Genomic DNA, 53,335 nt, shown 5'->3' with positions numbered 1-53,335 from the left:
CGGTGCCGCTGCGCCCGCTTTCACAGCGCCCGCCTATCTGGCCGGCCAGCCCTACACTTTCGACCTGAAAGCGTCACTGGCGAGGGGCCCGGTGGTGCTGTACTTCTTCCCGGCCGCGTTCACGCCCGGCTGCAATGCCGAAGCCGCGGCGTTCTCGCAGGCAATCGACAAGTTCAAGGCGCAGGGCGCCAGCGTGGTGGGCGTGACCGCCGGCAATACCGAGCGGCTGGCGGAGTTCTCCAGGGACACCGAAAAATGCGCCGGCAAGTTCCCGGTGGCGGCCGATGAGGGCGCCAAGATCGCCAGGTCCTACGACGCCACCATGACGCTGAAGCCGGACCTGTCCAGCCGCACCTCCTACGTCATCGGCAAGGACGGCAAGGTCGCCTTCGCCTTCGACTCGATGAACCCGAACCTGCACGTCAGGGAAACGCTGGCGGCACTGGCGGCGATGAAGACGAAGCGCGCCGGCAAGTAAGCGGATCGATGCAGCGCGGCGGGCGCCGCGCTGCCCTGCTTCAGTGCGTCGGGCGCACCAGCTTCTCGTGCAGTTCGGCGGTCAACATGGTGGCAGCCGAGCCGTACCAGCTGTGGTAGTCGGCCACCATCTCGCCGTGCTGGATCACCGGATCGGTGGCAACCAGCGCCTTGGCCTCCTCGATATCGGCGGTGGCGAACACGAACAGGCCGCGCCAGTCGCCGCCGGCATCCCCGAACGGCCCGGCCAGCGCCAGCTTGCCCTCCTTCGCCAGCCGCTGGATGTTGGCCATGTGGCCGGCGAACATCGCCTTGCGTGCGTCAGCATCCTTCACCGGGGTGGGGCCGGTACGCAGGATCACCAGCACGTAGCGGCGCATGCCGCGCTCATCGGCGCCGGTGCGCTGCGCCAGCGCGGCGTCGTAGACGGGTGCGGCGGATTGCACAACGGGCTCGGCCGCCGGCGCTGTGCCGATGGCGGCGGCGGCGGCGAGCATCAGCACATGGAGGCGGCGCATCGGGGGGCTCCTGTTGCGGAATGGGGGTGTCATGGGTCTGCCGACAGCGTTTCGCGCTGGGTCCGGCCCAGCACCAGCGGCTCGCGCAGCGGCAGGCCATCGGCATCGAACAGCAGCTTATTGCGGCGGCCGCGCAGGCGCGCGGCGAACAGGCCGGCGGCGATGCGCAGGATGCCGGCAAGCCGTCGCAGCGGGGGTGATGCCACCGCCGCAGTGGCCGAAGCGGTGTTGACCGCGATCCGCCCGGCCGGCCCGAAGCTGGCCTCGATGGCATCCGCCGGTTCCGCAATGGCGGCTACCGGCACCCCCAGGTAATACAGCTTCGCGTCGCGCGGGATGTTGCCCAGCGGCGTGCGGCAGCAGCTGGCGTACCAGCGCAGCAGCCCGTGCGGCCCCAGCGACATGCAGGCCAGTTTTTCGAAGCCGCGGGTGATGTGCAGCCCGTCCGGCGCCATCGCCACGATGTCGCTGCCACCGGCCGTGTCCAGCAACTCCGCGCCGCCCAGCCAGCGCGCGAACGCCCGGCAGTCCCGGCAATAGCAGCTCGCCCGCACATACGCGCGCTGCGGATCGATCCGCCCCTCCACCTGTCCACAGCGGCACGCAAGCTTCATCTCGCGCCCCTCCCCAGGGTGTAGGGCTGCACGATAACGGAAGCGGGCGGGTCCCGGGAGACCCGCCCGCTTCCGGCGTCAGCCGGCGGCGCTTACCAGATCTGCACGCGCTTGTCCGGCGCCAGGTACATGGCGTCGCCCTGCTCCACCTCGAAGGCTTTGTACCAGCCATCCAGATTGCGCAGCGGGCCGTTGGCGCGGTACATGCCGGGCGAATGCGGGTCGGTCTTGAGCTGGCGCAGCAGGGCTTCGTCGCGATATTTGCTCTTCCACACCTGCGCCCAGGCCAGGTAGAAACGCTGGTCGCCGGTCAGGCCGTCGATCACCGGCGCGGGCTTGCCGCCCAGGCTGAGCTGATAGGCCTTGTAGGCCATCGACACGCCGCCGAGGTCGCCGATGTTCTCGCCCATGGTCAGGCCGCCGTTGACGCACTGGCCTTCCAGCGGGCAATAGCCGTCGTACTGCGCGCCCAGCGCCTTGGTGAGCTGCTCGAAGCGACTGCGGTCCTCGTCGGTCCACCAGTTGCGCTGGATGCCGTCGGCATCCGACTTGCTGCCCTGGTCGTCGAAGCCGTGGCCCATCTCGTGGCCGATCACCGCTCCGATGCCGCCGTAGTTCACCGCGGCGTCGGCGTGCACGTCGAAGAACGGCGGCTGCAGGATCGCCGCCGGGAACACGATCTCGTTGAACGCCGAGTTGTAATAGGCGTTCACCGTCTGCGGGGTCATGCCCCATTCCTCGCGGTCGGTCTTCTGGCCGACGCGGCGGTTCTGGTCGGCGCGGTTGAACTCGCGCATCGCCACCGCGTTGCCCAGCAGGTCGTCGGCCTTGATGGCGACGCTGGAGTAGTCCTTCCACTTGGACGGATAGCCGATCTTCGGGCGGAAGCTGGCCAGCTTGCGGTAGGCCTCTGCCTTGGTCGCCTCGCCCATCCAGCCGATCTGCTCGATGTTGCTGCGCAGCGCTGTGCGCAGGTTCTCGACCAGCTGGTCCATCGCCGCCTTGGCTTCCGGCTTGAAGTAGCGCGCCACGTACAGCTCGCCCAGCGCTTCGCCGAGGCCGCCGCGGCCGCCGACCAGCGCAAGCGCCCGCTTCCAGTCATCGCGCTGCGCCTTCTGTCCCGCCAGCACCTTGCCGTTGAACTCGAACGAGGCTGCGTCGATCTCGCTGCTCAGCAGGTCTGCGTTGCCGTCGACCGCATGGAAGGCCAGGTAGTCACGCCAGGTCGCCAGCGGGGTGGCATTGACGATCTCGATCACCGGCTGGATCACGTCCGGGGTGGTGATGTTGAGCTTGTCCGGCTGCGGCATGCCCTGCGCGCGCAGCTGCGCGACCCAGTCGTAGCCGGGGAACTTCTGCTGCAGCTCGGCGAAGGTGAACTGGTTGTAGGTCTTGTCGCGGTCGCGCAGCTTGACCCGCTCCCACTGTGGCTTGGCCAGCGCGGTTTCAAGCGCCAGCACCGCTTCGGCGCGGGCCTTGGCATCGGCGCCGGTCACGCCGGCAAAACCCAGCATGCGCTGGATGTGCGCCACGTAGGCCTCGCGGATCTTGACGAAGCGCGCGTCCTGATTGAGGTAGTAGTCGCGGTCGGGCAGGCCCAGCCCGCCCACGCCCAGGCCCACCTGATACTGGTTCGGGTCCTTGCGGTCGATGCCCACGCCCAGCCCGAACGGCGCGCTGCTGCCGTCGATGCCGGCGTTGCCGAACGCGGCGATCAGCTTGTCCTTCGAATCGATCTTCGCGATCCGGTCCAGCACCGGCTGCAGCGGCTTGATCCCGGCGGCGTCGCGGCCGGCGCGGTCCATGAAGCTTGCGTAGTAGTCGTGCAGCTTGCGGCCGTTGCTGCCGGCGGCGAGATCCTTGCTGGCCAGCAGCTCGTCCATCAGCGCGCGGGTCTGCTCCTCGGAGCGGTCGCGCAGCTGGTTGAACGAGCCATAGTTGGTTTCGTAGTCCTTGAGGACGTAGGTGTCGATCCACTGGCCGCTGGCGTAGCGGTTGAAGTCGTCGCCGGGCTTGACCGACAGGTCGCGCGCGGTGAGGTCGACGCCGAAGCTGCCCAGCTGGGCCTTGCCGTTCGGTGTGGCGGCGGTGGCGGAGGAGACGGCGACAGCGAGGGCGCCGGCGATGCCGAGGCCAAGCAGGGAACGCTTCATGCGGGAGGTCTGGTGACGGAAGGAAACCCGAGAGTAGCCTGCATCCCTACTCCACCGCGCGTGACTTTGGTTGGCCTGTCCGTGAGCCACATCGCGGTTGCGCCGCGCGTTCAGACCACCGCGGTCACCACGATCTCCACTTTCCAGTCCGGGTTGGCCAGCCTGGCCTCCACGGTGGCGCGAGCCGGCGCCTGGCCCGGCGTCACCCACGCATCCCACGCCCGGTTCATGCCGGAGAAATCGGCGATGTCGGCAAGGAAAATCTGCGCGCGCAGGATCCGGGTCTTGTCGCTGCCGGCCTGCGCCAGCAGCGCATCGATGGCCTCCAGCACCTCGCGGGTCTGGGTTTCGATGTCGGCGCCGGCGGTTTCCGGCACCTGCCCGGCAAGGTAGGCGATGCCGCCGTGGATGCAGGCTTCGGACATGCGCGGGCCGGCGTCGATGCGTTCGATCATGGGAGGCTCTTCCGATGTGGGAATGGCACCTTCGCCCAGCGTCTCGGCGCGCGCAAGCCCTGCGCAGCCACGGAGGTCAGCCCTCGGCGTCCGCGTCCACGCCGTGGAGGTCATCGGGGTCGAAGTCGTAATCGAGCAGGTCGCCCGGCACGCAGTCCAGCGCCGCGCACAGCCGTGCCAGGGTGCGGAAGCGGATCCCCTTGACCTTGCCGCTGCGGAACAGCGACATCTGGGTTTCGCTGATGCCCACCGTGGCCGCCAGCTCGCGCGCGGTCATGCCGCGGTTGGCCAGCATCGCGTCCAGCGTGATCCGCACCGGCATCAGACTATCTCGTCCAGCTCGGCCTGCAGCGCGCGGGCGCTGTCGACCACCCGCGCCAGCAGCACCAGCGCCGCGCCAACCACGCCCAGCACGATCCCGGACAGGTCGAAATAGGCCAGCCCGCCCTGCCCGCCTTCGATCAGCCGCGTCAGGTTGGTGATGGCGAACACGCTGAGCAGCGCGCCCACCAGCACGCCCACGCCGATGTGGCGGATCGCCCGCGCCACCGCGGCGTGGAACAGCCGGCCCGCAGCCAGATCGCCCAGTGCGCGTTGCACCGCCCATAGCGCCCACAGATAGCCAAGTCCGGGCGAGAGGCGAACCAGCATCAGCAGCGTCCGGTCGCCCGCGCTGGCGTTTGCGCTGCCCATCCACGGCAGGGTGCTGGCGCCCAGTGCCAGCAGCAGCGCCAGCCCGGCGAACACCAGCACGGTGGCGGCGCGCAGCCAGTGGCAGTGGCGTCGGAAGCGGTCGGGAAGCGCCATCGGGCAGCTCTCTGAAAAAATCTGGACTTTAAGCTTGACTTAAATTTCTCTCCGTGTAAAAACTTTATGCAAGAGTTAAAACACGGAGCCCGGACCATCATGCCATCCGCCATCGAAACCCGCGGCCTGAGCCGCCGCTTTGGCGACCGCCCCGCGGTCGACCGCGTCAACATGCATGTGCCGGAACGCAGCATCTACGGCTTCCTCGGCCGCAACGGCGCCGGCAAGACCACCACCATCCGGCTGCTGCTGGGCCTGCTGCGTGCAGACGCCGGCAGCGCGCATATCGCCGGGATCGATGTGGCCCGCGACCGCATCACGGCCGCGCGCAGGGTCGGTGCGCTGCTGGAGGCGCAGGGCTTCTACACTCACCTCAGCGGCCGCGAGAACCTCGACCTCAGCCGCCGGCTGCTCGGCCTGCCCGCCACCGAGCCCGACCGCGTGCTGGAGATCATGGAAATGACCGCGCACGCCGGCCGCCGCGTCGCCGACTATTCGCTGGGCATGCGCCAGCGTCTCGGCCTGGCGCGGGCGATGCTGGGCGCACCGCCGGTGCTGGTGCTGGACGAACCCACCAACGGCCTCGATCCGGAAGGCATCACCGACATGCGCCGCTTCCTGCGCGCATTGCCCGAGCGCGCCAACGCCACCGTGCTGCTGTCCAGCCACCTGCTCGGCGAGATCGAACAGACTGCGACCCACGTCGGCATCCTCAGCCACGGCCGGCTGGTATTGGAAGGCGCGCTGGCCGAATTGAAGGCGGGGCTGGCCAGCGAAGTGCTGATCGAAACCGACACCCCCGAGCGCGCCGCCAGTATCGCCCGCGCCCACGGCTTCGATGTCGTCCGCGAACGCGACGCGCTGATCGCCCGGTTCCGCCCCGGGGATGACAGCCGCCATGCCACCGCCGCGCTGAACCGGGTGCTGTGCATCGCCGGCGGCGTGCGCGTCCATGCGCTGTCCCCGCGCCAGCGTTCGCTGGAAACCCTGTACCGGCAGGCCGCGAACACCGCCGCGCCGGCCACCCTGTCCGCATGACCACGGTGACGACGATGACCGCGCTTTCCCGCACGCCGCGTTTCACCACCGCAATCGCGGTGGAAGCCCACAAGCTGCGCCGTTCGCTGGCACTGCTGCTGGCAACGGTTGCGCCGCTGTTGATCGCGGTGTTCGTGTTCTTCAACCTGCTGCGCGGGGAGAAACCCGCGCCGTGGACGATGTCGCTGCAATCCTCGGCGGCGATCTGGGCATTCTTCATGCTGCCGATGAGCATCACCGCGCTGACCGCGCTGGTGGCGCAGGCCGAGCACGGCCCGCGCGCGTGGGATCACCTGCGCGCACTGCCGGTTCCGCGCTGGCACCTGTACGCGGCGAAGGCCGTCTGCATGCTGGCGCTGGTCGCGGCGATGAGCCTGTTGCTGGCGGCGTTGACCTCGCTCGCGGTGGTCGGCGCCGGCATTGCCAAGCCCGCCATCGCCGCCACCGGCGTCCTCGACATCGCCGGCTACCTGCGCCTGCTGGGCCGTATTTTCCTCGCGTCCTGGTTGCTGGTCGCGGTGCAGCTGTGGATCGCGCTGCGCTGGGCCAGCTTCGTGCCGGCGCTGGCGACCGGGATCGCCGGCACCTTCTTCGCGGTTGTCGCCACCTCGGCCAAGGTGGGCGTGGCGATGCCCTGGCAGATCCCGGTCAACCAGCTGGCCAGCGACCCGGCCCGCGCCGACCTGGCGTTGGCGCTGGGCTTGGCTGGCGGGATGGTCTGCTTCGCGCTGATGCTGTGGCGGATGGGCCAGCGCGAAATGCCGGCCTGAGCCCTCTGCTCGTCCGCGCCGGCGCTCAGCGATGCGCCAGCGCGAAATCCAGCGCCGCGCGCACCGCCGCGGCCTGCGCGTCGTTGCACTGCTGCGGGTTGGCACGCGGGCTGTCGGGATAGACCTCGGTGGTGGTGACGAAGCGCGCATCGGTGATGCCGGCGCACAGGCCAAGCGCGCGGCAGTCGTACTCGATCACGCCCGGCGCGACCACCGGTGAGCCGATGATGGTGCCATCCGGATCGGCCGGCGCGATGTGGGTGACCTTCGCCACCTCGGCGTTGATCGCCTGCTGGAAGGCCGGCTCCGGGCGCGCGCTGTCGGCGCACAGGTAGAAGCCGTCGGGGATCGTGCCGGGCTCGAACGGCTTGCCGTCGCGCGCGGCCAGCGCCGGGCGGAATTCGGTTTCGTCGCTGTCGGTGGTTTCGTGCAGGTCAATGTGCACCAGCACGCGGTCGCCCAGCGAGTGCAGCAGCGCCCACAGCGCGGCCGATTCGGCGGCCAGGCTGGCGGCGTGGAAGTTGCGGTTGGGGTCCAGCGCCTGCGCGTTCCAGCGATGGATGCGCTCGTACGCCCACGGGCTGACGCAGGGCGCGATCAGCACATTGGCGCGGCCTGCATAGCCGGCCGCGTGGCGCTCCGCGAACTGCAGCGCGCCGTGCACGCCGCTGGTCTCGTAACCGTGCACGCCGCCGGTCACCACCGCCACCGGCAGCGCCGCATCCCAGCCGCGACTGCGCAGCGAGAACAGCGTATAGCGGCCGTCAGCGCCGCAGTCCACTTCACCGTATCGCGCCACGTCGAAGTGCTCGCGCAGCGCATCGATGCGGGTCAGCACCTCGTCCGCGTAGCTGCGCTTCCTGGCCTGCAGCGCACGCCACTGGGCTATTTCGGTGTCGCCCCAAGGCTGGCCGGGTGTGCCGATGGCCGGGAAAGTCTGTGCATGCATGCGCGGCTCCTGCGATGGGGGGCCGTCAGTCTAGCCGCATGCGCGGGCCGGGCCGGTGGCCGCCTGCGCTGCACCCGCCATGCTTCAGATGTGCGGTCAGCCGCTGCAATCGCCGCAACACAGCGAGGCCAGCTGCTCGACCTCCGCCGGCGGGTAGCCCGCCTGCGCCAGCACCGCCGCCAGCTCGTCGCCGCTCATCCATACCGTGGCGCGCAGCGCGCCATCGGCGGGGTCGCGATCGATGATGGCGGCCGGGTCGACCTCATGCAGCGCATCGTCGATCACCGCCATGTCCGGCGCATCCGCCGCCAGCCTGATCCTGAATTCCATGGGCACCTCCAATGCGCGCCATCCGCAGCGCCTTGAGGCCATCCTGCGCCGCGCCGGCTTGACCCGCCCTGACGGGGATCAAGCCGTCGGGGCGATCACAGCATCCGCTTCAGGGTGTCGTCGCGGCGGAAGGCGTGGTGCCAGATCGCCGCCAGCACGTGCAGGCCGATCACCCAGTAGAACGCCTCGCCGATCGTGCCGTGCAGGTCTTCCAGCGTATGCGCCAAGTCTTCGTTCTCCGGCAGCAGCGCCGGCAGCGCCAGCCCGGTGAACGGAATCATCACCGCCTTGCCGTCACTCCAGGCGGTGGCCAGGCCCAGCAGCGGCATGACGATGAAGAACGCATACAGCGCCAGGTGGATCAGCTTCGATGCCAGCGCGCTGAAGCGATCCAGCGGCGGCGTCACCGCCGGCGCCGGGTTGCGGACGCGACCGACCAGCCGCCACCACACCAGCAGGAACACCGTGATGCCGACCCAGAAATGCCCCTGCACCATCGCCGCCCGCCCATCGCTGCCGCGCGGGAACAGGCCGCGCTGCTCGATCAGCAGGTAGGCGGCCAGGATCAACAGCGCCATCAGCCAGTGCAGGCGGCGCAGGACGGGGGCGTAACGGGGACGGGCGATGGCGTTCATGCACGACTCCAGCAGTGGATAACCCGACTATGCGCCGGCGGCGCATGGACATCTTGACTTCGATCAACTGCGTCCATCGCTGCGCGACGAAGCAGCGGACGCCAGCAGCGCGTCCAGGTCTTCATCCTTCTCGCGCCAAAGGCCGTTCATCCATTGCTGGAAACGGACCCGGAATTCGCGGTCGTTCTGATAATCGCCGCCGGCCAGTTCGGCCGGGATCGGGCGTTCGCGCACCCGTACCCGCACCTCGGGAATGCGGTTGGCCAGCAGGTCGACCAGCGAGGGCTGCCCCGCCGGGTAGGCGATGGTGACGTCCAGGATCGCGTGCAGGCCCTCGCCCATCGCGTCCAGCACGAACGCGACCCCGCCTGACTTCGGCTTGAGCAGGTGGCGGTACGGCGAGCCCTGCTTGGCGTGCTTGGCGCGGGTGAAGCGCGTGCCTTCGACGAAGTTCATGATCGAAACCGGGATGGCACGGAACTTCTCGCAGGCGCGGCGGGTGGCTTCGATGTCGCGCCCGGCCAGCGCCGGGTTCTTCGCCACCTGCCGCGGCGTGTAGCGGCCCATGAACGGGAAATCCAGCGCCCACCACGCCAGCCCCAGCAGCGGCACCCAGAACAGCTGCCGCTTGAGGAAGAAGCGCAGCAGCGGGATGCGCCGGTTGAACACCTTCTGCAGCACCAGGATGTCCACCCAGCTCTGGTGATTGGCCAACACCAGATAGTGGCCGTCGATCTGCAGGTCGGCATCGCCATGCAGGGTCAGCCGGGTGCGGGTGAAGGTATTCCACAGCCAGTTGTTGAAGCCGATCCAGCTTGCTGCAAGGCCGGTCAGCAGCAGGTTGCAGGCGGCGCGCAGGCGCGGCAACGGCAGCACCATCTTCAGCAGCGCGATGAGCAGCAGCGGGACCACGTGCAGCACGGTGCTGGTGGCGATCAGCAGGAACAGCAACGCAAGGCGTAAGGTCGGCATCGGCGGGCAAGGCGATGGAACAGGCGGCCATTGTCGCGGAAAACCCGGCGCGATTCAGGCCATCGGTATCATGTGCGCATGTCCACGCCGACCGCGCCGCGCTACGCCGGCCCCCTGCTGACGCGCGCCTCGGGCGATGCCCTCAACGCCGCGCATGCCGCCAGCCACGCCAGCTGGCAAGGCTCGCTGGATCTTGGCCGCAGCAGCGGCGAAGCGCAGCTGGGCGCCGATCACTGGCATTGGCAGGGCATTGCCTATCCCTACCCCGGCAAGCTCAAGGATCGCACCCTGTACTGGTGGGATGGCGAAGCGTTCGCGCCGGTGTCGCGCTACGCCGGCAAGCTGATCAAGCTGGTACCGACCGACTGGCAGGTGCCGACGTTCGAGATCGACGGCATCAAGATGCTGCCCACCTCGAAGGAATCGCCGCTGGACGATGCGCGCCGCAAGGTGGCGCTGGTGCAGCCGGCGGGAAAGACGGTGCTGGATACCTGCGGCGGGCTGGGCTATTTCGCTGCTTGCTGCCTTGACGCCGGGGTGGCGCGCATCCAGTCGTTCGAGAAGAACGAAGACGTGCTGTGGCTGCGCACGATCAATCCGTGGTCGCCCGACCCCGCCGCAAGCGGCGGGCGCCTGCAGCTGGCGCATGCCGACGTGTCGCAGGCCATCACGACGCTGCCTGACGCGGCCTTCGATGCCGTCCTGCACGACCCGCCGCGCTTCGGCATCGCCGGCGAACTCTATTCACTGTCGTTCTACCAGCAACTCGCGCGCGTACTGCGGCGGGGCGGCCGGCTGTTCCACTACACCGGCAACCCCAACAAACTGACCAGCAGGCGCGACGTGCCGCGCGAAGTGGCAAAGCGCCTGGAAACCGCCGGCTTCAAGGCGGAACTCGCGCTGGACGGCGTGCTGGCGGTCCGGCGCTGACGCATCGGCACCGTTCACGGCGTAGGCAGGACGTCACCCTGCCCGCCGGCACTGCCCGGCCTGCGTCGCTCCGGCTGGAATACGCATTCTTCTCGCACTTCCCGACCCCCATGCGCGCACGCCGACTTGTCCTGTCGCTCACCCTGGCCTTGCCCATCGATGCCGCCGTCGCGGCCACGCCCGTCCGCGTGAATCCCGCCGACCTGCACCTGGACAGCCTGCGGCCGGCGACGATGACCTACCTGGTCTACATGCACGGCGCCGCCGACAGCGGCATCAAGCGCGCGATGCTGGCCACCAGCGAAATCAAGCGCGAACAGGTTGACGGCCAGAAGGCCTGGGTGATCGAGCAGCGCTGGGAAGACGAGAGCGGCACCGTCCACACCGCACGCACCGTGCATGCGGCCAAGGATGCGGCGACGCTGTCGCAGACCAGCAGCTGGACGCGCCCGGACCGCCGCCTCACCACCGTCGTCGAACCGGCGAAGGGGCACGGCAGCATCGAAGGCGACCTGCCCGAGGCCTCGCGCAAGACCATGGAAGCCGGCTTCGCCGCGATGCGGGACGGCTGGTGGATGAACTGGCATTCCGACCTCACCCTGCTGCCGCTGCTGCCCTATGAAAAGGGCGGCACGCTGCGCATCCGGTTGTTCGACGTGGGCATGGCCGCGCCGATGGACGTGGACTACGGCGTACTGGGCGAACGCACGCTGGTAGGCGCCGACGGCCGAGGCCGCGACTGCTGGCTGGTGGAAACCGAAAGCGGCAGACCCGGCAGCGGCAACGTCCAGCGCTTCTGGATCGACAAGGCCAGCCGTGTGGTGGTCAAGGAAGAGGATGTGTTCAACGGCATGTACCGCTCGAAAGTGCTGCTGGACGTGCCGGCCACCATCGAGTTCCCGCTGCCGCCGGCGCCCGCCGGACAGGGATAACGCCTCAGTCGCGGCGCTCGACGCGGATCACCGCCGGGTCGTCGGCATGCTCCAGCAACAGCCGGCGCACCCGATCCTGCCAGATCGACCCGAACGCGGCGCGCTCCTCGCTGCTGGCGTCGTCGGCAAGCGCGCGCACCATCAACTCGCGCATCTGCGGCGCCGGCGGGATGCTGGACAGGTCCATCGACAGGTACACGGTGTCGCCGTTGTCGGCGCGACGGAAGCTGGCGATGCAGCTGCGGTCGCCGCCGCCGTAGCGCAGCAGGTTGTGGCGCGCGTGCTGGCCGGCAAGGCCGTGGAAGCCGTTGTTGGCCGCCGCACCGGTGAGCAGGGTGAACACCTGCGCGATGACGCCGGTGGTGCCCTCCACTTCCGCCGCGCCCATGGTCACCACCACGCCGCCGCGTTCCGGCACGGCGTCCGGATACAGCGCGCGCAGGCCGGCGCGCGCCATCAGGTAGGCGCCGGCCACGGTGGGACAGGAATGCCCGGCCAGCCGTACCGCATCGGGATAGCCGTACTCGATCAGACCGTCGTCCGCCGCCCCCAGCAGTTCGGCCAGCGGGTCGCGCACCAGCAGCCGCGGCGCGTGCGAATAGAAGGCGGGCAGGTGCATCGACGGGCTCTCCTGATGATTACTCTTCCGGCAGGCCGGTGATCCCGAAATCGATCACCACGCCCGCCTGGTCGCGCTGGCGGTATGCCACCGTGACATGTTCGCCGAAACGCTGGCCGATCTGGCCCAGCAGCGGGATCGGATCATGATCGTTGATGAAGCGCATGGTTTCGCCGTTGCGCAGCGCACCCAGCGCGCCGAAGATCGCCGAATGGCGGAAGCGGCGGGCAATGCCGCGCGCATCGAAGACGTGGACGCTGGGCTCCGGATCAAGCTGGATCGACATGGGAATGACTCCTGTTTGCAGTGAACAGGGCCATGCTACGCCGCGGCCCGTCCATCGCCTTGACGTAGGTCATGGGGACGGCGAGACCCGCAGGTGGCGCTTGCGGTCGAATCAGCCCTGGGCCGGCAACGCCGCGGCCAGCGCCAGCCGACCCAATGCCAGCAGGCCCTGCTCTCGCTGCTCCGGCGGCATGCTGGCGCCACTTTCCAGGTGGTCGCTGACCGCCAGCACCGCGAGCGCGGCAGAGCCTTCGCGCATCGCCAATCCGTACAGCCCGGCGGTTTCCATTTCGATGCCGTGGATGCGATGGCGACGCAGATGGGCCAGCAGCTGCGGGTCGCCGTCATAGAAGCAGTCGGTGCTGAATACCGATGCCACCCGCGCCGGCACGCCCTGTTCGACGGCAGCATCCACTGCGGCGCGCAGCAGCGCGAAATCCGCGCAGGTCGACAGGTCGTGGCCACCGAACTGCATGCGGTTGAAGCGCGAATCGGTGCTGCCGGACTGCGCCAGCAGCACGTCGCCGATTTCGACATCGCCCACCCCGCCGCAGGTGCCCACGCGGATGATCCGGCGCACGCCGTAAGTCCGCGCCAGTTCGGTCACGTAGATCGCGGTGGACGGAATGCCCATGCCGCCGCCCATCACCGTCACCGGCTGCCCGCGCCAGTGCCCGCTGTAGCCCAGCATGTTGCGGCGCGCGTTCACCTGCACCGGTGCTTCCAGCAGCTCGTGGGCGAGGAAGCGCGCGCGCAGCGGATCGCCCGGCAGCAGGACGGTGTCGGCAATCGCGCCGACGGCCGCTTCGATATGCGGTGTGCTCATGGGTCAGCTCGTCAGGAAGCAGTGGCCTTCCGCCAGCGGCGGCAGGCCAAGATGGGTGGCGAGGCCCTGCCCGAGGTCGGCAAAGCTGTCGCGCCGGCCCAGTGCGCGCGGCGCAAATCCGGGGCCGAAGGCCAGCAGCGGCACGCGTTCGCGGGTGTGGTCGCTGCCCGCCCAGCTGGGGTCGCAGCCATGGTCGGCGCTGAGTACCAGCAGGTCGCCGGGGCGCAGCGCGGCCAGCAGCTGCGGCAGGCGGGCATCGAAATGTTCCAGCGCCGCGGCATAACCCAGCGCATCGCGGCGGTGGCCGTAGACGCTGTCGAAATCGACGAAATTGGTGGCAACCAGGTCGCCTTCGCCGGCCTGTTCCATTGCCGCAAGCGTGGCATCGAACAGCGCGTCGTGGCCGCTCGCCAGCAGTGTCCGGCTCACCCCCTGCGCGGCGAAGATGTCGCTGATCTTGCCGACCGCGTGCACCCGCCCGCCGTGCGCGCAAACCGCATCCAGCAGGGTCGGCCGCGGCGGCGGCAGCGCGTAGTCGTGGCGATTGCCGGTGCGCCTGAAGTCGTCGGAACCTTCACCGACGAATGGCCGCGCGATCACCCGACCGATGTTGTACGGCGCCAGCAGCACGCGCGCGATCCGGCACACCTCGTACAGGCGTTCCAGCCCGAATGCCTCCTCATGCGCGGCGAGCTGCAGCACCGAATCGGCCGAGGTGTAGACGATCGGTTTGCCGCTGGCGATGTGTTCAATCCCGAGCCTGGCGATGATTTCGGTGCCGGAGGCATGGCAGTTGCCCAGCACCCCGGGCAGCCCGGCCTGCTCGACCAGCGCCGCCAGCAGCGCATCCGGGAAACTGTTCTCCACCGCTGCGAACAGCCCGAACGGCTCGTGCAGCGTCACCCCGGCGCTCTCCCAGTGGCCGGAGGGCGTGTCCTTGCCGCAGGCGCGCTCATCCATGCAACCCCACAGCGCCTGCGCAGCGGGCATTTCTTCGAAGCCGGCGGCTGCGCGACCAGTGGCCAACCCATGCGCCTGCGGCAGGCCAAGCCGGGTCAGGTTCGGGATGCGCAGCCGGCCGCGCGCGTGCTGCGCGCAGGCGTCGGCGATATGGCCGAAGGTGTCGGCGCCGGCATCGCCATAGTCGGCCGCATCCGTGGCGCCGCCAATCCCCAGCGAATCCAGCACCAGCCAGATGGCGCGCGCCACGGCTCAGCCGTCCAGCTCGGCCAGCAGCGCATCGAACAGCGCGCTGGCGCCGATGCGGAAGCGTGCCGGATCGACCCAATCCGCGCCCAGCCGCGCCTGCGCCAGCGCGAGATAGATCCGCGCATCGGCCAGGGTGCGGATGCCGCCCGCGGCCTTGAAACCGCAGCGCCCGCCGCGCGCGGCGATCGCGTCCAGCATCACCGCCGCCGCTTCGGGCGTGGCGTTCACCGATACCTTGCCGGTGGAGGTCTTGAGGAAGTCCACCCCGGCGTCCAGGCCCAGTTCGCAGGCCTGACGGATCAGCTCCGGCGTGCCCAGTTCGCCGGTTTCGAGGATCAGCTTGAGCGCGATGCCCGGCCCGCAGGCGGCGCGGCAGGCATCCACGCCGGCGCGCGCACGCGCCACGTCGGCCGCCTGCAGCGCGCGCCACGGCAGCACCATGTCGATCTCGTCAGCGCCGGCAGCGATCGCGCGGCGGGTTTCGCGAGCGATCCGCTGCGGATCGTCGGCGCCTTCGGGGAAGTTCACCACCGTCGCCACCTTCACCGCGGTGCCGGCCAGCGCCTCGCGGGCGGTGGTGATGTGTTCGGGATAGATGCAGACCGCCGCCGGCAACCCGTGCGCGCTGCGCGCCGCGCCGCACAGGCTGCGGATGCGCGCGGGCGTGTCGTCCTCGCCCAGGCTGGTCAGGTCGAGCAGGCCGAGCACGCGCGCGGCGGGGAAGAGTTCGGTGGTGGACATGGCAAGCCCGGTTGCGGATCGCCGCCAGTCTAGGCCGCACGGCTGCGCCGAACCTTGATCTGCAGCAAGTTCGCGGCCCGCCCGCGGGATATCGATTACAGTCACCTGCCCCGTCTGACATGCTCGCCATGGCCCCGAGCCTGCCGCCGCTTTCGCAAGTCCTGGATCTGCTGCCCGATGCGGTCTGCATCGTGGACGAGCACGGCCAACTGTTGTTCGTCAACGTCGCCTTCGAGCGCCTGCTGGGCTACGCCGCCACCGAAGTGCACGGTCGCCTGCTGTTCGACTTCATCCATCCCGATGACCGCGACGCCACCCTGAGGCAGGCGCGCGCGCTCATGGAGGGCGGCGGCGAGCGCCACTTCCGCAACCGTTACCTGCACCGACAGGGGCACGCCGTGGATCTGCTGTGGTCGGCGCACTGGCTGCCCGAGCAGCGCCTGCGCATCGGCGTGGCGCGCGAGATCGGCGAACTGCAGCGCGCCGAACGCGAACTGGAACACCATGCAAACCACGATCCGCTGACCGGCCTGGCCAACCGCCGCCGGCTGGAGCTGGCGCTGCGCAACGCTTTGGCTGAGGCGGCCGAAAGCAGCGGACAGGTGTCGCTGCTCTACGTCGACCTGGCCGGCTTCAAGCAGGTCAACGACCGCGATGGCCACGAGGCCGGCGACCGCGTCCTGTGCGAGGTGGCGAAGCGGCTGCAGCAGGGCGTGCGCCAGATCGACCTGGTGGCGCGCATCGGCGGCGACGAATTCGTGGTGCTGCTGCCCGGCTGCGATGCCGGACATGCCCGCGGCATGGCGCAGCAGCTGTGCCAGCAGCTGCGCGTGCCCTGCGCGCTGCGCGATGGCCCGCTGCGGATGGATGCCAGCATCGGCATCGCCACCTTCCCCGCCGACGGCCGGACCCCGGACGCACTGCTGGCGCATGCGGACAAGGCGATGTACGCCAGCCGCGGTTGCCGCTGAAACGCTGCCGCCGTCAGCGGATATTGGAGACGGAATTCTTGGCGGTATCGTGCCTGGTCTTGAGCACGCCGCCCTGCACGCTGAACACCAGCTCGATCTTCACCTGCGCCGGCGCTGCCCGCACCTGCGTCTTCACGGTGTCCTTCAGACCGCTGCCGGCGCGAGCGGCAACCACCACCAGCAGATAGTCGCCGTCAGCCAAGGGCTGGGTAATGTCGATGGCCGCTGCCGACGCGCGCCGACTGGGCAGCAGCGCAGGCGCCGCCGCCGTCGAGGGTGCGGCGGGCGCGGCGATTCGCCGGGTAGCGGCATAGGAGGCAGCAGCCGCCCCGCCCCCCTGCCCTGACAGCGACGACACCGCGGCCGAAACGATGCTGCCACCCGGCAGCGTGCCACCCAGCAATGCCTGCCGCCCCGCCGGATCCAGCGGCGTCATCCGCAGCGCGCCCAGATCCGCGCGCACGCCGTCGCCACCCGGCACCGCGATGAAGCAGGCTTCGCCGCTGCAGCCGATGTCGATCTTCAGGGTCGCGCCCTGCGCCAGCGCGCTGCCGGCAGCGTGCAGGCCGGCGTTGACCTTCTCGCCGAAGGTCGCGCCCTGGGTCTGCTTGGGCACCGTCACGTTCATCGAAATGCGGTTCGGCATCGAACCGTTGATGCCATTGACGCCGCTTGCCGCCGCGGCCGGCCATGCCAGCACCAGCGCGATGACGCCGATCGGAACGAACGCCCTCATGTCGCCACCTGCGGCTGCCTGACTGTGGCAGAGACTACGCGCGCATCGGGCGCGTGCGTCAAGCACCGTTCGTCGCTGACCGGTTGTGGATTGGGCAGCCGTTCACTACCGAACATCCTTCCGAAAGACGCCGGCGGTCGGCCGGCGGCAGGAGCCCCGCGATGCCGAAAGTCGAAGCGCCGTTCCACCCGATCATCTACGTCCGCGGCTACGCGATGACCCGCGACGAAATCGTGCAGACCACCTCGACCCCGTACATGGGGTTTGAAGCCGGCTCCACCAAGATCCGCCAGGCGCAGGACGGCAGCATCGTCAAGTTCGTGTTCGAGTCGCCGCTGGTGCGGCTGATGAAGGACTACGGCTACCGCGACGTGTACGCCTCCGGCGCGGAGCAGCTGGGAAAACTGCCGGCGCGCAGCCTGGTGATCCACCGCTATTACGACGAGGCCGACCCGGCCTTCGGTGCCGGCAAGGCGCCCTCGATCCCGGATGCCGCCAAGGCGCTGGCGCTGCGCATCACCCAGCTGCGCGACAGCGTCTGCGGCAACGATGCCGCCGCGCGCAAGGCCTTCCGCGTGCACCTGGTCGCGCATTCGATGGGCGGGTTGATCTGCCGCTGCCTGCTGCAGAACCCGGACATCGCCAGCGCCGAAATCCGCGCCATGGTGGACAAGGTGTTCACCTACGCAACCCCGCACAACGGCATCGAGCTGGGTGGCATCAACGTGCCCGGCTTCCTGTCGATCAACGACATGAACAACTTCAGCCGGCCGGTGATGGCGAAGTACCTGAAGGTGCCCAAGGACAAGGTCAACACGCTGGGCGAGTCGGGGTTTCCGCCCGAGCGCTTCTTCTGCCTGATCGGCACCAACAGCCGCGACTACGCGGTGGCGCACGGACTGTCCTCGCTGGCCGTCGGGCAGATGAGCGACGGGCTGGTGCGGATCGAGAACGCCTACGTGGCCGGCGCCCCGCGCGCGTTCGTGCACCGCAGCCACAGCGGCTATTTCGGCATCGTCAATTCCGAGGAGGGCTACCAGAACCTCGCCCGATTCCTGTTCGGCGACCTGTGCGCCACCGGCAGGCTGGACATCGAGGCGCTGCCCTTCCCGCCCGAGATCGAGCGCGCGTGCAAAGCCGGCAAGAAGATCGAATCGTCGTACTACATCGAAGCCACGGTGGCCCCGCGCGGCGCCTACACCTACGACCTGACCGCGCGCACCAAGGGCCAGGAAAGCGCGGTGCGGCGGCAGTATTCGGAGCTGTTCGACAAGGACGGCAAGCTGATCCGCAACGCGCGCGCGCCGACCCTGTTCACGGTGTTCCTGGACACCTCCAAGATCACCGCCGGCAGCGAGGTGGCGTTCTCGATCGAACTGGCGGTATCCAACGCCGGCTATGAAATCGACGGCGCGCTGTTCCTGAAACAGCACATCCCGGGCGAATACCTGTTCCGCAACACCCTGGTGCTGTTCGCCAAACAGGACGATGGCGGCGACTGGAAGCTGCGCTACGTCTGGGCCGATGAACATTGGGCCACCGGCCCGAAGACCGAAGCCGACGTGCTGGCGCTGGGCAAGAAGGCCATCGGCATCGCCCAGCAGTCGCCGTCGGCGTTCTCGATCCCGCTGGCGTCGGCGAAGGGATTTCGCGCCGCGCTGCAGATCGCCCTGTCGGCGTGGGCATGAGCCGGCCGCGGCCGCGGCCGCCGGCCCCGAACCGCGCGCCGCGTCAGGCGTGCATGGGCGTCAGCGATGCGTGCAGGTGGGCGGTTTCCAGCATGTGGCGCAGGCGCGCCTCGACCATTCGCAGGTCGTCCAGCTGCTGCGGTGCGTACAGGGTGTAGATCGGTCGGTTGCGCTGGCCTTCGGCCGGCTCCTTGCGGCTGACGCCGATGTTGCCGGTTCCGCTGGCCTGCGCCCACAGCCTGCGCAGCGCGTGCGGCCCGATGCTCTCGTCCTTTCCGAGCGTGAAGGTGAACATCGCGATCTGATGGCTTGACATGCGGGCACTCCTTGCGGTTCTGGAGTATGCGCTTTCCCCTCGCGCTTTCCCGACGGCCTTGCGGCCCGGTTTCCGGCCCGCATTTCGCTACTGCGGATGGAAGTCTCTGCCACATTGGAGTAGGATGGCGCAAGGCCTCCGCGCCACGCGCGTTTCGTCCGACGCCTCGCGTCGCGCGCCTCGCTCCCATTCACGCGCCCTGCAATGCTTGCCGGGCGGTTTTCGATTGCCCCTGCGGGGCGCCCGCGGCGATTACCGCCGGCGCGGCCTCCGCAAGTCCTGCGCAGATCCGCGCGCCAAGCCCGCTTGGCCGCCCGAGGCGCACACCTCCAACACGCCGCGAGCGCCATGCCCGCGCCGTCCGCTCACGCCGTCAGCCACAGGAGGCCCGCATGCCACGACCCAGGAAAGCAACCGAAAGCCAACCCCAGCAGCCGCTGCCCGCGACCAAGACCAGCCATCTGTTCCAGGGCCGCAAGCCGGCGGAACGCGGTGGTGCGCTCACCCGCGAACGAATCGCCGAACACATGGATGCCTTCCGCAAGGCTGGCGGTACCATTGAAGTGCTGGGCACCACCCGTTCCCTGCAGCACATTGGGCTGCCTGCGGACGCCCAGCCGGCGCCACCGGTCGTCCCCGTTGCCGCGCGCTCGCGCAAATCCACCCGCTGATACAGGAGTTTCCGTTGGCAAAGCCAAACTATGCGTTCGAAAAGCGCCAGCGCGAGCTGGCCAAGAAGAAGAAGCAGGACGAAAAAGACGCCCGCAAGCGCGAAGCACGCGCTGCCGACGCAGCGCCAGAATCAGCATCCGAATCCGTAACGGAAACCGCCGCGCCGGCACCGGCGCAGGCCGGCCCGCGCGTGCATCTGCGCAAATCCGCCGAGTGAACTGACGCCGGGCCGGGGTCAGCGCGCCGCGTAGCGGAACAGCGCCCCGGCCAGCATCCACGGCAGCGCGAAACCGGCCGTCAGCGCCAGTTCGCGTTCGCCGAAGCCGCCCACGGCCATCGCAATGCCCACCGCAGCCAGCTGCGCCAGCGCGGCCGCGAACATGGCGTTCGCCATCCCGGCCGCGCGGAACCGTGCCAGCAGGCTGCCCAGCCCGGCGATGCCCAGCACTCCTACAAACATCAGATTGGCGACGTTGCCTTCGCTGCCCAGCATGCCGACCGCCAGGTTGACCCAGATGGTCAGGAATCCGGCCAGCACCGCCACCCCGAAGCCGGCGCGATAGGCCAGCGAGCCGCCCAGCCACGCGGCGAACTCGTACAGGCCGCAGACCGCCGCCAGCAGCACCCCCATCACCGCGAAATCCAGCGCCGTCCAGTCCACTCCGGCCTGCGGATACAGGCGCATCACCAGCGCCGGCAGGAGCAGCAGGCAGGCCGCGCCGCCCCAGACCAACGGGCGCAAGCCATGCTTGCTGCCGGCTCCGTCATTTCCCGTCATCGCCGCTTTGTGCATCGTCCTGCCCTGCGCTTGTCGAGGATCGCCAGCATCCCATGGGCGAATGGGCGCGGCATGGCGCGCCCGTGAAGCGGGCGCGAAGTCGATTCCCGCACAGCCGGCCTCGTCTTCCCGCCAGGTCGTGCCCACCTGCGGCAGGGTCAGGTAGAGCGTGCTGACGGTATCCACCCGCTGCGGAAAGTAACGTTTCACCAGGGGCGGCAGCACCGGTTTGCCCATGCCGACGGAGACGCGGTTCGGGACCACCGAGCCGGCGTGCGGAATCGCGATGGATTTCATCGCGGAATGGTACGTACGTGTCCGCGGCCCACGGCAACCAGGCGGGCGCCTTCACACAAAATTCGATGTGCAGGTGTATCCCTGTCATGTCGCTACAGACTTGCGCCTCCATGTACGCAGCTCCGACCCCGGGACTGGACTACCAGCGGCTGCTGATGGCATCGCCCAATGCATACGCAGTGCTCTCCCGCGACCTCCGCATCATCGATGCCAACCCGGCCTGGCTGGCGCTGGCGAATGGCCCGCCCCGGAACTACATCGGGCGGCGCTTCTTCGATGCCCTGCCGGCCCGGATGCAGGAGTCTGCGCGCGACCTGCGCGCACTGTTCTCGCGGGTGATCGAGCGCGGGCAGGCTGACACCCTGCCCCTGCTGCACTACCCGCTCCCGATAGCGCAGGGAAATGGCGAGGGCTGGCAAGACCGATACTGGAGCGTGAGTTCGGTCCCCTTGCACGACGACGCCGGACGCGTCGCGGGGCTGCTGGTGTGTCCGATCGACATCACCCAGCACGTGCTGGAGACCGAGGCGGCGTCCGATCCGAAGCGCAGCAATACTGCACGTCGCGCCAGCGCGCAAATGGCCCGCGAACGACAGCGTTTCCGCCAGCTCATGCAGCAGGCACCAGGCTTCGTGGCGGTGGGGCAAGGGCCGACCCACGTGTTCGAACTGGTCAACAACGCCTATTACCAGCTGGTGGGGCACCGGGACATCATCGGCAAACCCGTACGCGAAGCCTTGCCCGAACTTGCCGGACAGGGCTTCTACGAACTGCTGGACCAGGTCTATGCCAGTGGACAGCCGTTCATCGGTCGTGCCATGCCCATCCTGCTGCAGACGGAACCCGGCGCTCCTCCGGTGGAGCGTCATATCGATTTCATCTACCAACCGATCGTCGACGAGGACGCCAGAGTCACCGGGATCTTCGTCCAGGGACACGATGTCACCGAGGCACATGCGCTGGCCATGCGCGTCAGTCACCAGGCGGCCCACGACGCCCTCACCGGCCTCCTGAACCGGCGCGACTTCGAGCGCCGTCTGCAGCACGTGATGGATGGCCTGCGCGAACACGATACCCAGCACTCCCTGCTGTACCTCGACCTGGATCAGTTCAAGGTGGTCAACGACACCTGCGGCCATGCGGCGGGCGACGCCCTGCTCTGCCAGATCGCCGACGCGCTGCAGGCGCGCGTCAGCGCGCCCCACGCGCTGGCCCGGCTCGGCGGCGATGAGTTCGGCCTGTTGCTCGAGCACACAGGTCTCGAAGCCTCCAGGGTGCTTGCGGAACAACTCCGCGAAACGGTCGAAGCGCTGGAGTTCGTGCATGGCAACCGCCTGTTCGGCTGCAGCGCCAGCATCGGGATGGTGACGTTCGATCGGACTATCGGCGGCGTGCACGAGGTGCTGATCGCGGCGGACAGCGCTTGCCTGCTGGCCAAGGAAAAGGGTCGAAACCGCGTGCAGGTGCATGCCGCCGGGGATCTTGAAGTGTTGGATCGGCGCCGGGAGATGGACTGGGTCAGTCGCCTGCGCGAAGCGCTGGCGGAGGGCCGGTTGTATGTCCATGCACAGCGCATCGTGGCGCTGGCGCCGACAAGGACGCCCCGCGACCGGATGGAATTGCTGGTGCGCCTGCGTGATCGCGACGGCACGACAGTGCCACCGATGGCGTTCATCCCGGCCGCCGAGCGCTATGGCGTGATGCCCACCATCGACCGCTTCGTGATCCGCACCGCATTCCGACACCTTGCCGCGCTGACGCCCGACGTTCGCGCCCGCACGTCCCTTTCCGTCAACCTTTCCGGGCGCACCCTGAGCGACGACCGCCTGGTGGCATTCGTGCAGGAGCAACTCCAGGCGCACCAGATCGCTCCCGGGGAAATCTGCTTCGAGATCACCGAAACCGCTGCGGTCAACAACCTGTCGCTCACCACCCGGCTGGTGCAGGAACTGCGAGGCCTTGGCTTCCGGTTCGCCCTCGACGATTTCGGCAGCGGCATGTCGTCGTTCGGTTACCTCAAGCACCTGCCGGTGGATTACCTCAAAATCGACGGCACCTTCATTCGCAACCTCCGCAACGACCGGGTGGATGCCGCCATGGTGGAAGCCATCGCGAAGGTGGCAGGCGTGATGGGCATAAGAACCGTGGCCGAATACGTCGAAGATACGGAAACGGCGGATCTGCTCGCCGAGATGGGCGTGGACTACGCGCAGGGCTACGGCATGCACGTGCCGGAGCCGCTGGCCGCACCGGCTTGAGAAAGTCTGGCCTGGCGACGTCGCCGCCCCCCGAGGGCGGCTTGTTGGCCGGCACTCGGCCCGTGTGCTGGGAACGCCAGCGCATCGGCGCATCGGCGCCGTACGCTGCCGCCGGCGCGGCCCCTTGCTTATCGCTGCTTCCAATCCTTTGCGCGCGGGTTTCTGCCAACATTAGGACCGATGAACAGCCCGCTTTCCGCTGAACCCACCGCTGCATCGTCGCCCAGGGGCGGCGTCGCCAAGATTGCCCAGATTGCCGCATGGGTCATGCTGGTGGTGTCCGCGCTGGTCCTGCTGGGCTGGTGGCTGGACGTTCCGGCGCTGACCCGGGTGTTGACCGGGTCCACCAGGATGAAGGCGATTACCGCCACTACCTTCATCGCCAACGCCGTGGCCCTGCTGGGGTGCGTCAGGCGCGAACGCATCGGCATCGCCTGCGTGCTGCTGAATCTGCTGGTGTTGGTCTTCGGTGCCGCCTCGCTGCTGGAATACACCGCCAACGTTGACTTGGGCATCGATCACCTGTTCGCCGACCCGGAAGCCTTTGCGCAGGGCAATCCACCGGGGCGCATGTCGCAGATGACCGCGATCGCGTTCCTCCTGCTGGGTACGCAGGGCCTGCTGGTCAGCCTCCAGCGCGCGCCGCGCCTGGCCCACCTGCTGGCCGGGCTGCTGCTGTCGCTGGGCGCCTTCACCCTGACCATGGCCGGTTACAGCTACCGCATGGGCGTCGTCCAGGTGCTGCCGGTGTCGGCGCCGACCGCCCTGCTGCTCATCGTCGCCACCTTGGGCTGGCTGGTCCTGCAGCGGCCGATGGGCATCATGCGGGTGGCGTATGCCGACAGTCCGGGCACGGTGCTGCTGCGATGGGCCGCGATCCCTGCGCTGCTGATGCCGCCGCTGCTGGCGATCGCGATCCGCGCGGCGGAGCATCTGCTGGGCTGGAGTCATGCCGAGGTGGTCGCGGCGGTGGGCTACCTGAGCGGCGTGGGTGCCTGCTCGATGGTCATAGGCATGGCCTGGCTGCTGCACCACCTGGACCATCAGCGGCAGAAGTCCGAGCGTTTCCAGGACGCGGCCTATACCGACGCGCTGACCCGGCTGGTGAACCGCCGCGGTTTCGACGAGGCCATCGACCGCCTGCTCCGCGGCCACCGCGAAAGCGACCACGGCTTCACCATGCTGATGCTCGACCTGGACCACTTCAAACGCTTCAACGACGATTTCGGCCACCTCGCCGGCGACCGTGCGCTGCAGATCACCGGGGAACTCCTGCGCGCGGCGGTGCGACCGCAGGACATCGCGGCGCGGTTCGGCGGCGAGGAGTTCGCGGTGATCCTGCCAGGAACCGACATGCTCGGCGCGCGGCGCACGGCGCAGCGGCTGCTGGATGCCTTCCATGCGCGGGAATGGCCGAACCGGCCGGTCACCGTGAGCATCGGCATCGCCAATTCCCACCCCGGCGACACCTCGGCAACGCTGATCGCGCGCGCCGACGCGGCGTTGTACGCGGCCAAATCGGGCGGCCGCGACCGCGCCTGCGAGAACCAGGTCATCACCGTTTCCTCCGTGCTCTGACCCGCACGCCGATGGCGTGGAGCACGCGGCGGCGCGCCGATGGCCGCCCTGCGCCAGAATGCGACCTCCCGCTACCGGAACACGTCCATGTCCACTGGCTCCGCCCACCGCAAACGATGGCTCGCAGCTGCCGCCGTTGCACTCGTGGCGTTGGCGGTGATGGGCATCGCCCGGCTGCGCGGCCCGGTGCTGCCCGGCTACGACGTGCAAGCCGGCCCGCTGGTGCAGAACGTGGTGGCCACCGGCCGGGTGGCCGCCGCGTCGCGGGTGCAGGTTGGCCCGGAGATCACCGGGCTGGTGCTGGAGCGCCGGGTGATGGACGGCGACCGGGTGGCGCCGGGCGACGTGCTGGTGGTGCTGCGCGCGCGTGACCTGGAAGCCCACCGCGACCAGGCGCGCGCCGCGCTGGCCGCGCTGCGCCAGGCGGAACGTCCCGACGCCGAGGCCCGCCTGCGCCAGGCCCGGGCGCAGCTGGCGCAGGCCGAACGCGACCACGCGCGCCGGCGCGAACTGGGCCAGCGCCAGCTGGTGGCGCGCGAAAGCGTGGAGCAGGCGGCGCAGGCGGTGGTGGCCGCGCGCGCCGCGGCCGAGCAGGCGCGGCTGGCGGTGGGTGCGCTGGCCGGCGGCGGCGCCCGTGAGGCGCAGGCGCGCGAGGAACTGGCAGCGACCGAGGCGACCCTGGCGCGCGCGGTGATCCGCGCCACCGTGGCCGGCACCGTGCTGACCCGCGGCGTCGAACCGGGCGACACCGTACGTCCGGGCGACGTGCTGCTGGAAATTGCCGCCGACGCACCGGGCGAAATCCTGCTGCCGGTGGACGAAAAGAACATCGCCCGGCTGCGCGTGGGCCAGCGCGCCACCTGCATCGCCGATGCCTTCCCGGGGCGGGCGTTCGCCGCCACCGTGCACCACATCGCGCCAGCCGTCGATCCGGCACGCGGCACCGTGGACGTGCGCCTGCGCATCGACCCGAAGGCCGGCTTCGTCCGCCAGGACATGACCGTCACCGCCACCCTGCTGACCGGCGAGCGCGAGCGCGCGCTGGCGGTGCCCAACGATGCGCTGCTCGACGCCCGCGACGGCAGCGATCGCGCCACGGTCCTCCTCGTGCGCGACGGCCGGGTGCGCCGCACCGCCGTGACGCTGGGCCTGCGCGGGCTGGCGATGAGCGAAGTCACCGCTGGCTTGCGCGAAGGCGACCGGGTACTCGCCGCCAGTGCGCTGGATGCCGATGCGCTGCCGGCCGACGGCGACCGCGTGCGCATCGAGGCACAAATGCTGCCAGCCAGCGATTCCGCCACCCGCCGCGAGCTGCCGGTGAAGTTCAACTGAGCGATGTGGATCGAAACCACCATCGCCATGCGGTTCCTGCGCCAAGGGCGCGGCCAGTCGCTGCTGATCCTGTTCGGCATCGCCGTGGGCGTGTCGGTGATCGTCTTCGTCACCGCGCTGATTTCCGGACTGCAGGCCAACATCATCGAGCGCACGCTGGGCACGCAGGCGCATATCCGGGTGGAGGCGCCGGACCAGGTCAACCGCATCGCGCCCGCCCCGCCCGGTGCCATGCAGCTGGTGCTGGAGGACCGCCGCGCGCAGGTGCTGCGAACCATCGTGAACTGGCCGCAGGTGCGCGACGTGCTGGACCGCATGCCCGGCATCACCGCGGTGTCGCCGGTGGTGTCCGGGCCGGCATTCGGGCGTCGCGGCGAGGCGGTGGAATCGGTGGCACTCGTCGGCGTGGACCTGCCCCGCTACCTGCGGGTGATCCCGCTGGACCGCAACATGGTGGACGGCCGGCTGGACCTGGGCGCCGGCAATGCCGTGATCGGTCGCCAGCTGGCCAAGGACCTGGGCCTGCGCACCGGCGGCAAGCTGCGCATCGACGCCGGCAAGGGCCGCGAGGCGATCGTCAACATCGCCGGCATCTTCGAATTGGGCGTGCGCGAACTCGACGCGCGCTACGTCTACCTCGACCTCAAGCAGGCGCAGTCGCTGCTGGCCCTGCCCGGCGGCATCACCGTCATCGACGTCACCGTGGCCGACCTGTTCGGCGCCGACCGCAGCGCCGCGCGCATCCGCGGCCTGACCGGGCTGAAGGCGGAAAGCTGGATGGAGACCAATGCCCAGCTGATGAACGCGCTGAGCTCGCAGAGCATGTCCACGCGAATGATCAGCGTGTTCGTGGCGATGTCGGTGGCGCTGGGCATCGCCAGCGTGCTGGCGGTCAGCGTGACCCAGCGCACCCGCGAGATCGGCATTCTGCGCGCCATGGGCACACGCCGCGGCCAGATGCTGCGCGTTTTCCTGGTGCAGGGCGCGGTGCTGGGGCTGGTGGGGTCGCTGCTGGGCGCGCTGGCGGGGCTGGGCCTGGTCGGCGCGTTCAACAGCTTCGGCCCCAAGCTGTTCTATATCCCGCTGCCGCCGGCGCTGATCCCGGCGGCGATGGCGCTGGCCACGGTAGCGGGCGTGGTGGCCGCGGCGGTGCCCGCTTCGCGCGCGGCCAAGCTCGACCCGGTGGAAGCCATCCGCCATGCCTGATCAGCGCGACGTGCTGCGGCTGGAGGGCCTGCGCAAGTCCTACAACATCGGCCAGCCCAACGAGGTGGAGGTGCTGCACGGCATCGACCTGCGGGTGGACAGCGCCGACTTCGCCGCACTGGTAGGCCCGTCGGGTTCCGGCAAGAGCACCCTGCTCAACCAGATCGGCCTGCTGGATTCCCCCAGCGCCGGCGAGCTGTACCTGCTCGGCCAGCCCACCCGCGACATGGACGACGAGGCGCGCACCGCACTGCGCGGCCAGCACATCGGCTTCGTGTTCCAGTTCCATCACCTGATCGGCGCGTTCACCGCACTGGAAAACGTGCTGATGCCGCTGATGGTGGCCCGTGGCAAACCTGACCGCGATGCACTGGATCGCGCCCGCGGCCTGCTGGCAGACGTGGGACTGGAGGCACTGGCAGACCGCAAGCCCGACCAGCTCTCCGGCGGCCAGCAGCAGCGGGTGGCGATCGCCCGCGCGCTGGTCACGAGGCCGGCCCTGCTGCTGGCGGACGAGCCCACCGGCAATCTCGACACCAAGACGGCCGCAGACGTGTTCGCCCTGCTGCGCCGCTTCAACACGCAGTTCGGCTGCGCCGTGCTGGTGGTCACCCACGACCCGCGCCTGGCCGACTCCTGCGACCGCACCATTACCCTGGTGGACGGACGGATCGATGGCGACGCCCGGCGCGCCTAGCGGCAGGTTGACGCGCTAGAACCCCAGCTTGGCGCCCGCTCCCAGCAGGGTGGCGACGCCCAGCAGGGCGAAAATGCCGGCGGCGATCGAGTGCACCAGCTTCATCGGAATCCTGTTCGCCAAACGGTCGCCAACGAACACTGCGGGCACGTCCGCGATCAGCATGCCGAGGGTGGTGCCGATGACCACCAGCAAAGGCGTTGCGTAGTGGGCGGCCATCGCCACGGTGGCGATCTGGGTCTTGTCGCCCATCTCGGCCAGGAAGAAGGTCACCAACGTGGCGCCGAATACCCCGAACTTCCCTGCAATCCGGGTTTCCTCTTCCTCGATCTTGTCGGGAATCAGCGTCCAGATCGCCATGCCGACGAACGACAGGCCCAGCACCCAGCGCAGCACCTCGGGGGTCAGCATGGCGGTGATCCACGCGCCCAACGCACCCGCCAGCCCGTGGTTGACGATGGTCGCCACCAGGATGCCGAGGATGATCGGCACCGGCTTCTTGAAGCGCGCGGCGAGGATGAAGGCGAGCAGCTGGGTCTTGTCGCCGATTTCGGCGAGCGCGACCACTCCGGTGGAGACGAGCAGTGATTCCATGGACTTTCCAGGGCCGGGCAACGGACGAATGACCACCGCGCATCCCCGGCCATCCCGAAGCGCAGTGGTCAAAGGTCTTGCCAAGCATGGGAACCGCCCGCGCCATGGCCTGTGGGCCAAGTGTGTTGACGTGGGCCTCTTCGCGACGAAGAGCGGCTACTCCCCAATGACCCAATCATTTTACATGGCAATGGCGTGCGGGTCATCGACAGCGGAAGGCCCGCGGGATCGGGGCGTTTCCGCGCCTGTCGATTTCCGTCGCACCCATCCGTCGTACTCAGTGAACCCTACCGGAGGAGCAGCGCCATGATCCCGAAGAACACCATCTGCCTGTGGTACGACGAGGCGGCGCTGGAGGCCGCCACCTTCTATGCCGCCACCTTCCCGGACAGCTCAGTGGGTCGGATGATGCGGGCGCCGGGGGACTTCCCCTCGGGCCGCCAGGGCGACGTTCTCACCGTGGAGTTCACCGTGTTGGGCATTCCCTGCGTCGGCCTCAACGGCGGGCCGGCGTTCCGCCACAGCGAGGCGTTCTCGTTCCAGGTCGCCACCGACGACCAGGCCGAAACCGACCGCTACTGGGACGCCATTGTCGGCAACGGCGGCGAGGAAAGCGACTGCGGCTGGTGCCGCGACCGATGGGGCGTATCGTGGCAGATCACGCCGCGCGCCCTGCTGGAAGCCATCATCGACCCCGACCCGGCCGCTGCCAGGCGCGCATTCGACGCGATGATGACGATGCGCAGGATCGATATCGCCGCGATCGAGGCGGCGCGCCGCGGCTGAGCTGGGCGACTGCCCTGCGGCTTCAGCCGCGCAGCAGGATCATCGGCAGGGCGAACAGCGCCAGCGTGAACAGGATGCCGACGACGACCAGCACCACCCGTCCCGGCTCCGCGCGCACGACCGACCAGAACGTCTCCGCGGTGCCATCGCGCTCGGCAGCCTCGCGCTCGGCGCGGGCGCGCTGCTGGCGCCCCTGCTGGTAGGTGGCCAGCAATTGCTTCGCTGCCGCGAACCCGGCCTCGTCGCGCAGCCAGATCCCGCCGAAGGAAATTCCCCAGCGGCTGGGTTTGGTTTCGTAGTACTCGACCCGGTGCTCATCGAGCAGCGCGCGCACTTCGTCGGCCTCGTCATCGGGTACGTTGCGCAGGTTCATCAGCAGCTTCGCCATGGCGCGAGGATAGCAGCCGCGCCCGCGGCCCAGCGCGGCCGCGCGCCTCCACGCAATGCCGACAGCGCGCGCCCTACCTGTCGATACGCAGGAACCGCGCCGCGTTGTCGTGGAAGATCGCGCGCTTCTGCGCCGGGCCCAGGAACGCGGCGCTGTCGATGCCTTCCACCGCCTGCGTGATGGCTTCCGGCCAGACCATCTGGTCGGAACCGAACATCAGCCGGTCGCCCATGCCGGCGGTGATCAGCGCCTGCAGGTAATCGTGGAATTCCTGCCGCGGGATGATCCAGTTGATCACCGACAGGTCCGCGTGCACCTGCGGGTACATGTAGAGGATGGCCTTGGTTTCCTGCAGGTAGGGCCAGCCGGCATGCATCAGCCACACCCGCAGTTTGGGATGGCGCTTGAGCATCGGCTCCAACCGCATCGGGTTGCCGAGGTCGACGCTGAAGCCCGGGCAGCAGCCATACGGCGTGCCCGGCGGCGCCAGGCCGGTGTGGATGCCGACGGGGATGTCGAGTTCTTCGGCCAGCGCGAGGTAGGGCTCGAACCACGCATCGCTGGGGTTCAGCCCGTGGTACTGCGCCCCGATCTCGCCCATCACCTTCAGCTCGCCATTGATGAACGCCTTGCGCAACATCTCGACCGGCGGCAGCGGCGTGCGCCCGTCGTCGAGGAACGCGCCCGCCCAGATGGTGTTGTCGCCCCCCGCGCGCCGCATGCTGGCCATCGCCGCATCGGGGCCGCTGACCAGCCCCAGCACGATGCCGTGCCGGCGCATCCGCTCCAGGGTCAGGCGCTCGCGCTCGGCATCGGAATTGGCCGTGGTCGGCTGGCCGGTGGCCGGATTCGGCGCGCCCGGCGCCGCCGGCCCCACGTGCAGGTGGACATCGATGATCGGCCCCGAGTACGTCTGCGCGAACGCGGGGCTGCAGGCCAATGCCAGCAGCAGGGCCAGGACGGAAAAGCGCATCGTGCGCTCCTTTGCGTGGGCTCACGACAGGCAACGGCAAGTGGATGGATGGACGGCCATCCGCCCCCGCAACGTCGCTGTCCCGCCGTTGTGCCATGCTGGCCGCATCCCCGACGGAGCGTGCGAAATGAGCAGCAGGAAAACGGGTTCCACCGCCAAGGCTTCCGCGAATGGCAAGCCGTCCAAGCCCGAAAAATCCACCAAGTCCGTTGCGGGCGGCAAACCCCGAACCGCCGCACCGGCGAAGGTCGCGCACACGCCGCACCGCTTCGACGGCAAGGTGGTGGTCACCACCGGCGCCGCCGCGGGCCTTGGCCGCGCCACCGCGCTGCGGCTGGCGCTGGAGGGCGCGGCGCAGGTGCTGGTGGACCTGAAGAAGGACGCGTTGAAGCGGCTGCAGAAGGAAATCCTTGCGCTCAATCCGCAGGCGCGGACGCTGTTGGTCACCGCCGACGTGTCCAACCCGGACGACGTCCACGCCTACGTCAAGAAGACGATGAAGACCTTCGGCCGCATCGACGGGTTCTTCAACAACGCCGGCATCGAAGGCCACCAGAATCTGACCGAAAACTTCGGCGGCAAGGAGTTCGACCGCGTCATCGGTGTCAACCTCAACGGCGTGTTCCACGGCATGGCCGAGGTGCTGAAGGTGATGCGCCAGCAGGGCAGCGGCAGCATCGTCAATACCGCGTCGGTGGGCGGCATCCGCGGGGTGGGCAACCAGTCCGGCTACTCCGCCTCCAAGCACGGCGTGGTGGGCCTGACCCGCAACTCGGCGGTGGAATACGGCCAGTTCGGCATCACCATCAATGCCATCGCGCCGGGCGCGATCATGACCGACATGGTCGAGAATTCGCTGCGGCAGATGGCCGGCGAGGATTGGGAAGCGGCCGGCAAGCAGTTCGTCAGCGTCAACCCGATGCAGCGCTTCGGCCGGCCGGAGGAAGTGGCCGCGGTGGCGGCGTTCCTGCTGTCCGGCGAAGCCAGCTTCGTCAACGGACTGGTGGTCACCATCGACGGCGGCCAGTCGTACAAATACTGATGCGGCGGGCAATCGCGGCAGGCGTCGTTCGCGGTGCCTGCCCGCGCGTTGCGGTTGGCGAAGTCGCACGTGCTGGGGCCCCGGCTGCAGGTTCCGGCAGCACGCCGCTGCCAGCGGACGTCAGCCCGCTTCCACCGCAGCCCTGCCCCGTTTCTTCCCGGTGCGCGCCTTTGCCCGCGCCTTCGCACGCTCGTCCACCACCGCGGTGAACAGCGCACCGACGAAAATGATCAGCGCCGCGTAGTAGATCCACACCAGCGCCAGCACCAGCGTGCCCATCGCGCCATAGGCAGAACCCGGATCCACTCGCCCCAGGTACCAGCCGATGGCCGCGCGCCCGACCAGGAACATCAGCGCGGTGGCCGCGCCGCCACCGACCGCGCGCCGCCAGCCCACTCGGCGATCCGGCAGATAGTGGTACATCAGCGCGAACGCGAGCATGTACACCAGCCAGGCGGCCACCTGGGCCATCAGCGGCAGCATCCAGTCCGCCCGCGCGAACAGCAGCTCCAGCACTGTATTCAGGGTCAGCGACACCACCAGCAGGAAGCCAAGCGCCAGCACCAGTCCCATCGAGAACACCCGCTTGCGCAGCCACGCCAGCGGGCCGGACAGCGCCGTCGCGTCGGTGCGGAACACATTGTTGAGCACGTCCTGCAGCTGCGCGAACACCGCGGTGGCGCCGACGAACAGCAGGCCCAGGCTCCCCCAGCCGGCAATCGAACCGGTATCCGGCCGGTTGCGCGCATTCAAGACGATGGTGCGCGCCACCCGCTCCGCATCCGCGCCCACCAGCAGCGCGATCTGCTGCATCACCGCTTCCTGCGCAAGCGGCAGGATCGAGGTGGTGAACCACACCAGGATGAGCAACAGCGGGGCCAGCGACAGGATCGCGTACAGCGCCAGCGCCGCCGCCTGCGACATCAGGTCGGCATCGATGAAGCGCCGCAGCAGCGCCATCGGCAGGCTGCCGCGGGCCTTGCGGATGAACGCCTGCACGGCGGGCCGGCGCGTGGACAGCCCGCTGCGCCCGCGCGAGGCGGTGGGCTTGGTGGGGTCGAGCTTTTCCGCCACCTGGCCGGGCTTCGCTGCGCTCACGATCTTCTTGACCGCATGCTTTGCCGGCGAGGCTGGGGATTTACCGGAGCTGCGTCGTTTCGGCATGCACGGGCCGTTGCGGAAACACCCCCGCACCATGCCGGGTGCCGCGTGAAGGTGGAATGGTGCAGCGGGCGGCTAATCCTGCTCGGCCGCGGCCTCGCGGCCCTGCTGGCGGATAAGCGCTTCCTCGCGGGCGTCGTTGATGGCGTGGCGCACGCCATCGAGATCCGGCGCGGAATCGTCATGCGCGAACACGCCGGTGAGTTCGCTGTCCGGGCGCAGTTCGCCGGCTTCGTACAGCGCCCACATCTCCTCGCCATACCAGGTGTCCAGCAGCTCCGGCGCCCACGCACCGAGGCTGGCGGTGAGGTTGTTGACGTCGCGCAGCAACATGGTGCGCGCGGCGTTGTTGCCGGCGGCGCTGACCACCTGCGGGAAGTCGATGACCACCGGGCCGTCGGGCGCCACCAGCACGTTGTATTCGGAAAGGTCGCCGTGGATCAGCCCGACGCAGAGCATCTTCACCACCTGCCTTACCAGGAAACGATGGAATCCGCGCGCCTGCTCCGGCGACAGCTCCACTTCGCCCAGCCGCGGCGCGGAATGGCCGTCGGCATCGACCACCAGCTCCATCACCAGCACGCCGTGGAAATAGCCGTAGGGTTCCGGCACGCGCACGCCGGCATCGCGCAGCTGGTACAGCGCGTCGACCTCGGTGTTCTTCCACGCGGTTTCCTGCTGCTTGCGTCCGTACTTGCTGGCCTTGCCGATCGCCCGCGCCTCGCGGCTGCCGCGCACCTTGCGCCCCTCCTGGTACTGCACGCGCTGCTGGAAACTGCGCTGCGCCATGTCCTTGTACAGCTTGGCGCAGCGGATCTCGTTGCCGGCGCGGACCACGTACACGGCCGCTTCCTTGCCGCTTTTCAGCGGTCGCATCACTTCATCGATCACGCCGTCATCGATGAGCGGCTGCAGGCCAGAAGGTGTTTTCATCGCATCCCGTGAGAAAGATCAAAATCGCAAATCCAGCGCGATAGAGTGCCTGATCGCTACACTGGCTGTCCCCTTTTCCGGCAACGCCGCATGTCCGATCCGGTTCGACTGGCCAAACGCGTGGCCGACCTCGCCGCCTGCTCGCGCAGCGATGCCGAGCAATACATCAAGAACGGCTGGGTGCGGGTGGATGGGTGCCTGGTCGAGGATCCCGCGCAGCCGGTGTCCACCGAAGAGGTGACGCTGGATGACGAAGCGCGGCTGGAGGCCGTGGAGCCGGCCACCGTGCTGCTGCACAAGCCGGTGGGCTACGACACCATCAGCGGGCGCAACCCGGCCGCAGCCCTGGTGCGGCCGGACACGCGCTGGCCGGAAGACCCTTCCGGCGTGCGCATGCTGGAACGCCACTTCCACCGGCTGACCCCTCTGGTGCCCCTGGACGCCGAATCCAGCGGCCTGATGGTGCTGACCCAGGATGGCCGCGTGTGGCGCCGGCTCACCGAGGACGGCGACGAGATCGAGCAGGAATACGTGGTCGAGGTCAGCGGCGAGATCGCCCCTTACGGCCTGCGCAGGCTCAACCACGGCTTGCACTACAACGGCCGGGCGCTGCCGCCGTGCAAGGTCAGCTGGCAGAACGAAGTGCGCCTGCGCTTCGCCCTGAAGGGCGTTCAGGGCGGGCAGTTGCGCGACATGTGCGCGCAGGTCGGGCTGGGGGTGGTGTCGATCCGCCGCCTGCGGATCGGCAAGGTATCGCTGGCGAAGATGCCGGTCGGCGCATGGCGCTATCTGCCGGTGGGCGAGCGGTTCTAGGCCACTGGCTGGCTCCCCTCGACTTTCGGGCGGCTTGTCACCTGCCCCGCCCGTCCACGGGCGCATACTCTGAAGACCGGCTGCAACCGCAGCCGTACCAACGCACAGCCAGGGAGATGCACGTGAGCAAGGGCATGAACCAGAAGAAGCAGGAAAAGAAGAAGCCGGCCAAGACGATGAAGGAAAAGAAGGCCGAAAAGAAGGACAAGAAGACGACCAAGGCGTTCGCGCCGACCTGAGCGGCGTGCCGGGGGAAAGCGTTCCCCCACCCAGCCGAGCGGTGCCACGGGGCGGGCGGCAAGGTGCAGCGCGCAAGCCGGCGCCGCCGACGCATGGAGGCGGTGTCCCGCAGCGCGCTCACCCCAGCCGCTCGATCTCCCGCGCGGCCATCCCCGCTGCGGACTGCAGCATGCCCGAATAGAGCTTGCGGCCCGGCCCCAGGTCGCGGGCGGCGGTCTCAAGCCCATGCACGTACGCCGCAAGCAGATCGCGCGCGTTGAACTGCTGGCTCAGGTCCTCCACCGTCCGGGCCACGGCATCACGCAGGTGCCAATCCACGTTGGTGCCGGACTCGGCCTGCTTGGCCAGGTCCAAGACCCGGATGACATGCGGCGTGACAAGACCGACAACGGTGGCTTTCATGCAAACGACCTGTGGGGGACAGGAGCGCGAAGATACCGCAACGCGCCGTCAAAGCGACGTGGCGGACGGGTCAGCCGTGCAGCTGCCAGCCCAGCGTTTCGCCGTGGGCCAGCGGCGCGATGGTGCGGTCGCCATACGGCAGCTCGGCCGGGATGACCCAGTCGCCCTTGCGCAGAGTCAGCGTGCCGGTGTTGCGTGGCAGGCGGTAGAAGTCGGCCCCGAAGTGGCTGGCGAAGCCCTCCAGGCGGTCCAACCGGCCAGCAGCTTCGAACGCGGTGGCGTACAGCTCCAGCGCGTGCAGGCCGGTGTAGCAGCCCGCGCAGCCGCAGTCGGCTTCCTTGTCGCCGCGTGCATGCGGGGCCGAATCGGTGCCCAGGAAGAAGCGCGCATCGCCGCTGATGGCGGCCTCCAGCAGCGCACGCCGGTGCACTTCCCGCTTCAGTACCGGCAGGCAGTAGAAATGCGGGCGGATGCCGCCAGTGAAAATGGCGTTGCGGTTGTACAGCAGGTGGTGCGCGGTGATGGTCGCAGCGATCTCGCCCTCGGCCTCGCGCACGTAGTCCGCCGCGTCCTTGGTCGTGATGTGCTCCAGCACTACCCGCAGCCCCGGGAAATCGCGACGCAGCGGGATGAGCTTGTCCTCGATGAATACCTTCTCGCGATCGAACACGTCGATGTCGCGATCGGTCACCTCGCCATGGAGGGCCAGCACCAAGCCCGCCTCCTGCATGGCCTCCAGCGCCGCGTAGGCCTGCTTCAGGTCGGTGACGCCGGAATCCGAATTGGTGGTGGCACCGGCCGGATACAGCTTTGCCGCGTGCACGAAGCCGCTGGCCCTGGCCCGAAGGACTTCCTCGGCCGGCGTGTTGTCGGTGAGGTACAGCGTCATCAGCGGCTCGAAGTCCGCCCCCGCCGGCAGCGCTGCCAGAATGCGCTCGCGGTACGCCGCCGCCAGCGCCGTGGTGGTGACCGGCGGACGCAGGTTCGGCATCACGATGGCGCGGCGGAACTGCGCGGCGGTGTGCGGCAGCACCGACTGCAGCTGCGCGCCGTCGCGCAGGTGCAGGTGCCAGTCGTCGGGCCGGGTGATGGTCAGCGTGGTGCCGGCCGGTGCCTGCGCGGGATCGGGAACGTGGTGGGCAAGCGGGGTCATGGGGGCTCCGGGGCCTGCAGGCGAGAACCGCAATTTTGCCGGTTGTTGCCCCGCGGCACCATGCACGCCGCGACGCCGGCATGAAGACGGGCTCCGGCTGGAGCCCCTGCCCCGGCGGCGTGATGCTCGAACTTCTCCCCTGCCCGCGTTTGCTGCGCGCCCGATTGCGCCCCCATCAGCCGTCGGCAAGCACCGGTGCCAGCAGGCGAAACGTGCCCGCGTCGGCGTCCATCTCCACCCTGCCGCCCACCGGCACGATGAACTGCTCGCGGATATGGCCGATCATCGCGCCGCGATAGGCCGGGATCTTCAGCGGCAGGATGTAGTCGTCGAAGATCTGGTCCAGGGTCAGTGAACCATAGCCGTCACCCGGATTGCAGTCGCTGCAGTCGCCGAAGATGAAGCCGGCGATCTTGTCCAGCGCGCCCATCAGCTTCAGCGTGCTGAACATGCGGTCGATGCGGTAAGGCGCTTCGCCCACATCCTCCAGGAACAGGATACGGCCGCTGAAATCCGGTAGATAGGACGAACCCGCCAGCGCGGCGAGCACGGTCAGGTTGCCGCCCAGCAGCGCCCCTTGCGCCCTGCCGCCGCGCAGGGTCTGGGTGCGGTTGCGGCGCGGCACCAGCTCGTCGCCGGCCTCACGGCTGTTCTGGTACTGCATCAGCTCGCGCTGGAAGAACAGCCGCTCGAACTGATCGACGTTGAAGCGATTCCAGCTGCCCGTTCCCACCGGGCCATGGAAGGTGACCAGCCCGGTCTTGGCATGGATCGCGCAGTGCAGCGCGGTGATGTCGGAGTAACCCAGCAGCACCTTGGGGTTGCGGCGGATCAGCGCGTAGTCCAGCAACGGCAGCAGCCGCGCAGCGCCGGAACCGCCGCGCACGCAGACGATGGCCTTGACCTCGCGGTCGCCGAACATCGCGTTCAGATCTCCCGCACGCTCGGCATCGGTTCCCGCCAGATGCCCGTAGCGACCGCCGTAATGCGCGCCGGCCCTGACCCGCAAACCGAGCGCTTCCATCGCCTCTTGCGCCAGCTGCAACGCCAGCCGCTCGTTGACCGCCGACGACGGGCTGACCAGCCCCACCGTATCGCCCTTGCGCAGCCCCGCCGCCAGCAGCTGCCCATGCGGGGCGGCCATCGCTCCGCGCGTGCCCAGCAACGGCAACACCGCACCCGCAAGCACGGCCGTGCCGAGGAATCGCCTTCTATCCATGCTCGAATCCGTTGCGGAAGTGGGGCAAGGGTAGCAACGTGCGGCAGCTGGATGGCCTTCCTCGCATGCCCGAGCCGGAAGACCTGCCGCCACAGAAGCAAGCGCGCGCAATCACGGTGAACAAGCATCCACCCTCGCCGAAATGTTCCCGGCAAGCTTTTGTCCGCATACTCGGATCATCTGATGAAGGTGGCATCCATGCCCGGACTGACCTCTGCCGAAGCCGCGGCGCGGCTGGCGCGCAACGGCCCCAATGTCTTGCCCGAGCGGGGCCGGAAGGGCGGCCTGGCGCTCGCCGGCCAGGTGCTGCGCGAACCCATGCTGTTGCTGCTGCTCGCCGCGGCGCTGGTGTACATGCTGCTGGGCGATCGCGGAGAAGCTGCCCTGCTGGTCGCTTCCGTGGTGCTGGTCATGGGCCTGACCCTGTATCAGGAATACAAGTCCGAGCGGGCCATGCAGGCGCTGCGCGACCTCGGCAGCCCGCGGGCGCGGGTCCTGCGCGATGGCGCCGCCACGGTGGTTGCCTCGCAGGAGCTGGTGGTGGGCGACGTGCTGCTGCTGGAGGAAGGCGACCGGGTGGCCGCCGACGCGCGCGTGCTGGAGGCCGCCGAGCTGCACGTCGACGAATCCCTGCTCACCGGCGAGTCGGTGGCAGTAGCGCGGCAGGCGGGCGCCGAGGGCGATGCCGGCATCGTCCACGCCAGCACGCTGGTGGTGCGCGGGCGCGGCACCGCCGAGGTGGTCGCGGTGGGTGTCGATACTGCGGTGGGACGCATCGGCCGCTCGCTGCAGTCGATCGTCACCGAACGCTCGCCGCTGCAGCGGGAGATGCGCCGGATCGTGGCGATCTTCGCCGTCATCAGCTTGGTCACCTGTGCGCTGGTGGTGGTCCTGTACGGCCTGCTCCGGGGCAACTGGCTGCAAGGGGTACTGGCCGGGATCACCCTGGCGATGGCCAACATCCCCGAGGAGTTCCCGGTGGTGCTCAGCGTGTTCCTGGCGCTGGGCGGATGGCGCATGGCCAGGCACAACGCGCTGGTCCGGCGCGCGCCCGCGATCGAGGCGCTGGGCGCGATCGGCATCCTCTGCACCGACAAGACCGGCACCCTCACCGAAAACCGGATGGCGGTGGCCGAACTGGACGCGGCGGATGCCACCCGCGCGCTGGAAACCGGACGCCTGGCCTGCCCGCCGCTGTCGCATGACCCGATGGACAGTGCGCTGTTGGACGCGGCCGCGCAGCGGCAGATGCCGGCGCAGCCGCCGGGCTGGCAGCGGCTGCGCGACTACCCGCTGAGCAGCCAGCGCCCGGCCTTCATCCAGGCCTGGCGCACGGATGCGGGCGAGGTTTTCATCGCCGCCAAAGGCGCCCCGGAAACCATCGCGGCGATGTGCGCGGGCTCGGCGCCGACGCAGGCGGAACTGGAGCCGCGCCTGGCCGCGATGACGCAGCGCGGCCTGCGCGTGCTTGCGGTCGCCGCCGGGCGCATGCCCGATGCGGCCAGCACGCCGCTGCCGGAGGACCCGACAACGTTCGCGCTGGACTGGCTGGGCCTGGTCGGTTTCGCCGACCCGCTGCGCGCCGCCGTGCCCGACGCCGTGGCCGAGGCGCGCGCGGCCGGCGTGCGCGTGATCATGATGACCGGCGACCATGCCGGCACCGCCCGCGCGATCGCGCAGCAGGCAGGCATCGACACCGATGCGGGGGTGGTGCACGGCGATGCGCTGGACGGCTGCGACGACGCCGCCCTGGCCGACCGCGTAGCCTCCTCCAGCGTGTTCGCGCGGGTGCGGCCGGAACACAAGCTGCGGCTGGTGGAAGCGCTGAAGGCACGCGGCGGCGTGGTGGCGATGACCGGCGACGGCGTCAACGACGCGCCCGCGCTGATGGCGGCGCACGTGGGCATCGCGATGGGCGGCCGCGGCACCGACGTGGCCCGCGAAGCCGCGTCGATCGTGCTGCTGGACGACAACTTCGTCACCGTGGTGCGCGCCATCCGCATGGGCCGCACCATCTACGAGAACATCGCCCGCGCCGCGCGCTACATCCTGGCGGTGCACGTACCGATCACCGGCATGGCGCTGCTGCCGCTGCTCACCGGCTCCGCGCCGATGCTGATGCCACTGCATGTGGTGATGCTGGAGCTGATCATCGACCCCGCGTGTTCGATCGTGCTGGAGCGCGAGCCGCCACCCGAGGACATCATGCGGCGGCCACCGCGCCCCGCCGACCACCCGTTGCTCGACCGGGCCACCCTGCTCGCCTCGCTCGGGCAGGGACTGGTGATGTTCCTGGCGGTCGCCCTGACCTACCTGCTGGGCGTCCGCGCGGGCTTGCCGGATGCGCAGCTGGCGGCGCTGTCGTTCACCGCGATAGTGACCGGCAACCTGTTCCTGATCCTGCTGCACCGCTCGGGCGGCTCGATCTGGCGCGCGTTGCGCACGCCCAATGCCGCGTTCTGGATCGTGGCGGCTGCCGCAAGCGCGGTGCTGGCGCTGGCGATCCTGCATCCGGCGGTGGCCGCCCTGTTCGGCTTCGTGCGGCCACCGGGCCAGTTGCTGGCCGTCGCGGTTGCGCTGCCCTTGTTCACGGTCCTTGTTCTGGACCTGGGGCGATGGCTGCGGTCAATGCGGACTCGCGTCGCTGGCGCCTCCAGCGCATGAACGCGACTTGCGGCAGACGCTGGCGCGACCATTGAAGGCAGACGTGGAAGCGTTCGCCGATACTGGTGACCCATGACCAGTGCGCCCCACCCCGACCGCCCGCGCTGGCCCGCGCGCCTGCGCCGCCTGGCCATCCAGCTGCTGTTGCTGCTGGCGTTTATCGCAGCGCTGGACTGGTATCGGGCACCGGATGCGCGCGCGGTCGCGGTGGCCCGCCTCACCACCACGCAGGGCCGGCGGGTGGACTTCCAGACGCAGCGCCAGCCGACCGTGCTCTACGTGTGGGCGGAATGGTGCGGCTACTGCCGCCACACCTCGCCGGCCATCGAGCGCCTGCACCGCAGCGGCCACCGGGTGGTGTCGGTGGCCATGCAGTCTGGCACCGACGCCCAGGTGCATACCTACATGCGCGAGCACGCGCTGACCTTCCCGGTGGTCAATGACCCCGACGGCGCGATCAGCCATGCGCTGGGCGTGGGCGTCACCCCGACCATCGCGATCATCTCCGATGGCCGCATGCGCCTGGCCACCAGCGGCTGGACCAGCGAGTACGGCCTGCGCCTGCGGCTGTGGCTGGCGCGCTGAAACGGGGCAATAGTGCGCGCCCCGTGAAACGGTGTGGAACCGTGAAACGGGGCCCGACACCTTTTCCTTGCTTCGACGCATGTCCTGTTCCCGGGGCAGCCAGCGTTGCCACAGATGCAGCCCACTTTGCTGCTCGAGGAGATTGCAATGGCCGTCAAGCGCGTCAGTTCACGTCTGGAATTCATCCTGCAGATCACCGACTACTTCAAGGGTCACTGGGAAGATCCGGAGTGGGGCCGCCGCCCCGCGAACCAGGTACTGATTGCACTTGCGGTAAGAGAGTTGGCGCAAGGGATACAGGATTCCGCAGCGCAGAAGCAGATCACCGAGATCGCGGACAAGGCAATCGCCAAGAATGCCGCGGCAGTACGGTAAGTCGCTCGTTTGACAACTCACTCCAGACGACACCGTTTCGCTGCGTCGCGATGGCTCTCGTCATAGCGCCATCGCGTCGCCGCTGCCCTGCTTCTCAAGCCAGAAGTCGACTTCCGACGCCACCCGTCCGTGAAACGCAGGCGCCTCAGCCTGGCTGTGTTTCCCCGCTTCCTTCGGCCGGGAAAACACACACACCCGATGTCCGGCTTTTGGCCGCATACATGGCGGCGTCCGCGGCGCGCAGGTAGTCATCGACGCTGATCATGCCGGGCGTGCTGGTGACCAGCCCGATGCTGGCCCCGCTGGCCACGGTGTGCTCGCCGATGTCGTAGGGCACTTCGAGCGCTGCGACGATCTGCCGGGCGCGCTCCAACGCTTCGGCAGGCTCGATGGCTTCGAGCAGAACATTGAACTCGTCGCCACTCATGCGGGCGACCAGGTCGCCGGTGCGCACGCAGGCTTCAAGCCGGCGCGCGACCTGCTGCAACAGCTGGTCGCCGGCATGGTGCCCCAGCGTGTCATTGACCGCCTTGAACCGGTTGAGGTCCAACAGCAGCACGGCGAACATCATGGTGCCCACCAGCGTCGGCGGCGCATCGGCTCTTGCGGCCTCGTCGCGGTACGCCTCGATGGCGTGCGCCAGGCGCTCGCGGAACAGCGGCCGCCCGGGCAGATTGGTCAGCCCGTCATAGGAGCTGCCGCGCTCCGCCAGGTCGCTCAGCGAACCCGCCATGCGCACCGCCACGCCGTCCTCGAACTGCGCGACCCCGCGCCAGTTGACCCAGACCAGCCGCCCCGACCCGTGGAAGGCGCGGAAATCCACCGAAAAATTCGGGCGCTCCCCCGCCAGGTGCCTGCCGTAGGCCGCCTGCACGCGCCCGCGGTCATCGGGATCGATGCGCTGCTGCAAAAACCGCCAGCCGCCGTCGTGCACGTGCGGGGTGTCCTCCAGCCCCAGGATCTCGTGGAAACGCTCGGACACGTGCAGGGCATCGGTGCGCAGATCCCAGTCCCAGATACCGTCATTGGAGCCGCGGGTGGCAAGCGCATAGCGGTTGTCGGAGCGCAGTAACTCCAGCTCCGTGTTCTTCTGCCGGGTTACGTCGATCATCAGGCCGATCATGCGGTTCGGCCGCCCCGGCTCCACCACGGCGCGACACAGATCGCGCACCCACACCACCTTGCCGGACTTGGCGGTCAGCCGGTAACTCATTTCATAGGCGTAACTGTGGGTGGCGTTGTAGGCGGCATCGTCGATGGCCAGTGCCTCCGCCAGATCGTCGGGATGCACATGCGTGCGCCAGAACCCTGGATCGGAGCGCCACTCCTCCACGCTGTAGCCGAACAGCCGTTCGACCTGCGGGCTCAGGAAGGTATTGCCGATGCCCCGCTCGGCTTCCCAGACCACGCCGTCGATGGTTTCCAGCAGGCGCAGGAAGCGTTGGCGCACCTCCACCAGGATCTGCTCGGTGACCTCGGTGATCTCGATCAGCACCCCCTGTCGACTGATCACCCGCCCCGCAGCGTCCGACTCCGGGTGCAGCTGCAGCCGTACCCAGCGGTACTCGCCATCGGCGAAGCGCAGCCGGAACACCGGCATGCCTGCGCGGAAAGTACCGACATCGTCGGGATGCACGAACCCCAGCAACGACCGGCCGATCACCGCTTCCACCGGATGACCGGTGACCCTGTGCCAGGCCGGATTGAGATAGGTGATCTCCCATCGGGCGTCCGCCTGCACCACCGCCTCGGGCAGCAGCTGCAGCAGGGTGCCGGACGGCGTGGAGGGAGCGGACATACCCCGCCATCGTCCCCGAAACCCGAACGTCCAGTCCAGCAAAAAAACGCGACCGGTGTCGGGTTACCCAGCTGGGATCGTCTTCACATGATTGCGGCATCGGCGCGTTTTCGTATGCGTGCACCACGCTGCTGTCCGGTCGGCCTTTGATCCCGTTTTTTGCTGCATCGGGGATACTGGCCCCATGGCACCCACTCCCCTTGCCCAGCCATCGCAGGCTGTCTCGCGCCGTCGCTGGCTTGGCCTGCTGGCCAGCCCGTACCCGCGCCGGCGCCTGCTCCTGTTGCATTGGCTGATCGCGTGCGTGGTGTACGTCGGCACCGCCGTCCTGCTCGTGGCCGGTGTGGACCAAGGGTGGATGCGTTTCGGCGCCTTGCTTGGCTGGTCCAGCTTCGTCACGGTGGTGTTGCTGTCGGGCTATGGGGCCATCCGCAGCGGCTGGAGCGAGCGCTTCGCCGACCCCGCGCTGACCCAGTGGCAACTCTCGATGGGCGTGATCGCGGTGAACTGGGGCTACGTGATCTGCGGACCGATGCGCACCGCGGCACTGTTCCCGCTGATGGTGGTCTTCGTCTTCGCTGCCTACGGGCTGCGGTTTCGCCAGATCGGCTGGCTGACGCTGTTTACCGTGCTATGCCTCGCCTCGGCGGTCGCCATCCGCCAATGGCTGCCGGCCTGGATCGACTCGGCGCAACCACCGTCGCCGCTGCAGGTGGATCTCTACAACCTGTCGATGATCGCGGTGGTGCTGCCCGCTTTCGCGCTGGTGACCGCGCGCCTGTCGGCCCTGCGCAAGAAGCTGCGCGACCAGCGCGCGCAGCTGGCGGACGCGCTGGCCGCAGTCGAGCGCCTGGCCGTCTCGGACGAGCTCACCGGGCTGCCCAACCGCCGCGCCATGCTGGAAACACTGGCCACCAACACCCGCCACGCTCGCCGCGGCCTGCTGCCGGTGACTATCGCGATGCTGGACCTGGACCACTTCAAGCGCATCAACGACACGCTGGGCCACGCTGCCGGTGACGCCGTGCTGGTGGGGTTTGCCGAATTGGTGCGGCAGCTCTTGCGCGAAGGCGACGTGCTGGGCCGCTGGGGCGGGGAGGAATTCCTGCTGGTCCTGCCCGGCGCCACCGCGGCGCAGGCGCAGCAGGTGCTGTGGCGGGTGCAGGCAGCAGTGCGCGACCAGCTGCTTGCCGGCCAGCCGGTCACGTTTTCCGTCGGCGTGGCCGCGCACCGTGGCAGCGAGTCCGCGGAAACGCTGCTGAGCCGCGCCGACGCCGCCCTGTACGAAGCCAAGCACGCCGGCCGCGACTGCGTCGCCATTGCCAGCGGGGAATCGCAAGTGGCGGCTGACCCAATCTAGGCGGTACAGCGGCGCATCGGCACTGCCCCGGGTACGGAGGAAGGCAGGGGAACTCGGGAGCTCGCCTCTTCCCTTTTGGGCGATAGGGCAGCCCGTACCGGTCGCGGGCGGGGTTGGAACGGCGACCGTTTCAGCAACCTTCCGCGCATTCCTGCAGCCGTCCATCCAACCCTGGTTCCCTCGCTAAGAGAGGTGCTGGCCGGGCGAACAGATATCCTTGGCCCAGCTCGCAACCCAGTGCCAACAGGGCCTGGCGCTGGTCCTCCGTCTCGATGCCCTCGGCCACGACCTCCATTCGCTGGGCCTGCGACAAAGCCAGAATGGCGCGTACTACGGCCGTGCTGCGACCTTCTTCGTGAGGCGACAGATCGCAAATGAACGAACGGTCAATCTTCAGCGTGTGCATCCGGAAGCGGTGCAGGTAGCTCAGCGAGGAATAACCCGTGCCGAAGTCATCCAGCGCCACCATGACGCCCTGGTCGGCCAGCTGACAGAACACATGGCCGATTTTCTCCGCGTTCTCCAGCAGCGCGCCCTCGGTCACTTCGATGCGGACCTGGGATGGCAAGACTTGATGGGCCTTCAGCAGATCCATCAGCCGCTCCACCAGGCCCGGCGAGCGGAAGTGCCGCGGGGAGAAGTTGACGTTGACGTATTGGCCCGGCATGAGCAGTCTGGACAGCACTTCCAGGGTGCGGGTGAGCACTGCCCAGTCCAGCGCTTCCATGCTGCCGTTGCCCTCGGCCACCGGCAGGAATTCTGCCGGGGAGAGTACGCCGCGCTGCGGGTGCTGCCAGCGCACCAGCGCCTCGTAGCCCACGGTTTCGCCGGTGGACAAGCGGACGATCGGCTGGAACCAAGGCACCAGCTCGGCCCGCTCCATCGCCCGCCGGAGGTCGCTCTCCATCTCCAGCAATTGCAGCGCCTGCGCGTGCAGCGCTTCGTCGAACACCTCCACCCGGTCCCGGCCACCGGCCTTGGCGCGATACATCGCGATGTCGGCATCGCGCAGCAGCTCGTCGGGCGCGGTGTAGTGCGGCGCGCTCATCGCGATGCCGACGCTGACGCTGCTGAACAGCTCCTTGCCCTCCACCCGGATCGGCGCCTTCATCGCCTCCACGATCCGCTGGCCCATGCGCATTGCCGCATCGGGGCCGGTCACGTCCATCAGGATCGCGAATTCGTCGCCCCCCAGCCGCGCCACCATGTCGCAGCCCGCGCGCACGCAGTGTGCAAATCGCGCCGCCACTTCCCGCAGCAGCGCATCGCCCACCAGGTGGCCAACCGAGTCGTTGATGACCTTGAACCGGTCCAGGTCCATGAACAGCACCGCGAAGCCACGCCCGGGCTCGCGCTGCTGGTGGGCCAGCGCACGCAGCAGCTGGTCGCGCAGGTAGGCGCGGTTGGGGAGCCCGGTGAGCGGGTCGTGCAGCACCTGGTATTTGAGCTGGCGCTCGATGTCTTCGCGCACGCGGATCTGCTCGGAGAGTTCCGCCGTGCGCGCCTGCACCCGCCGCTCCAGGTCCGCATTGGCTTCCTTCAGCTCCGCCGCTGCGCGCTGCCGCTCCAGACCGCTGGCAATCTGGTAGCTGATGAAGGTCAACAGGTCGCGCTCGGCAGCGCTGTAGCTGTGGCCGCTGGCGTAGTTCTGGACCGCCAGCAGCCCCAGCACGCGGTCGCCCGAGACCAGCGGCACGCCCAGCCATGCCATGGACTGACGGCCGATGAGGCCCAGCTCGCCGCTGGCCTGCAATGCCTCGATGCGGGCGCGGGTGGCAGGATCATCCATGTCCACCAAGAGCGGCCTCGCGTGCCGGATGGCGTACTCGGTAATGCCATTACCCACGGGACGGCTTTCCGCGGTACCGCCGTTCTCGTCGACGTAGTACGGGAAATGCAACCGCTGGCCGTCCGGCGAGAGCAGTGCAATGTAGAAGTTCCGCGCATCCAGGAACTGTCCCACGATCCCGTGCACCGCCTGGTAGAAGCCGTCCGGGTCGATGGCGGTATGGGAGAGCTCCGCGATCCGGTAGAGCGCTTCCTGGATGCGGACCGTGCGTTGCCGCTCCTGCATCTCCACGGTCAGCGCGTGCGTGCGCTCGGCCACGCGCCGCTCCAGCTCCTCCTGCTGCAGCTTGCGGTCCACTGCGGTCAGGATGTGGCTGCCCACGTACGCCAGCAGAGCCTGATCCGCCGCGCTATACCGCGGCCGCTCCATGTAGCTCTGCACTACCAGCACGCCCCGAACTGCATCACCCACCAGAATGGGGACGCCCAGCCAGTCGAAGCATTCCTCGCCGATGTCGCGCAATGGACCGGACACCTGATTGCGGATGTCGGGTACCGACCCCATCAGCGGTCGGCGGTCGCGGATGCAGTACCAGGTCAAGCCCTTGTCCATCACGGACATCGGGATGAACTGGTTGGCGTCGCGGATGACGGGGTCGACGGTATCGACCAGGTAAATGAAGCGCAGCGCGTCGCTGGATTCCTCGTACAACGCGATGTAGAAATTCTCCGCGTACATGAACCGACCGACGATGGCATGCAGCTCGCGCAGCATCGCGTTCAGCTCCATGCCGGAACTGGCCATGTCGGCGATCTGGAACAGGGCCGCCTGCAACTGCTCGGACCGGGCCAGCGCCCGCAGTGATCCGGACAGGTGCCGCGCTTCCAGGACCGCCTCGGCCACCGGCGCCAACAGCGCGCAGGCTGCCTCCAGCGGGCCGTTGTTGGCTTGGCCGGCGTGCAGCAACGCAATCCCGGCACCGGCATCGCGCGCCAGCAGACGCGCATGGTGCCCGGCGACCTCATCGATACCTTCAGTCCCCGCGCGCAGCGCCTCCAGCAACGCAGCATCACGTGGGGACACCGGGCCGGCAGGCTGGATTCCGCTGCCGCCGTCCGCCGTCCACCATGCCACCGAGGTCGCGCCCGCACCGGCATCGGCCAGCGCCTGCGCAATGCCCTGGGCCAGCGCTGGCAGCGACTGCGCTTGCAGCAGATGCGACAGCAGGCGCCCCACTTCCAGCGGATTGCTGAAAGCGTCGGTGCGCGGCAGGGGCTGGTGAGCGTTTGTCGTCATTTGGCTATTCAGCGGGCGAGGCCACCCGGCTACCTCAAGCTATCGGCGGCAACTGCGCGGAATCAAGAAAAGCGGCCGCCTGAATCGGCAATGCGTGCGCGGCATCACGCTGCACGAAGGGGTGTGGACATTCACCCGTGAGCGACCGAGCCACGTCGGGTGGGTTTTGACTGATGCGGGCGCCCTCGCGGCATGGACTTGGCCCGATCATCGCGCGTCCACGTCTGGACACGGTGAAGACCGGCGTCACCTGCGCAGGCGCCCCGTGCACGGCCAGCCGCGGCAACACTGCCGATGCGAGGCCCCACGTCGCCGTGGGCCTTGTGTTGCGACTACTTCTGCTTGAGCTCAAGAAGCTTGAGCGCACGCTGCTGCTCGGCCTTGCGCAGTGCGTCGCGCGCTTCCTTGACCACTTCGTTGGCCAGGTTCTGGCTGGTGTGATGACGCTTCGCGTCGATCGCCGCCTCCAGCCGCTGCTGGGCCAGCTTGATCGCCTTGTCGACACGATAGAGCGGGCTGTGCCCGTCGCCGGTGAGGGGGGGTTCGTAGATTTTCGCCATGGCGACAGTGTAGTGCGGTGCAGCGGGTCAGATTCACTTCCTGCGAGCGCGTGGATGGCCGCCCCACCCGCGCAGGGCCATTCCAGTAGCCCGAGGCGGCCGTTTCCCGAACAGGCTGGCGACACTGCCGGCGGTGCGAAGTTTTTCCACGCCCGCTTCACCCGCCTGCGCTACAACACCGGTTCCGACATCACTTCGGGACGAACGCCGTGGCCACCAGCAAGGATCGCGAACTGGAACAGAAATTCTGGAAGGCGCTGAGGTCCGACCGCACCGTCATGGTGGGCGTGGACGGCATCGAAGACGGGCATTCGCGCCCGCTCACCGGGCATCGACCCGAAGCAGGACGCGCAGGACAAGGTGGCTGACGTCAGCCTGCGCTGATCGCGTTGCGTGCGGACTGCGACCACGAATTGCCGGCGACCCGCGGCAGGAGATGGGGAGATGGAGATGCCCAACACCACTGACACCTGCGACGTTGCCGTGGTCGGCGCCGGCCCGGCCGGGTTGACCGCCGCCACCTACCTGTGCCGGTTCCTGCGCGACTGCGTGGTGATCGATGCCGGCAACAGCCGCGCCAAGTGGATTCCCGAGAGCCACAACTGCCCCGGTTTTCCCAGCGGCGTTTCCGGCAGCGAACTGCTGCGGCGCATGCGCGAACAGGCGATGGACTGCGGGACGCGGTTCGAGGCTGCGGAAGTGGAGCACATCGCGGCACCGAGTGACCCGGACGGGATCTTCGTACTCGCCAGCGGAACGCGGCAGTGGCAGGCACGTTGCGTCATCCTGGCTACCGGCATCGTCGACAAGCTGCCGGGCGCGCCATGGATAAGCGATGCCGTCGCCTGCGGGGCCATCCGCCTGTGCGCTGTCTGCGATGCCTTTGAAGCGCGCGACAGCTGCATCGGCGTGTACGGCCCGGCGCGCGACATCGGCGCACACGGTCTGTTCCTGCGCGCCTACAGCGACCGCGTCTACCTGCTGCCCAGCGACGACGCCGACGGCGGCGAGGACGTTCGCCGCGCGGTGGATGCCGGCGTGCAGCTGTTGGCACCGGGCGTGGCGCTGGAGTTCGACGGGCACCACTGCCGCTCCACGTCGGCCGATGGCACCCGCCTGGTGTTCGATGCGCTCTACCCGTTCCTGGGCGGAAGCACCGCCGCGCGGCTTGCGGTCGCCGCAGGCGCCACCCTGTCGGACAGCGGCGAGATCATCGTGGACCGCGACCAGATGACCGCGCAGCGCGGCCTGTTCGCCATCGGCGACGTGGTCAGCGGCCTGAACCAGATCGCGGTGGCTGTGGGCCATGCCGCCATCGCCGCCACCCGCATCAACGCGTTGTTGCCGATGGCGCCTCGGTGATCTGCGGCATACGGCGAGGGGACTGGTCGTTTCACCCGTGGCTACGGGGTACGTGACCCAGAGCCCGTTTGGGCGCGGCTTTGCGCGAACTCGGGGAAGGTCTCCGCGATCGACGCCTTGTCCGGCAGGATGTAGAACACCCCTCCCCGCTCGAAGGTCGGTCGGATGACCTGCTCGTAGAATTCGGGCGAAACGTTGATGCAACCGTGGGTGACGCGGTTGTCGTCCGGCGTAGGCGATGCCAGGCGTTCGGCGCGGCGCTCGGCCGGAACGCCGGTCGCGGTGGGGTGCATGGAGACCGCGGAATCGTAGTCCACCCACAGGACCCGCCCCGCGTCGATGGATGGGCCGAAGCCGCCGATGAAGCGACCGGCAGGCGTGGTGCGGTCGCGGCCCGGGATCTCGCGCAGGGCAAGGCCGGCAACGCCGGGCGCCGAATGGTCGCCGATCGCCGATCCGAACAACGCTGGCGCCGCGCCGCGCGCGCGGCCGTCGCCACCAAAGACGAGCACCTGCGCCGCGGCCTTGTCGATGATCACGAAGGGATAACCTTGGCTGTCCTTCGAAGCGACCACCCAGCCCGCAAGCTCGATCACCGTATCGGAGACCTTCTGGCCCGGAGGAAGCTGGTCTGCAACCGCGGCCGACGGCGCAGGGGCATCCTCGGCGGCGTGGGCAACGCCGACCGTCGCGAACGCGAAGGCCAATACGAACGCAGCGGGCAACGCCCGGATCGCGGAACGTGTGCGAATAGGAATGGGACGGTACCTCGAAAGAACGGATGACGGCCGGAACCCGGTGGTCGTTACGGACCACCGGGTTCCGGTTCGTGCCGTGCGGCGCGAATCGTGCAAGCGCGACTAACCGCGCGGCGTGCGGCGCGGCGCCGTTTCAAGCTGCTGGACGCGGCCTTCCAACGAATCCAGGCGCCGGTTGGCCTGCTGTGCGGCCTGGTTGGCGGATTCAGCACTCTGGGCCGCGCCCTGCACCTGCGTGTCGAGTTGATCCAGGCGCGAGTTGACCCGCGCGAAGTCGTCATCGTAGGTGGCACAGGCGGACAGGCCCACGGCGGCGACGAGGGCCACGCCGAGCAGGCGCGCATTCGCCAGGTGTCGATTGTTCAGAGGCATCTCCAATCTCCTTCGGTTGATGGTGGAACAACAGCGCGGCGCTCCTGCCGGCGTTCTGCCCCGCGTGAAGCTGACACCGGAGAACGTTGATGCGTGGTGAAGATGGCGAAACGGGTGTCAGGGACGATTAAGGTTCGCGGCGGCCGTCGCGGCAGCCGTCGCGAAGCGTCAGTGCGCGCTTCCCGTCCCCTTTGATTTCTTGGTGCGCGGATGCAAACAGGCAACCGCCCTTCCTGCCTCGCAACGTATGCTGTCCCGCCATCCACCGCACAACTGCCATGGCCTCTCGCGCACTTCGCCTGACCGCAACGCTGTCCGTCCTGCTGCTCACCGCTTGCAGCCAGCCGCCGTCCTACACCGGTGGCGACGTGACCGAACTGCAGCGCATCGACGTGGCGACGGGACAGGGCGCTGTCGCCATGGCCGGCGACGAAGTGAGCGTGCACTACACCGGTTGGCTCTACGACCAGAAAGCGGCCGACAAGCGTGGGCAGAAGTTCGACAGCTCCCGCAACCGGGGCCAGCCGTTCGTGTTCATGCTGGGCGCGGGTCGCGTCATCCGCGGCTGGGACGAAGGCGTTGCCGGCATGCGGGTGGGAGGCAAGCGCGAGCTCCACATCCCCGCCGCGCTGGGCTATGGCAGCACGGGCGCGGGCAGCGTCATCCCGCCGGGCGCTTCGCTGGTGTTCGAGGTGGAATTGCTGGACGTGCGCAAGTGACGTCGCGCGTCTGCAAGAGCGCCTAAAAAGGAGACGGGGGGTTGTTTAATTCCCTCCGTCCCCTTTTGTCCGCACGGTGGCGAAGTTGTACATCAGCCGGACCTGACCGTCGCCGGCCCAGGCCATTGCCAGGGTCGCGCTGCGGTCGCCCTTGCGGTAGTACATGCTCGCGCCACCGCGCGTGTCGACCGGCGAATAGTGGTTCTCGGTCCAACCCGCGGCCAGCATCGCGGCCTGTGCCTGCGCCGCAAGGTTCAACACCTCGCCGCGGGTCCGCAGTTCGACCGCGTGCGCGCCATCGTCTTCATTGACCTCCACGACCACATGGTCGGCGGGCAGGTAGACGTCGGTGGGGAACCATTCGGGAAGCGCGACGGGGGCGGCCGCGGGCTCTGCGACCACATCCGCGGCGCCAACGGGAACCGCTGCGACCACATCCGCGGCGCCTGCGGCGTCCGGTGCCGCGCCTGCGGCATCTGTGGCTTCCTTGCGGTCGCCGCTACAGGCACCCAGAGCCACTGCCAATGCCAACGCCAGCACGGGAAAATACGGATGCATGTTCAGACAGCTCGGCGAAATGATCCGGAAATACTACACGCGGGAGAAAACCCGGACCGGGAGAATCAAGCGATCCCTAACCGGCGAACCGGGCCTTCACCGATGTCGGCCACCCGTTCGGCGACGAAGACTGCCAGCAGCCCGTCCAGGCCTGCGCGCTGTCACGTCAAGCCAGGGCCGAAGTTCCCGGCATTCCCATGCATGTCACCCAGCGCGGGCGATGTGACGCCGCGAACCTTAGGGGGCACATGCACCTAGGGACTGCAGCTGATCATCCTCGCTTCTTTCACTGGTGCAAACGCGGTCACCGCCCAGTTCCTTCGCGCGGTACAGCGCCCGGTCGACGCGCTGCAGCGCGGTGTCGAGGGTGTCGGCGGGGTGCAGCACGGCCGTGCCCAATGAGGCCGTCACCTGCGCGACCGGCACCACCGACACGGCCGCGATCGCCACGCGCAGGCGCTCGGCGATGCCATGCAGGGCCGCCGCATTGACATCCGGCAGGATCACCAGGAACTCCTCGCCGCCCCAGCGCGCGATGCACTCGCTCGGCCGCAGCAGGCGCTCGCAGCTCGCTGCCACGGCGCGCAGCACGCCGTCGCCGGCCGGATGGCCGTAGGTGTCGTTGATGGCCTTGAAGCGATCGAGGTCGAGCATGACCAGCCCGGCCGTGCCGCCACGCGCCAACACGTCGCGAAGCACGCGCTCGCCGAACAGGCGGCTGTGCACCCCGGTGAGCGGGTCGCGGTGCAACTGCACCTCGATGCCGTCGCGCTCGGAGGCAAGCCGCCGGATCTTCCCCGCGAGGCCGCGCTGCACGGGCAGCAGCACCACCAACATGAGGCTGGCGGGCCCGAAGGCCATGGCCAGGTCCACGCCGCGCGGCGTCCACAGTTCCGCGCGGTGGGTCAGCAGGTAGACCAGCACCGGCGACGCCACCAGCACCCAGCCGACCGCGGCGGCGACGTACGCGCGCCGCCCCGGCACGAAGATGATGAGCATCGCCATGAAGACGGCAAACAGCGACGATATCGGCGGCAGCGTGTCGATCAGCCGCAACTCCGGCGACAGGCTTGCCTGCACCGTGTAGAGCCACGCGGGCGCTATCAGCGCGAGGGCCGACAGGCACAGGGCGATGCGCGTGATGACGCCCACCCACGCGGGCCGCAGCCACAGCGCGCAGATGAGACCGGCAAACAGCGCGCTGGCCACGGGCGGAAGCACCCGATCCATCGGGCGATGGACCGGGCCCAGCCAGTGGATCGCCGTCGCACAAACGCCCGCCAGCAAGGCCAGCGAGAGCAGGACCATCATGGCGACGCGGAGGTACTGATCGTCTGAATCCTGCACGGGCATTCGGGGCTACCTGGGAGTCGGCAGGCAAGGCGGCAACATTATGCGGGAAGAAGAAATGGTGTCAGGGACAATTCGAGCGCTGCGGCGGGCGTCCCGGCGGGCGTGCCGTGGCGAAGCGCCCCGTACGGGTTTCCACCCACGCGCGGAAGCGATCAGATCCCAAGGCCTTCTGCTGCTGCAGGTATTGGCGGATCTCGGCAACTAGCGCCGCAGGTAAAGCCTCCTCGAACAGACGACGATAGGAGGCCTCCCGCGCGGAGCGATCCGGCCCCAGCGCGAGATAGCAGGCATGT

Annotated in this window: 55 protein-coding genes, 3 pseudogenes and 1 riboswitch (1 of these 59 running past the window's edge); of the genes and pseudogenes, 24 read left to right on the top strand and 34 right to left on the bottom strand. The window is 68.8% G+C overall.

Annotated elements, in window-relative coordinates; genetic code table 11:
- Nucleotides 1–478, top strand: partial view of a peroxiredoxin gene (locus E5S66_RS07055; RefSeq protein WP_138348549.1) — the 3' portion only. The gene continues 68 nt to the left of window position 1, outside the view; the window shows 478 of its 546 coding nt (coding positions 69–546); its start codon lies beyond the left edge, outside the window; the stop codon is at nucleotides 476–478.
- Nucleotides 479–518: 40 nt separating this feature from the next.
- Here the strand turns inward: E5S66_RS07055 and E5S66_RS07050 are convergent, their stop codons facing one another.
- The 6 genes from E5S66_RS07050 to E5S66_RS07025 form a co-directional block, all read right to left on the bottom strand.
- Nucleotides 519–995 (bottom strand): YciI family protein, encoded by a 477-nt coding sequence (locus tag E5S66_RS07050; protein ID WP_171033500.1) that lies wholly within the window; start codon nucleotides 993–995, stop codon nucleotides 519–521.
- Between the two features lie 29 nt (nucleotides 996–1,024).
- Nucleotides 1,025–1,609 carry a DUF6151 family protein gene (locus E5S66_RS07045; protein WP_138348547.1) on the bottom strand — a complete coding sequence of 195 codons (585 nt, stop codon included), beginning with the start codon at nucleotides 1,607–1,609 and terminating at the stop codon, nucleotides 1,025–1,027.
- A 92-nt stretch (nucleotides 1,610–1,701) separates the two neighbouring features.
- Nucleotides 1,702–3,762, bottom strand: a complete 2,061-nt coding sequence (locus E5S66_RS07040; RefSeq protein WP_138348546.1) for a M13 family metallopeptidase — start codon at nucleotides 3,760–3,762, stop codon at nucleotides 1,702–1,704.
- A 110-nt stretch (nucleotides 3,763–3,872) separates the two neighbouring features.
- Nucleotides 3,873–4,217: a RidA family protein gene (locus tag E5S66_RS07035; protein ID WP_138348545.1), complete on the bottom strand. Its 345-nt coding sequence runs from the start codon at nucleotides 4,215–4,217 to the stop codon at nucleotides 3,873–3,875.
- A 76-nt stretch (nucleotides 4,218–4,293) separates the two neighbouring features.
- Nucleotides 4,294–4,539: a helix-turn-helix domain-containing protein gene (locus E5S66_RS07030; protein ID WP_138348544.1), complete on the bottom strand. Its 246-nt coding sequence runs from the start codon at nucleotides 4,537–4,539 to the stop codon at nucleotides 4,294–4,296.
- On the bottom strand, nucleotides 4,539–5,024 hold the full coding sequence (locus E5S66_RS07025) for a DUF2975 domain-containing protein (RefSeq protein ID WP_138348543.1): 486 nt from the start codon (nucleotides 5,022–5,024) through the stop codon (nucleotides 4,539–4,541). The genes E5S66_RS07030 and E5S66_RS07025 overlap by 1 nt, the downstream gene beginning before the upstream one ends.
- A gap of 99 nt (nucleotides 5,025–5,123) precedes the next feature.
- On the opposite strand from E5S66_RS07025, the gene E5S66_RS07020 reads away from it, so the two are divergent.
- Together E5S66_RS07020 and E5S66_RS07015 are read left to right on the top strand one after the other, a co-directional pair.
- Nucleotides 5,124–6,062: an ABC transporter ATP-binding protein gene (locus E5S66_RS07020; RefSeq protein ID WP_138348542.1), complete on the top strand. Its 939-nt coding sequence runs from the start codon at nucleotides 5,124–5,126 to the stop codon at nucleotides 6,060–6,062.
- Nucleotides 6,059–6,832 carry an ABC transporter permease gene (locus E5S66_RS07015; protein ID WP_212745327.1) on the top strand — a complete coding sequence of 258 codons (774 nt, stop codon included), beginning with the start codon at nucleotides 6,059–6,061 and terminating at the stop codon, nucleotides 6,830–6,832. The genes E5S66_RS07020 and E5S66_RS07015 overlap by 4 nt, the downstream gene beginning before the upstream one ends.
- 25 nt (nucleotides 6,833–6,857) lie before the next feature.
- On the opposite strand, the gene E5S66_RS07010 is transcribed toward E5S66_RS07015, so the two are convergent.
- The 4 genes from E5S66_RS07010 to E5S66_RS06995 form a co-directional block, all read right to left on the bottom strand.
- Nucleotides 6,858–7,781 carry a M14 family metallopeptidase gene (locus E5S66_RS07010; RefSeq protein ID WP_138348541.1) on the bottom strand — a complete coding sequence of 308 codons (924 nt, stop codon included), beginning with the start codon at nucleotides 7,779–7,781 and terminating at the stop codon, nucleotides 6,858–6,860.
- A gap of 96 nt (nucleotides 7,782–7,877) precedes the next feature.
- Complete coding sequence (locus E5S66_RS07005; RefSeq protein ID WP_028838354.1) at nucleotides 7,878–8,111, bottom strand: hypothetical protein; 234 nt, start codon at nucleotides 8,109–8,111, stop codon at nucleotides 7,878–7,880.
- Nucleotides 8,112–8,206: 95 nt separating this feature from the next.
- Nucleotides 8,207–8,746, bottom strand: coding sequence for a cytochrome b (locus tag E5S66_RS07000; protein ID WP_138348540.1), 540 nt, complete (start codon nucleotides 8,744–8,746; stop codon nucleotides 8,207–8,209).
- A 63-nt stretch (nucleotides 8,747–8,809) separates the two neighbouring features.
- A complete protein-coding gene (locus E5S66_RS06995) occupies nucleotides 8,810–9,718 on the bottom strand; it encodes an acyltransferase (protein ID WP_138348539.1) in 909 nt (302 codons plus the stop codon).
- 78 nt (nucleotides 9,719–9,796) lie between these two features.
- On the opposite strand from E5S66_RS06995, the gene E5S66_RS06990 reads away from it, so the two are divergent.
- Nucleotides 9,797–10,648, top strand: a complete 852-nt coding sequence (locus E5S66_RS06990) for a class I SAM-dependent methyltransferase (protein WP_138348538.1) — start codon at nucleotides 9,797–9,799, stop codon at nucleotides 10,646–10,648.
- A 110-nt stretch (nucleotides 10,649–10,758) separates the two neighbouring features.
- On the top strand, nucleotides 10,759–11,580 hold the full coding sequence (locus E5S66_RS06985; protein ID WP_138348537.1) for a DUF3108 domain-containing protein: 822 nt from the start codon (nucleotides 10,759–10,761) through the stop codon (nucleotides 11,578–11,580).
- 4 nt (nucleotides 11,581–11,584) lie between these two features.
- Here E5S66_RS06985 and E5S66_RS06980 read toward each other — a convergent pair whose 3' ends face one another.
- The 5 genes from E5S66_RS06980 to deoC all read right to left on the bottom strand — a co-directional run bounded on the left by E5S66_RS06980 (nucleotide 11,585) and on the right by deoC (nucleotide 15,260).
- Nucleotides 11,585–12,199: an FmdE family protein gene (locus tag E5S66_RS06980; RefSeq protein WP_138348536.1), complete on the bottom strand. Its 615-nt coding sequence runs from the start codon at nucleotides 12,197–12,199 to the stop codon at nucleotides 11,585–11,587.
- 19 nt (nucleotides 12,200–12,218) lie between these two features.
- On the bottom strand, nucleotides 12,219–12,485 hold the full coding sequence (locus tag E5S66_RS06975) for a DUF2249 domain-containing protein (RefSeq protein WP_138348535.1): 267 nt from the start codon (nucleotides 12,483–12,485) through the stop codon (nucleotides 12,219–12,221).
- A 111-nt stretch (nucleotides 12,486–12,596) separates the two neighbouring features.
- Complete coding sequence (gene deoD / locus E5S66_RS06970; RefSeq protein WP_138348534.1) at nucleotides 12,597–13,310, bottom strand: purine-nucleoside phosphorylase; 714 nt, start codon at nucleotides 13,308–13,310, stop codon at nucleotides 12,597–12,599.
- Nucleotides 13,311–13,313: 3 nt separating this feature from the next.
- Nucleotides 13,314–14,519, bottom strand: coding sequence for a phosphopentomutase (locus tag E5S66_RS06965; RefSeq protein ID WP_138348533.1), 1,206 nt, complete (start codon nucleotides 14,517–14,519; stop codon nucleotides 13,314–13,316).
- 3 nt (nucleotides 14,520–14,522) lie between these two features.
- Nucleotides 14,523–15,260, bottom strand: a complete 738-nt coding sequence (deoC, locus tag E5S66_RS06960; RefSeq protein WP_138348532.1) for a deoxyribose-phosphate aldolase — start codon at nucleotides 15,258–15,260, stop codon at nucleotides 14,523–14,525.
- A 128-nt stretch (nucleotides 15,261–15,388) separates the two neighbouring features.
- Here deoC and E5S66_RS06955 point away from each other — a divergent pair, with 128 nt between their 5' ends.
- Nucleotides 15,389–16,231, top strand: a complete 843-nt coding sequence (locus tag E5S66_RS06955; protein ID WP_138348531.1) for a sensor domain-containing diguanylate cyclase — start codon at nucleotides 15,389–15,391, stop codon at nucleotides 16,229–16,231.
- A gap of 13 nt (nucleotides 16,232–16,244) precedes the next feature.
- On the opposite strand, the gene E5S66_RS06950 is transcribed toward E5S66_RS06955, so the two are convergent.
- Complete coding sequence (locus E5S66_RS06950; protein WP_138348530.1) at nucleotides 16,245–16,967, bottom strand: hypothetical protein; 723 nt, start codon at nucleotides 16,965–16,967, stop codon at nucleotides 16,245–16,247.
- Nucleotides 16,968–17,128: 161 nt separating this feature from the next.
- Here E5S66_RS06950 and E5S66_RS06945 point away from each other — a divergent pair, with 161 nt between their 5' ends.
- Nucleotides 17,129–18,655, top strand: a complete 1,527-nt coding sequence (locus E5S66_RS06945) for a lipase family alpha/beta hydrolase (protein WP_138348529.1) — start codon at nucleotides 17,129–17,131, stop codon at nucleotides 18,653–18,655.
- 43 nt (nucleotides 18,656–18,698) lie between these two features.
- Here the strand turns inward: E5S66_RS06945 and E5S66_RS06940 are convergent, their stop codons facing one another.
- Nucleotides 18,699–18,971 (bottom strand): hypothetical protein, encoded by a 273-nt coding sequence (locus E5S66_RS06940; RefSeq protein WP_138348528.1) that lies wholly within the window; start codon nucleotides 18,969–18,971, stop codon nucleotides 18,699–18,701.
- A gap of 392 nt (nucleotides 18,972–19,363) precedes the next feature.
- On the opposite strand from E5S66_RS06940, the gene E5S66_RS06935 reads away from it, so the two are divergent.
- Together E5S66_RS06935 and E5S66_RS06930 are read left to right on the top strand one after the other, a co-directional pair.
- On the top strand, nucleotides 19,364–19,642 hold the full coding sequence (locus tag E5S66_RS06935) for a hypothetical protein (RefSeq protein ID WP_138348527.1): 279 nt from the start codon (nucleotides 19,364–19,366) through the stop codon (nucleotides 19,640–19,642).
- A gap of 14 nt (nucleotides 19,643–19,656) precedes the next feature.
- Nucleotides 19,657–19,860 (top strand): hypothetical protein, encoded by a 204-nt coding sequence (locus tag E5S66_RS06930; RefSeq protein ID WP_138348526.1) that lies wholly within the window; start codon nucleotides 19,657–19,659, stop codon nucleotides 19,858–19,860.
- Nucleotides 19,861–20,559: 699 nt separating this feature from the next.
- Here E5S66_RS06930 and E5S66_RS13920 read toward each other — a convergent pair.
- Nucleotides 20,560–20,694 (bottom strand): annotated as a pseudogene (locus tag E5S66_RS13920) (MFS transporter); the annotation flags it as partial.
- Between the two features lie 89 nt (nucleotides 20,695–20,783).
- On the opposite strand from E5S66_RS13920, the gene E5S66_RS06920 reads away from it, so the two are divergent.
- From E5S66_RS06920 to E5S66_RS06900, 5 genes are all read left to right on the top strand, one after another.
- Complete coding sequence (locus tag E5S66_RS06920; protein WP_342777284.1) at nucleotides 20,784–22,976, top strand: EAL domain-containing protein; 2,193 nt, start codon at nucleotides 20,784–20,786, stop codon at nucleotides 22,974–22,976.
- A 180-nt stretch (nucleotides 22,977–23,156) separates the two neighbouring features.
- Entirely contained in the window at nucleotides 23,157–24,554 is a 1,398-nt protein-coding gene (locus tag E5S66_RS06915; protein WP_138348524.1) for a GGDEF domain-containing protein, read from the top strand.
- Nucleotides 24,555–24,641: 87 nt separating this feature from the next.
- Nucleotides 24,642–25,886, top strand: coding sequence for an efflux RND transporter periplasmic adaptor subunit (locus E5S66_RS06910; protein ID WP_171033498.1), 1,245 nt, complete (start codon nucleotides 24,642–24,644; stop codon nucleotides 25,884–25,886).
- Nucleotides 25,887–25,913: 27 nt separating this feature from the next.
- Entirely contained in the window at nucleotides 25,914–27,092 is a 1,179-nt protein-coding gene (locus tag E5S66_RS06905) for an ABC transporter permease (protein WP_246037165.1), read from the top strand.
- Entirely contained in the window at nucleotides 27,085–27,789 is a 705-nt protein-coding gene (locus E5S66_RS06900) for an ABC transporter ATP-binding protein (protein ID WP_138348521.1), read from the top strand. Before E5S66_RS06905 ends, E5S66_RS06900 begins: the two co-directional genes overlap by 8 nt.
- A 15-nt stretch (nucleotides 27,790–27,804) precedes the next feature.
- Here E5S66_RS06900 and E5S66_RS06895 read toward each other — a convergent pair whose 3' ends face one another.
- Nucleotides 27,805–28,383 (bottom strand): TMEM165/GDT1 family protein, encoded by a 579-nt coding sequence (locus E5S66_RS06895; RefSeq protein WP_138348520.1) that lies wholly within the window; start codon nucleotides 28,381–28,383, stop codon nucleotides 27,805–27,807.
- 4 nt (nucleotides 28,384–28,387) lie between these two features.
- Nucleotides 28,388–28,571, bottom strand: a riboswitch (yybP-ykoY riboswitch).
- A gap of 118 nt (nucleotides 28,572–28,689) precedes the next feature.
- Between E5S66_RS06895 and E5S66_RS06890 the strand changes: the two genes are divergently transcribed.
- On the top strand, nucleotides 28,690–29,169 hold the full coding sequence (locus tag E5S66_RS06890; RefSeq protein ID WP_138348519.1) for a VOC family protein: 480 nt from the start codon (nucleotides 28,690–28,692) through the stop codon (nucleotides 29,167–29,169).
- A gap of 22 nt (nucleotides 29,170–29,191) precedes the next feature.
- On the opposite strand, the gene E5S66_RS06885 is transcribed toward E5S66_RS06890, so the two are convergent.
- On the bottom strand, nucleotides 29,192–29,557 hold the full coding sequence (locus E5S66_RS06885) for a DUF6164 family protein (RefSeq protein ID WP_138348518.1): 366 nt from the start codon (nucleotides 29,555–29,557) through the stop codon (nucleotides 29,192–29,194).
- 73 nt (nucleotides 29,558–29,630) lie between these two features.
- Complete coding sequence (locus tag E5S66_RS06880) at nucleotides 29,631–30,530, bottom strand: amidohydrolase family protein (protein ID WP_138348517.1); 900 nt, start codon at nucleotides 30,528–30,530, stop codon at nucleotides 29,631–29,633.
- Nucleotides 30,531–30,657: 127 nt separating this feature from the next.
- Here E5S66_RS06880 and E5S66_RS06875 point away from each other — a divergent pair, with 127 nt between their 5' ends.
- Nucleotides 30,658–31,572: a glucose 1-dehydrogenase gene (locus E5S66_RS06875; protein ID WP_138348516.1), complete on the top strand. Its 915-nt coding sequence runs from the start codon at nucleotides 30,658–30,660 to the stop codon at nucleotides 31,570–31,572.
- Between the two features lie 120 nt (nucleotides 31,573–31,692).
- Here E5S66_RS06875 and E5S66_RS06870 read toward each other — a convergent pair whose 3' ends face one another.
- Nucleotides 31,693–32,736, bottom strand: coding sequence for a YihY/virulence factor BrkB family protein (locus E5S66_RS06870; protein ID WP_425472177.1), 1,044 nt, complete (start codon nucleotides 32,734–32,736; stop codon nucleotides 31,693–31,695).
- 72 nt (nucleotides 32,737–32,808) lie between these two features.
- Nucleotides 32,809–33,666, bottom strand: a complete 858-nt coding sequence (locus tag E5S66_RS06865; protein WP_138348515.1) for a PA4780 family RIO1-like protein kinase — start codon at nucleotides 33,664–33,666, stop codon at nucleotides 32,809–32,811.
- A gap of 90 nt (nucleotides 33,667–33,756) precedes the next feature.
- Here E5S66_RS06865 and E5S66_RS06860 point away from each other — a divergent pair, with 90 nt between their 5' ends.
- On the top strand, nucleotides 33,757–34,479 hold the full coding sequence (locus E5S66_RS06860) for an rRNA pseudouridine synthase (RefSeq protein WP_138348514.1): 723 nt from the start codon (nucleotides 33,757–33,759) through the stop codon (nucleotides 34,477–34,479).
- A 357-nt stretch (nucleotides 34,480–34,836) separates the two neighbouring features.
- Here the strand turns inward: E5S66_RS06860 and E5S66_RS06855 are convergent, their stop codons facing one another.
- From E5S66_RS06855 to E5S66_RS06845, 3 genes are all read right to left on the bottom strand, one after another.
- On the bottom strand, nucleotides 34,837–35,121 hold the full coding sequence (locus E5S66_RS06855) for a hypothetical protein (protein ID WP_138348513.1): 285 nt from the start codon (nucleotides 35,119–35,121) through the stop codon (nucleotides 34,837–34,839).
- 70 nt (nucleotides 35,122–35,191) lie between these two features.
- Nucleotides 35,192–36,274 (bottom strand): dihydroorotase, encoded by a 1,083-nt coding sequence (gene pyrC / locus E5S66_RS06850; protein ID WP_138348512.1) that lies wholly within the window; start codon nucleotides 36,272–36,274, stop codon nucleotides 35,192–35,194.
- A gap of 175 nt (nucleotides 36,275–36,449) precedes the next feature.
- Nucleotides 36,450–37,493, bottom strand: a complete 1,044-nt coding sequence (locus E5S66_RS06845) for a S66 peptidase family protein (protein ID WP_138348511.1) — start codon at nucleotides 37,491–37,493, stop codon at nucleotides 36,450–36,452.
- Between the two features lie 183 nt (nucleotides 37,494–37,676).
- Here E5S66_RS06845 and E5S66_RS06840 point away from each other — a divergent pair, with 183 nt between their 5' ends.
- The 3 genes from E5S66_RS06840 (at nucleotide 37,677) to E5S66_RS06830 (ending at nucleotide 41,117) form a co-directional block, all read left to right on the top strand.
- Complete coding sequence (locus E5S66_RS06840; RefSeq protein WP_212745326.1) at nucleotides 37,677–40,157, top strand: cation-translocating P-type ATPase; 2,481 nt, start codon at nucleotides 37,677–37,679, stop codon at nucleotides 40,155–40,157.
- 72 nt (nucleotides 40,158–40,229) lie between these two features.
- The gene (locus E5S66_RS06835) at nucleotides 40,230–40,742 is read left to right on the top strand and encodes a protein disulfide oxidoreductase (protein WP_138348510.1); all 513 of its coding nucleotides are present in this window, start codon (nucleotides 40,230–40,232) and stop codon (nucleotides 40,740–40,742) included.
- 147 nt (nucleotides 40,743–40,889) lie between these two features.
- The gene (locus E5S66_RS06830; RefSeq protein WP_138348509.1) at nucleotides 40,890–41,117 is read left to right on the top strand and encodes a hypothetical protein; all 228 of its coding nucleotides are present in this window, start codon (nucleotides 40,890–40,892) and stop codon (nucleotides 41,115–41,117) included.
- A 145-nt stretch (nucleotides 41,118–41,262) separates the two neighbouring features.
- Here the strand turns inward: E5S66_RS06830 and E5S66_RS06825 are convergent, their stop codons facing one another.
- The gene (locus tag E5S66_RS06825) at nucleotides 41,263–42,915 is read right to left on the bottom strand and encodes a sensor domain-containing diguanylate cyclase (protein ID WP_138348508.1); all 1,653 of its coding nucleotides are present in this window, start codon (nucleotides 42,913–42,915) and stop codon (nucleotides 41,263–41,265) included.
- 184 nt (nucleotides 42,916–43,099) lie between these two features.
- Here E5S66_RS06825 and E5S66_RS06820 point away from each other — a divergent pair, with 184 nt between their 5' ends.
- Nucleotides 43,100–44,275, top strand: coding sequence for a GGDEF domain-containing protein (locus tag E5S66_RS06820; RefSeq protein WP_138348507.1), 1,176 nt, complete (start codon nucleotides 43,100–43,102; stop codon nucleotides 44,273–44,275).
- A gap of 130 nt (nucleotides 44,276–44,405) precedes the next feature.
- Here E5S66_RS06820 and E5S66_RS06815 read toward each other — a convergent pair whose 3' ends face one another.
- Nucleotides 44,406–47,360, bottom strand: coding sequence for an EAL domain-containing protein (locus tag E5S66_RS06815; RefSeq protein ID WP_138348506.1), 2,955 nt, complete (start codon nucleotides 47,358–47,360; stop codon nucleotides 44,406–44,408).
- Between the two features lie 332 nt (nucleotides 47,361–47,692).
- Nucleotides 47,693–47,920 (bottom strand): hypothetical protein, encoded by a 228-nt coding sequence (locus tag E5S66_RS06810; protein ID WP_138348505.1) that lies wholly within the window; start codon nucleotides 47,918–47,920, stop codon nucleotides 47,693–47,695.
- 209 nt (nucleotides 47,921–48,129) lie between these two features.
- Between E5S66_RS06810 and E5S66_RS06805 the strand changes: the two are divergent.
- Nucleotides 48,130–48,246 (top strand): annotated as a pseudogene (locus E5S66_RS06805) (pyridoxamine 5'-phosphate oxidase family protein); the annotation flags it as partial.
- Between the two features lie 124 nt (nucleotides 48,247–48,370).
- Nucleotides 48,371–49,282: an NAD(P)/FAD-dependent oxidoreductase gene (locus E5S66_RS06800; protein WP_138348504.1), complete on the top strand. Its 912-nt coding sequence runs from the start codon at nucleotides 48,371–48,373 to the stop codon at nucleotides 49,280–49,282.
- A gap of 41 nt (nucleotides 49,283–49,323) precedes the next feature.
- Here the strand turns inward: E5S66_RS06800 and E5S66_RS06795 are convergent, their stop codons facing one another.
- On the bottom strand, nucleotides 49,324–49,989 hold the full coding sequence (locus tag E5S66_RS06795; RefSeq protein ID WP_138348716.1) for a L,D-transpeptidase family protein: 666 nt from the start codon (nucleotides 49,987–49,989) through the stop codon (nucleotides 49,324–49,326).
- A 153-nt stretch (nucleotides 49,990–50,142) separates the two neighbouring features.
- Nucleotides 50,143–50,412: a membrane protein gene (locus E5S66_RS06790; protein ID WP_028838388.1), complete on the bottom strand. Its 270-nt coding sequence runs from the start codon at nucleotides 50,410–50,412 to the stop codon at nucleotides 50,143–50,145.
- A gap of 278 nt (nucleotides 50,413–50,690) precedes the next feature.
- Between E5S66_RS06790 and E5S66_RS06785 the strand changes: the two genes are divergently transcribed.
- On the top strand, nucleotides 50,691–51,131 hold the full coding sequence (locus E5S66_RS06785; RefSeq protein ID WP_138348503.1) for an FKBP-type peptidyl-prolyl cis-trans isomerase: 441 nt from the start codon (nucleotides 50,691–50,693) through the stop codon (nucleotides 51,129–51,131).
- A gap of 45 nt (nucleotides 51,132–51,176) precedes the next feature.
- Here the strand turns inward: E5S66_RS06785 and E5S66_RS06780 are convergent, their stop codons facing one another.
- The 3 genes and pseudogenes from E5S66_RS06780 to E5S66_RS13750 all read right to left on the bottom strand — a co-directional run.
- The gene (locus E5S66_RS06780) at nucleotides 51,177–51,689 is read right to left on the bottom strand and encodes a hypothetical protein (RefSeq protein WP_138348502.1); all 513 of its coding nucleotides are present in this window, start codon (nucleotides 51,687–51,689) and stop codon (nucleotides 51,177–51,179) included.
- A 237-nt stretch (nucleotides 51,690–51,926) separates the two neighbouring features.
- A complete protein-coding gene (locus tag E5S66_RS06775) occupies nucleotides 51,927–53,042 on the bottom strand; it encodes a GGDEF domain-containing protein (protein ID WP_138348501.1) in 1,116 nt (371 codons plus the stop codon).
- 61 nt (nucleotides 53,043–53,103) lie between these two features.
- A pseudogene (locus E5S66_RS13750) lies at nucleotides 53,104–53,335 on the bottom strand (transposase); the annotation flags it as partial.

This window comes from Thermomonas fusca (assembly GCF_005862345.1).
Lineage (GTDB): Bacteria > Pseudomonadota > Gammaproteobacteria > Xanthomonadales > Xanthomonadaceae > Thermomonas > Thermomonas fusca.
This window is presented reverse-complemented; position numbering and strand designations above follow the sequence as displayed.

What these genes read in the sequence shown, in the direction of transcription:
- E5S66_RS07050 (WP_171033500.1), bottom strand. Translation starts at nt 995, where the DNA reads ATGCGCCGCCTCCATGTGCTGATGCTCGCCGCCGCCGCCGCCATCGGC.
- E5S66_RS07045 (WP_138348547.1), bottom strand. Translation starts at nt 1,609, where the DNA reads ATGAAGCTTGCGTGCCGCTGTGGACAGGTGGAGGGGCGGATCGATCCG.
- E5S66_RS07040 (WP_138348546.1), bottom strand. Translation starts at nt 3,762, where the DNA reads ATGAAGCGTTCCCTGCTTGGCCTCGGCATCGCCGGCGCCCTCGCTGTC.
- E5S66_RS07035 (WP_138348545.1), bottom strand. Translation starts at nt 4,217, where the DNA reads ATGATCGAACGCATCGACGCCGGCCCGCGCATGTCCGAAGCCTGCATC.
- E5S66_RS07030 (WP_138348544.1), bottom strand. Translation starts at nt 4,539, where the DNA reads ATGCCGGTGCGGATCACGCTGGACGCGATGCTGGCCAACCGCGGCATG.
- E5S66_RS07025 (WP_138348543.1), bottom strand. Translation starts at nt 5,024, where the DNA reads ATGGCGCTTCCCGACCGCTTCCGACGCCACTGCCACTGGCTGCGCGCC.
- E5S66_RS07020 (WP_138348542.1), top strand. Translation starts at nt 5,124, where the DNA reads ATGCCATCCGCCATCGAAACCCGCGGCCTGAGCCGCCGCTTTGGCGAC.
- E5S66_RS07015 (WP_212745327.1), top strand. Translation starts at nt 6,059, where the DNA reads ATGACCACGGTGACGACGATGACCGCGCTTTCCCGCACGCCGCGTTTC.
- E5S66_RS07010 (WP_138348541.1), bottom strand. Translation starts at nt 7,781, where the DNA reads ATGCATGCACAGACTTTCCCGGCCATCGGCACACCCGGCCAGCCTTGG.
- E5S66_RS07005 (WP_028838354.1), bottom strand. Translation starts at nt 8,111, where the DNA reads ATGGAATTCAGGATCAGGCTGGCGGCGGATGCGCCGGACATGGCGGTG.
- E5S66_RS07000 (WP_138348540.1), bottom strand. Translation starts at nt 8,746, where the DNA reads ATGAACGCCATCGCCCGTCCCCGTTACGCCCCCGTCCTGCGCCGCCTG.
- E5S66_RS06995 (WP_138348539.1), bottom strand. Translation starts at nt 9,718, where the DNA reads ATGCCGACCTTACGCCTTGCGTTGCTGTTCCTGCTGATCGCCACCAGC.
- E5S66_RS06990 (WP_138348538.1), top strand. Translation starts at nt 9,797, where the DNA reads ATGTCCACGCCGACCGCGCCGCGCTACGCCGGCCCCCTGCTGACGCGC.
- E5S66_RS06985 (WP_138348537.1), top strand. Translation starts at nt 10,759, where the DNA reads ATGCGCGCACGCCGACTTGTCCTGTCGCTCACCCTGGCCTTGCCCATC.
- E5S66_RS06980 (WP_138348536.1), bottom strand. Translation starts at nt 12,199, where the DNA reads ATGCACCTGCCCGCCTTCTATTCGCACGCGCCGCGGCTGCTGGTGCGC.
- E5S66_RS06975 (WP_138348535.1), bottom strand. Translation starts at nt 12,485, where the DNA reads ATGTCGATCCAGCTTGATCCGGAGCCCAGCGTCCACGTCTTCGATGCG.
- deoD (WP_138348534.1), bottom strand. Translation starts at nt 13,310, where the DNA reads ATGAGCACACCGCATATCGAAGCGGCCGTCGGCGCGATTGCCGACACC.
- deoC (WP_138348532.1), bottom strand. Translation starts at nt 15,260, where the DNA reads ATGTCCACCACCGAACTCTTCCCCGCCGCGCGCGTGCTCGGCCTGCTC.
- E5S66_RS06955 (WP_138348531.1), top strand. Translation starts at nt 15,389, where the DNA reads ATGGCCCCGAGCCTGCCGCCGCTTTCGCAAGTCCTGGATCTGCTGCCC.
- E5S66_RS06950 (WP_138348530.1), bottom strand. Translation starts at nt 16,967, where the DNA reads ATGAGGGCGTTCGTTCCGATCGGCGTCATCGCGCTGGTGCTGGCATGG.
- E5S66_RS06945 (WP_138348529.1), top strand. Translation starts at nt 17,129, where the DNA reads ATGCCGAAAGTCGAAGCGCCGTTCCACCCGATCATCTACGTCCGCGGC.
- E5S66_RS06940 (WP_138348528.1), bottom strand. Translation starts at nt 18,971, where the DNA reads ATGTCAAGCCATCAGATCGCGATGTTCACCTTCACGCTCGGAAAGGAC.
- E5S66_RS06935 (WP_138348527.1), top strand. Translation starts at nt 19,364, where the DNA reads ATGCCACGACCCAGGAAAGCAACCGAAAGCCAACCCCAGCAGCCGCTG.
- E5S66_RS06920 (WP_342777284.1), top strand. Translation starts at nt 20,784, where the DNA reads ATGTGCAGGTGTATCCCTGTCATGTCGCTACAGACTTGCGCCTCCATG.
- E5S66_RS06915 (WP_138348524.1), top strand. Translation starts at nt 23,157, where the DNA reads ATGAACAGCCCGCTTTCCGCTGAACCCACCGCTGCATCGTCGCCCAGG.
- E5S66_RS06910 (WP_171033498.1), top strand. Translation starts at nt 24,642, where the DNA reads ATGTCCACTGGCTCCGCCCACCGCAAACGATGGCTCGCAGCTGCCGCC.
- E5S66_RS06905 (WP_246037165.1), top strand. Translation starts at nt 25,914, where the DNA reads ATGCGGTTCCTGCGCCAAGGGCGCGGCCAGTCGCTGCTGATCCTGTTC.
- E5S66_RS06900 (WP_138348521.1), top strand. Translation starts at nt 27,085, where the DNA reads ATGCCTGATCAGCGCGACGTGCTGCGGCTGGAGGGCCTGCGCAAGTCC.
- E5S66_RS06895 (WP_138348520.1), bottom strand. Translation starts at nt 28,383, where the DNA reads ATGGAATCACTGCTCGTCTCCACCGGAGTGGTCGCGCTCGCCGAAATC.
- E5S66_RS06890 (WP_138348519.1), top strand. Translation starts at nt 28,690, where the DNA reads ATGATCCCGAAGAACACCATCTGCCTGTGGTACGACGAGGCGGCGCTG.
- E5S66_RS06885 (WP_138348518.1), bottom strand. Translation starts at nt 29,557, where the DNA reads ATGGCGAAGCTGCTGATGAACCTGCGCAACGTACCCGATGACGAGGCC.
- E5S66_RS06880 (WP_138348517.1), bottom strand. Translation starts at nt 30,530, where the DNA reads ATGCGCTTTTCCGTCCTGGCCCTGCTGCTGGCATTGGCCTGCAGCCCC.
- E5S66_RS06875 (WP_138348516.1), top strand. Translation starts at nt 30,658, where the DNA reads ATGAGCAGCAGGAAAACGGGTTCCACCGCCAAGGCTTCCGCGAATGGC.
- E5S66_RS06870 (WP_425472177.1), bottom strand. Translation starts at nt 32,736, where the DNA reads ATGCCGAAACGACGCAGCTCCGGTAAATCCCCAGCCTCGCCGGCAAAG.
- E5S66_RS06865 (WP_138348515.1), bottom strand. Translation starts at nt 33,666, where the DNA reads ATGAAAACACCTTCTGGCCTGCAGCCGCTCATCGATGACGGCGTGATC.
- E5S66_RS06860 (WP_138348514.1), top strand. Translation starts at nt 33,757, where the DNA reads ATGTCCGATCCGGTTCGACTGGCCAAACGCGTGGCCGACCTCGCCGCC.
- E5S66_RS06855 (WP_138348513.1), bottom strand. Translation starts at nt 35,121, where the DNA reads ATGAAAGCCACCGTTGTCGGTCTTGTCACGCCGCATGTCATCCGGGTC.
- pyrC (WP_138348512.1), bottom strand. Translation starts at nt 36,274, where the DNA reads ATGACCCCGCTTGCCCACCACGTTCCCGATCCCGCGCAGGCACCGGCC.
- E5S66_RS06845 (WP_138348511.1), bottom strand. Translation starts at nt 37,493, where the DNA reads ATGGATAGAAGGCGATTCCTCGGCACGGCCGTGCTTGCGGGTGCGGTG.
- E5S66_RS06840 (WP_212745326.1), top strand. Translation starts at nt 37,677, where the DNA reads ATGAAGGTGGCATCCATGCCCGGACTGACCTCTGCCGAAGCCGCGGCG.
- E5S66_RS06835 (WP_138348510.1), top strand. Translation starts at nt 40,230, where the DNA reads ATGACCAGTGCGCCCCACCCCGACCGCCCGCGCTGGCCCGCGCGCCTG.
- E5S66_RS06830 (WP_138348509.1), top strand. Translation starts at nt 40,890, where the DNA reads ATGGCCGTCAAGCGCGTCAGTTCACGTCTGGAATTCATCCTGCAGATC.
- E5S66_RS06825 (WP_138348508.1), bottom strand. Translation starts at nt 42,915, where the DNA reads ATGTCCGCTCCCTCCACGCCGTCCGGCACCCTGCTGCAGCTGCTGCCC.
- E5S66_RS06820 (WP_138348507.1), top strand. Translation starts at nt 43,100, where the DNA reads ATGGCACCCACTCCCCTTGCCCAGCCATCGCAGGCTGTCTCGCGCCGT.
- E5S66_RS06815 (WP_138348506.1), bottom strand. Translation starts at nt 47,360, where the DNA reads ATGACGACAAACGCTCACCAGCCCCTGCCGCGCACCGACGCTTTCAGC.
- E5S66_RS06810 (WP_138348505.1), bottom strand. Translation starts at nt 47,920, where the DNA reads ATGGCGAAAATCTACGAACCCCCCCTCACCGGCGACGGGCACAGCCCG.
- E5S66_RS06800 (WP_138348504.1), top strand. Translation starts at nt 48,371, where the DNA reads ATGCCCAACACCACTGACACCTGCGACGTTGCCGTGGTCGGCGCCGGC.
- E5S66_RS06790 (WP_028838388.1), bottom strand. Translation starts at nt 50,412, where the DNA reads ATGCCTCTGAACAATCGACACCTGGCGAATGCGCGCCTGCTCGGCGTG.
- E5S66_RS06785 (WP_138348503.1), top strand. Translation starts at nt 50,691, where the DNA reads ATGGCCTCTCGCGCACTTCGCCTGACCGCAACGCTGTCCGTCCTGCTG.
- E5S66_RS06780 (WP_138348502.1), bottom strand. Translation starts at nt 51,689, where the DNA reads ATGCATCCGTATTTTCCCGTGCTGGCGTTGGCATTGGCAGTGGCTCTG.
- E5S66_RS06775 (WP_138348501.1), bottom strand. Translation starts at nt 53,042, where the DNA reads ATGCCCGTGCAGGATTCAGACGATCAGTACCTCCGCGTCGCCATGATG.